Source organism: Phenylobacterium deserti (assembly GCF_003254705.1).
Classification (GTDB): Bacteria; Pseudomonadota; Alphaproteobacteria; order Caulobacterales; family Caulobacteraceae; genus Phenylobacterium; species Phenylobacterium deserti.
This window is the reverse complement of sequence record NZ_QFYR01000005.1, coordinates 220647-277473: the sequence shown is the minus strand read 5'-3', so window position 1 is coordinate 277473 and position 56827 is coordinate 220647. Positions and strand designations below refer to the sequence as shown.

The 56827-nt window shown below is 67.6% G+C and carries 51 protein-coding genes and 1 tRNA gene (2 of these 52 only partly in view); 34 read left to right on the top strand and 18 right to left on the bottom strand.

Going from position 1 to position 56827, the window contains the following annotated elements; all coding sequences use genetic code 11:
* The 10 genes from DJ018_RS18030 to DJ018_RS17985 form a co-directional block, all read left to right on the top strand.
* A protein-coding gene (locus DJ018_RS18030; protein ID WP_111516361.1) for a Do family serine endopeptidase crosses the window boundary here: on the top strand, window positions 1-1014 show its 3' portion. It extends 399 nt beyond the left edge of the window; the window shows 1014 of its 1413 coding nt (coding positions 400-1413); its start codon lies off the left edge, out of view; the stop codon is at window positions 1012-1014.
* A gap of 18 nt (window positions 1015-1032) precedes the next feature.
* Window positions 1033-2343 (top strand): replication-associated recombination protein A, encoded by a 1311-nt coding sequence (locus DJ018_RS18025; RefSeq protein ID WP_111516360.1) that lies wholly within the window; start codon window positions 1033-1035, stop codon window positions 2341-2343.
* A complete protein-coding gene (locus DJ018_RS18020; protein WP_111516359.1) occupies window positions 2343-3122 on the top strand; it encodes an RluA family pseudouridine synthase in 780 nt (259 codons plus the stop codon). Before DJ018_RS18025 ends, DJ018_RS18020 begins: the two co-directional genes overlap by 1 nt.
* A gap of 49 nt (window positions 3123-3171) precedes the next feature.
* Window positions 3172-3663 carry a CC0125/CC1285 family lipoprotein gene (locus DJ018_RS18015; protein WP_111516358.1) on the top strand — a complete coding sequence of 164 codons (492 nt, stop codon included), beginning with the start codon at window positions 3172-3174 and terminating at the stop codon, window positions 3661-3663.
* A 41-nt stretch (window positions 3664-3704) separates the two neighbouring features.
* On the top strand, window positions 3705-4088 hold the full coding sequence (crcB, locus tag DJ018_RS18010; protein WP_111516357.1) for a fluoride efflux transporter CrcB: 384 nt from the start codon (window positions 3705-3707) through the stop codon (window positions 4086-4088).
* Window positions 4085-5074 carry an RluA family pseudouridine synthase gene (locus DJ018_RS18005; protein ID WP_111516356.1) on the top strand — a complete coding sequence of 330 codons (990 nt, stop codon included), beginning with the start codon at window positions 4085-4087 and terminating at the stop codon, window positions 5072-5074. The genes crcB and DJ018_RS18005 overlap by 4 nt, the downstream gene beginning before the upstream one ends.
* An 81-nt stretch (window positions 5075-5155) precedes the next feature.
* The gene (locus DJ018_RS18000) at window positions 5156-5884 is read left to right on the top strand and encodes an ATP12 family chaperone protein (protein WP_240609605.1); all 729 of its coding nucleotides are present in this window, start codon (window positions 5156-5158) and stop codon (window positions 5882-5884) included.
* Window positions 5885-5973: 89 nt separating this feature from the next.
* Window positions 5974-6738, top strand: a complete 765-nt coding sequence (locus DJ018_RS17995) for a hypothetical protein (protein ID WP_111516355.1) — start codon at window positions 5974-5976, stop codon at window positions 6736-6738.
* Window positions 6739-6811: 73 nt separating this feature from the next.
* On the top strand, window positions 6812-8344 hold the full coding sequence (locus tag DJ018_RS17990; protein WP_111516354.1) for an acyl-CoA carboxylase subunit beta: 1533 nt from the start codon (window positions 6812-6814) through the stop codon (window positions 8342-8344).
* 120 nt (window positions 8345-8464) lie between these two features.
* Window positions 8465-9709, top strand: coding sequence for a BON domain-containing protein (locus DJ018_RS17985; RefSeq protein WP_111516353.1), 1245 nt, complete (start codon window positions 8465-8467; stop codon window positions 9707-9709).
* 42 nt (window positions 9710-9751) lie between these two features.
* Here the strand turns inward: DJ018_RS17985 and DJ018_RS17980 are convergent, their stop codons facing one another.
* Window positions 9752-10549, bottom strand: coding sequence for a phytanoyl-CoA dioxygenase family protein (locus DJ018_RS17980; RefSeq protein ID WP_111516352.1), 798 nt, complete (start codon window positions 10547-10549; stop codon window positions 9752-9754).
* 147 nt (window positions 10550-10696) lie between these two features.
* On the opposite strand from DJ018_RS17980, the gene DJ018_RS17975 reads away from it, so the two are divergent.
* The gene (locus DJ018_RS17975) at window positions 10697-11260 is read left to right on the top strand and encodes a hypothetical protein (RefSeq protein ID WP_111516351.1); all 564 of its coding nucleotides are present in this window, start codon (window positions 10697-10699) and stop codon (window positions 11258-11260) included.
* Here DJ018_RS17975 and msrB read toward each other — a convergent pair.
* Complete coding sequence (gene msrB / locus DJ018_RS17970; protein WP_111516414.1) at window positions 11155-11649, bottom strand: peptide-methionine (R)-S-oxide reductase MsrB; 495 nt, start codon at window positions 11647-11649, stop codon at window positions 11155-11157. The genes DJ018_RS17975 and msrB overlap by 106 nt on opposite strands.
* 137 nt (window positions 11650-11786) lie before the next feature.
* On the opposite strand from msrB, the gene DJ018_RS17965 reads away from it, so the two are divergent.
* Window positions 11787-13766: an acetyl-CoA carboxylase biotin carboxylase subunit gene (locus DJ018_RS17965; protein WP_111516350.1), complete on the top strand. Its 1980-nt coding sequence runs from the start codon at window positions 11787-11789 to the stop codon at window positions 13764-13766.
* A 14-nt stretch (window positions 13767-13780) separates the two neighbouring features.
* Here DJ018_RS17965 and lipB read toward each other — a convergent pair whose 3' ends face one another.
* Window positions 13781-14503 carry a lipoyl(octanoyl) transferase LipB gene (gene lipB / locus DJ018_RS17960; RefSeq protein WP_111516349.1) on the bottom strand — a complete coding sequence of 241 codons (723 nt, stop codon included), beginning with the start codon at window positions 14501-14503 and terminating at the stop codon, window positions 13781-13783.
* Between the two features lie 12 nt (window positions 14504-14515).
* Here lipB and DJ018_RS17955 point away from each other — a divergent pair, with 12 nt between their 5' ends.
* The 10 genes from DJ018_RS17955 (at window position 14516) to DJ018_RS17910 (ending at window position 26517) form a co-directional block, all read left to right on the top strand.
* Window positions 14516-14830, top strand: coding sequence for a FliM/FliN family flagellar motor switch protein (locus DJ018_RS17955; RefSeq protein ID WP_111516348.1), 315 nt, complete (start codon window positions 14516-14518; stop codon window positions 14828-14830).
* An 80-nt stretch (window positions 14831-14910) separates the two neighbouring features.
* Window positions 14911-14995, top strand: a tRNA-Leu gene (locus DJ018_RS17950).
* A gap of 61 nt (window positions 14996-15056) precedes the next feature.
* Window positions 15057-16493, top strand: coding sequence for a magnesium transporter (gene mgtE / locus DJ018_RS17945; protein ID WP_111516347.1), 1437 nt, complete (start codon window positions 15057-15059; stop codon window positions 16491-16493).
* Between the two features lie 90 nt (window positions 16494-16583).
* Window positions 16584-18005: a lysozyme gene (locus DJ018_RS17940; RefSeq protein ID WP_111516346.1), complete on the top strand. Its 1422-nt coding sequence runs from the start codon at window positions 16584-16586 to the stop codon at window positions 18003-18005.
* 48 nt (window positions 18006-18053) lie between these two features.
* A complete protein-coding gene (locus tag DJ018_RS17935; protein WP_165842969.1) occupies window positions 18054-19220 on the top strand; it encodes an isovaleryl-CoA dehydrogenase in 1167 nt (388 codons plus the stop codon).
* A gap of 53 nt (window positions 19221-19273) precedes the next feature.
* Window positions 19274-19645, top strand: coding sequence for a DUF3574 domain-containing protein (locus tag DJ018_RS17930; RefSeq protein ID WP_165842968.1), 372 nt, complete (start codon window positions 19274-19276; stop codon window positions 19643-19645).
* 185 nt (window positions 19646-19830) lie between these two features.
* Window positions 19831-21108: an MFS transporter gene (locus DJ018_RS17925; protein ID WP_111516344.1), complete on the top strand. Its 1278-nt coding sequence runs from the start codon at window positions 19831-19833 to the stop codon at window positions 21106-21108.
* Between the two features lie 11 nt (window positions 21109-21119).
* Complete coding sequence (locus DJ018_RS17920; RefSeq protein WP_111516343.1) at window positions 21120-22766, top strand: glycoside hydrolase family 43 protein; 1647 nt, start codon at window positions 21120-21122, stop codon at window positions 22764-22766.
* 197 nt (window positions 22767-22963) lie between these two features.
* A complete protein-coding gene (locus DJ018_RS17915) occupies window positions 22964-25306 on the top strand; it encodes a TonB-dependent receptor (RefSeq protein ID WP_111516342.1) in 2343 nt (780 codons plus the stop codon).
* Between the two features lie 2 nt (window positions 25307-25308).
* Window positions 25309-26517, top strand: a complete 1209-nt coding sequence (locus DJ018_RS17910; RefSeq protein ID WP_111516341.1) for a dipeptidase — start codon at window positions 25309-25311, stop codon at window positions 26515-26517.
* A 3-nt stretch (window positions 26518-26520) separates the two neighbouring features.
* Here DJ018_RS17910 and DJ018_RS17905 read toward each other — a convergent pair whose 3' ends face one another.
* Both DJ018_RS17905 and DJ018_RS17900 read right to left on the bottom strand, forming a co-directional pair.
* Window positions 26521-28692 (bottom strand): penicillin acylase family protein, encoded by a 2172-nt coding sequence (locus DJ018_RS17905; RefSeq protein WP_111516340.1) that lies wholly within the window; start codon window positions 28690-28692, stop codon window positions 26521-26523.
* A gap of 370 nt (window positions 28693-29062) precedes the next feature.
* Window positions 29063-30850, bottom strand: a complete 1788-nt coding sequence (locus tag DJ018_RS17900; protein WP_111516339.1) for a patatin-like phospholipase family protein — start codon at window positions 30848-30850, stop codon at window positions 29063-29065.
* Window positions 30851-30969: 119 nt separating this feature from the next.
* On the opposite strand from DJ018_RS17900, the gene DJ018_RS17895 reads away from it, so the two are divergent.
* The gene (locus DJ018_RS17895) at window positions 30970-31824 is read left to right on the top strand and encodes an enoyl-CoA hydratase-related protein (protein WP_111516338.1); all 855 of its coding nucleotides are present in this window, start codon (window positions 30970-30972) and stop codon (window positions 31822-31824) included.
* 51 nt (window positions 31825-31875) lie between these two features.
* Window positions 31876-32286 carry a DUF1489 family protein gene (locus tag DJ018_RS17890; protein ID WP_111516337.1) on the top strand — a complete coding sequence of 137 codons (411 nt, stop codon included), beginning with the start codon at window positions 31876-31878 and terminating at the stop codon, window positions 32284-32286.
* 88 nt (window positions 32287-32374) lie between these two features.
* Here DJ018_RS17890 and DJ018_RS17885 read toward each other — a convergent pair whose 3' ends face one another.
* The 3 genes from DJ018_RS17885 to panC all read right to left on the bottom strand — a co-directional run bounded on the left by DJ018_RS17885 (window position 32375) and on the right by panC (window position 39018).
* A complete protein-coding gene (locus tag DJ018_RS17885) occupies window positions 32375-35257 on the bottom strand; it encodes a type I secretion C-terminal target domain-containing protein (protein ID WP_111516336.1) in 2883 nt (960 codons plus the stop codon).
* A gap of 370 nt (window positions 35258-35627) precedes the next feature.
* Window positions 35628-37811, bottom strand: coding sequence for a family 16 glycosylhydrolase (locus tag DJ018_RS17880; RefSeq protein WP_111516335.1), 2184 nt, complete (start codon window positions 37809-37811; stop codon window positions 35628-35630).
* 349 nt (window positions 37812-38160) lie between these two features.
* Window positions 38161-39018: a pantoate--beta-alanine ligase gene (gene panC, locus DJ018_RS17875; RefSeq protein WP_111516334.1), complete on the bottom strand. Its 858-nt coding sequence runs from the start codon at window positions 39016-39018 to the stop codon at window positions 38161-38163.
* Between the two features lie 157 nt (window positions 39019-39175).
* On the opposite strand from panC, the gene DJ018_RS17870 reads away from it, so the two are divergent.
* Both DJ018_RS17870 and DJ018_RS17865 read left to right on the top strand, forming a co-directional pair.
* Window positions 39176-40009, top strand: coding sequence for a division plane positioning ATPase MipZ (locus DJ018_RS17870; RefSeq protein WP_111516333.1), 834 nt, complete (start codon window positions 39176-39178; stop codon window positions 40007-40009).
* A gap of 4 nt (window positions 40010-40013) precedes the next feature.
* Window positions 40014-40442, top strand: a complete 429-nt coding sequence (locus DJ018_RS17865; RefSeq protein WP_111516332.1) for a DnaJ domain-containing protein — start codon at window positions 40014-40016, stop codon at window positions 40440-40442.
* A 54-nt stretch (window positions 40443-40496) separates the two neighbouring features.
* Here DJ018_RS17865 and DJ018_RS17860 read toward each other — a convergent pair whose 3' ends face one another.
* Window positions 40497-41807 (bottom strand): D-alanyl-D-alanine carboxypeptidase family protein, encoded by a 1311-nt coding sequence (locus tag DJ018_RS17860; protein WP_111516331.1) that lies wholly within the window; start codon window positions 41805-41807, stop codon window positions 40497-40499.
* Window positions 41808-42109: 302 nt separating this feature from the next.
* On the opposite strand from DJ018_RS17860, the gene DJ018_RS17855 reads away from it, so the two are divergent.
* The 4 genes from DJ018_RS17855 to DJ018_RS17840 all read left to right on the top strand — a co-directional run bounded on the left by DJ018_RS17855 (window position 42110) and on the right by DJ018_RS17840 (window position 45008).
* Window positions 42110-42544 (top strand): phasin family protein, encoded by a 435-nt coding sequence (locus DJ018_RS17855; RefSeq protein ID WP_111516330.1) that lies wholly within the window; start codon window positions 42110-42112, stop codon window positions 42542-42544.
* Between the two features lie 102 nt (window positions 42545-42646).
* Window positions 42647-43111, top strand: a complete 465-nt coding sequence (locus DJ018_RS17850) for a RidA family protein (protein ID WP_111516329.1) — start codon at window positions 42647-42649, stop codon at window positions 43109-43111.
* Window positions 43108-43851: a glycerophosphodiester phosphodiesterase family protein gene (locus DJ018_RS17845; protein WP_111516328.1), complete on the top strand. Its 744-nt coding sequence runs from the start codon at window positions 43108-43110 to the stop codon at window positions 43849-43851. Before DJ018_RS17850 ends, DJ018_RS17845 begins: the two co-directional genes overlap by 4 nt.
* A complete protein-coding gene (locus tag DJ018_RS17840; protein WP_111516327.1) occupies window positions 43848-45008 on the top strand; it encodes a GNAT family N-acetyltransferase in 1161 nt (386 codons plus the stop codon). The genes DJ018_RS17845 and DJ018_RS17840 overlap by 4 nt, the downstream gene beginning before the upstream one ends.
* On the opposite strand, the gene DJ018_RS17835 is transcribed toward DJ018_RS17840, so the two are convergent.
* Window positions 45005-45574, bottom strand: a complete 570-nt coding sequence (locus tag DJ018_RS17835; protein ID WP_111516326.1) for a DUF4287 domain-containing protein — start codon at window positions 45572-45574, stop codon at window positions 45005-45007. The two genes, DJ018_RS17840 and DJ018_RS17835, sit on opposite strands and share 4 nt — an antisense overlap.
* A 57-nt stretch (window positions 45575-45631) precedes the next feature.
* Here DJ018_RS17835 and DJ018_RS17830 point away from each other — a divergent pair, with 57 nt between their 5' ends.
* Window positions 45632-46069, top strand: a complete 438-nt coding sequence (locus tag DJ018_RS17830) for an HIT family protein (protein WP_111516325.1) — start codon at window positions 45632-45634, stop codon at window positions 46067-46069.
* 74 nt (window positions 46070-46143) lie between these two features.
* On the opposite strand, the gene clpA is transcribed toward DJ018_RS17830, so the two are convergent.
* The 5 genes from clpA to DJ018_RS17805 form a co-directional block, all read right to left on the bottom strand.
* The gene (clpA, locus tag DJ018_RS17825) at window positions 46144-48468 is read right to left on the bottom strand and encodes an ATP-dependent Clp protease ATP-binding subunit ClpA (RefSeq protein WP_111516324.1); all 2325 of its coding nucleotides are present in this window, start codon (window positions 48466-48468) and stop codon (window positions 46144-46146) included.
* 6 nt (window positions 48469-48474) lie between these two features.
* Window positions 48475-48804, bottom strand: a complete 330-nt coding sequence (clpS, locus tag DJ018_RS17820; RefSeq protein ID WP_111516323.1) for an ATP-dependent Clp protease adapter ClpS — start codon at window positions 48802-48804, stop codon at window positions 48475-48477.
* A gap of 152 nt (window positions 48805-48956) precedes the next feature.
* Window positions 48957-50231, bottom strand: a complete 1275-nt coding sequence (locus DJ018_RS17815) for a DNA polymerase IV (protein ID WP_111516322.1) — start codon at window positions 50229-50231, stop codon at window positions 48957-48959.
* Between the two features lie 70 nt (window positions 50232-50301).
* Window positions 50302-50778, bottom strand: coding sequence for a hypothetical protein (locus DJ018_RS17810; RefSeq protein ID WP_111516321.1), 477 nt, complete (start codon window positions 50776-50778; stop codon window positions 50302-50304).
* 34 nt (window positions 50779-50812) lie between these two features.
* A complete protein-coding gene (locus tag DJ018_RS17805) occupies window positions 50813-51793 on the bottom strand; it encodes an aldo/keto reductase (protein WP_111516320.1) in 981 nt (326 codons plus the stop codon).
* Between the two features lie 82 nt (window positions 51794-51875).
* On the opposite strand from DJ018_RS17805, the gene DJ018_RS17800 reads away from it, so the two are divergent.
* Window positions 51876-53510 (top strand): GMC oxidoreductase, encoded by a 1635-nt coding sequence (locus DJ018_RS17800; protein ID WP_111516319.1) that lies wholly within the window; start codon window positions 51876-51878, stop codon window positions 53508-53510.
* Here DJ018_RS17800 and DJ018_RS17795 read toward each other — a convergent pair.
* On the bottom strand, window positions 53491-54165 hold the full coding sequence (locus tag DJ018_RS17795) for an HAD family hydrolase (protein ID WP_240609603.1): 675 nt from the start codon (window positions 54163-54165) through the stop codon (window positions 53491-53493). The genes DJ018_RS17800 and DJ018_RS17795 overlap by 20 nt on opposite strands.
* Window positions 54166-54277: 112 nt before the next feature.
* On the opposite strand from DJ018_RS17795, the gene DJ018_RS17790 reads away from it, so the two are divergent.
* Both DJ018_RS17790 and DJ018_RS17785 read left to right on the top strand, forming a co-directional pair.
* Window positions 54278-54643 carry a response regulator gene (locus tag DJ018_RS17790; protein ID WP_111516318.1) on the top strand — a complete coding sequence of 122 codons (366 nt, stop codon included), beginning with the start codon at window positions 54278-54280 and terminating at the stop codon, window positions 54641-54643.
* 4 nt (window positions 54644-54647) lie between these two features.
* Window positions 54648-56012 (top strand): PleD family two-component system response regulator, encoded by a 1365-nt coding sequence (locus tag DJ018_RS17785; RefSeq protein ID WP_111516317.1) that lies wholly within the window; start codon window positions 54648-54650, stop codon window positions 56010-56012.
* Window positions 56013-56076: 64 nt separating this feature from the next.
* Here the strand turns inward: DJ018_RS17785 and rpmG are convergent, their stop codons facing one another.
* Window positions 56077-56244: a 50S ribosomal protein L33 gene (rpmG, locus tag DJ018_RS17780; protein ID WP_111516316.1), complete on the bottom strand. Its 168-nt coding sequence runs from the start codon at window positions 56242-56244 to the stop codon at window positions 56077-56079.
* A gap of 99 nt (window positions 56245-56343) precedes the next feature.
* Window positions 56344-56827, bottom strand: the 3' portion of a protein-coding gene (locus DJ018_RS17775) for an SDR family NAD(P)-dependent oxidoreductase (RefSeq protein WP_111516315.1). It continues 377 nt past the right edge of the window; the window shows 484 of its 861 coding nt (coding positions 378-861); its start codon lies beyond the right edge, outside the window; the stop codon is at window positions 56344-56346.

The following is a 56827-nucleotide window of genomic DNA, read 5'->3' as shown; positions in this document are numbered from 1 at the left end:
GACCCGCGCACGGATCTTGCGGTTCTCAAGATCGACCTGCCTCCGGGCGAGCGCCTGCCCACCCTGGCCATCGACGACACGGGCGACGCCCAGGTCGGCGACCTCGTGCTGGCCATCGGCGACCCCTTCGGCGTGGGGCAGACGGTGACCAACGGCATCGTCTCGGCCCTGAACCGAACGGCGGATCCGTCGGGCGATGCGGCCTCGTCGTACATCCAGACCGACGCCGCGATTAACCCCGGCAACTCGGGCGGGGCGCTGGTCGACATGGACGGCGACCTGATCGGCATCAACAGCTTCATCCTGTCGCGCTCGGGCACCTCGTCCGGCGTGGGCTTCGCGATCCCAGCTCAGCTCGTTCGCCGGGTCGTGGAGACGGCGGTCGGGGGCGGGCGGAGCTTCGTGCAGCCTTGGCCCGGCGCGCGCCTGCAGAGCGTCACGCCCGAGATCGCCTCCAGCCTTGGCCTAGCCACTCCCGCCGGCGCACTGGTCGCCGATGTTTGGCCGGGCGGCCCGTTCGCCCGGGCCGGCATTCGCCAGGGCGACGTCATCACTTCGGTGGACGGCAACCCTGTGGCCGACGCAGGCGGTGTCAACTACGCCTTCGGCGTCCACCGGCCGGGGGACAATGTCCGGGTGGGCGTCCGCCGCGCGAACGGCGAACAGCAGGTCACGGTGCGCGCCGAACTGCCGCCGGCCACGCCGGCCCGCGACGAGCAGGTGATCGGCGGTACGAGCCCCTTCACCGGCGCGCGCGTGGTCAACCTGTCGCCGGCGGTCGCCACCGAACTCGGTGTCGATCCTTTCGCCGGACAGGGCGTGCTGATCGCCGACATCGGCGGCGGGCCGGCTGCCCGTGTGGGCCTGCGTCCGGGCGACATCGTTCGCGCCGTCAATGGCCAGCCGATCCGCACCGTCCGCGACCTGATCAACGCCACCGGCCGGCGTGTCGGCGTCTGGCAGGTGACCATCGAGCGGGGCGGCCAGCAGGTGACCGCGACCTTCCGGGCATAAGGTGCTAGGAGGTCGGCCATGTCCGACCTGTTCGAAGCCGCGGGCCTGACGCCTCAGGCCCCGACCCCGCTCGCCGAGCGCCTGCGCCCGCAGAAGCTGGACGAGGTGGTTGGGCAGGATCACCTGCTGGGACCCGATGGGCCGATCCGCCGGATGGCGGAGGCCCATCGCCTGGCCTCGATGATCCTTTGGGGGCCGCCTGGCACGGGCAAAACCACCATCGCCCGCCTGCTGGCCAAGGAAGCCGGCTACGAATTCCAGCAGTTGTCGGCGGTCTTCTCAGGCGTCGCAGACCTGAAGAAGGCGTTCGAAGCCGCCCGGATGCGCCGCAAGGCGGGGCAGGCGACCCTGCTGTTCGTCGACGAAATCCATCGCTTCAACCGCGCCCAGCAGGATGGCTTCCTGCCGTTCGTGGAGGAGGGGATCGTCACCCTGGTGGGAGCGACGACGGAAAACCCGTCGTTCGAGCTGAACGGCGCCTTGCTGTCGCGAAGCCAGGTGTTCGTGCTGAAGCGGCTGGACGACGTGGCGCTCGAAGGTCTGCTGGCCAAGGCCGAGGCGCATGAAGGCCGCGCCTTGCCCCTGGAGCCGGAGGCTCGTTCAGCCCTGGTGGCGCTCGCCGACGGTGACGGTCGCTATCTGCTGACGCTGGCTGAGACCCTGTTCAACATCGGAACGGCCAAGCCGCTCACGACCAAGGAGCTGGGCCAAATCCTGCAGAAGCGCAGCCCGGCCTACGACAAGGACCGGGAAGAGCACTACAACCTCATCTCCGCCCTTCACAAATCCATCCGGGGGTCGGATCCGGACGCGGCGCTCTATTGGCTCGCGCGCATGTTGCAGGGTGGGGAAGACCCGCTGTTCATCGCCCGTCGACTGATCCGGGCGGCTGCGGAGGATATCGGCGAAGCCGATCCGATGAGCCTGGTTCTGGCGAACGCGGCCAAGGACACCTACGACTTTCTGGGCAGTCCCGAAGGCGAGCTCGCCCTGGCGCAGTTGACGGTGCATCTGGCCGCTGCGCCCAAGTCCAACGCCGTGTACGTCGCCTACAAGGAAGCCATGCGGGCGGCCAAGGAAACCGGGTCGCTGATGCCGCCCAGCCATATCCTCAATGCGCCCACCCGGCTCATGAAGGACCTCGGCTACGGCAAGGGCTACAACTATGACCACGACGCCGAGCAGGGCTTTTCCGGGCAGAACTACTTCCCGGACGGGATGGAGCGTCGTCAGTTTTACCGCCCGCGCGGCGAAGGCACGGAAGCCCGGATCAAGGAGCGCCTGGAGCGCTGGGCGGCGCTGCGGAGCGAGCGGAGCGGCCGCTCCTGATGGCGCGCCCCGCCAAGGGCGCGCGTGCGCCTGAACTTAAGCCCGTGAAGCTGTCGCCGGAGGAGGTCAAGCTCGTCCGGAGCCTCGTCATGTACGAGGACGAGGACATCCTGGCGCTGAACAAGCCGTCTGGCCTGTCCAGCCAAGGCGGTCGGGGCCAGGTGAACACCCTTGATGAACTGCTGTGGGCTTTCGCCAAGCCTGGGAAGGCGCGCCCGCGCCTGATCCACAGGCTGGACCGCGACACTTCGGGGGTGATCCTCACCGCCAAGACCAAGCCGGCGGCGAGCTTCCTGGGGAGGGCGCTGATGGCCCGGAAGTTCGCCAAGACCTATCGGGCGATCGTCACGCCCGGCGCGCCCGACCTGCGCCAAGGCGTCATCGACGTCGCCCTGCGCCGCGAGGAGATAGGGCGCGAGGCCTACATGCGGGTTTGCGCGCCGGACCATCCGGACGCTGAGACGGCCCGCAGCCGCTACGCCACCCTGGCGGCAGGCGAGCAGGCGGCGTTGCTGGAGCTGGAGCCGGAGACCGGCCGCATGCACCAGCTTCGCGTTCACCTGGCGAGCATCGGCCGCCCGATCGCCGGCGATGTGCGGTACGGCGGTGCCCTGGTCGTGGGCGGCCATCCGGCGCCGCGTCTGATGCTGCACGCTTTCGCACTCGTCTTCCCGCATCCACGGGGAGGGCTGAAGCGCCTGGAAGCCCCCGTTCCTGCAGACATGACGCAGCTAGCCGCCAAGCTCGGCCTGCTCCAACCGGAACAGCTAGGTCCGTAGCTCGTTCGAAGTGACGGAACCCAAACGGTTTTCGTTCGGACGTGAGACCATGAAACGCCTGCTCATCCCCGCGTTCGCCGCCGCAATGGCGCTTTCCGCCTGCGCAACGGCGCCGACGCTCTACCAGCCTGCCGCCGGGCCGAACGCCGTGGGCTTCACCGACTATAGGATCGAGCCGGGCCGTTATCGCATCACCTTCCGTGGCGGCGGCGGCGCGCCTCCCGAACAGGTCACCGACTTCGCACTGCGCCGCGCCGCCGATCTGGCTCTGGCGGAAGGTTATGACTGGTTCCGTGTGTCCGACCGGATGGTGCGGCAGGTGTCGGCCGGCAGCGGCCCACGCATCGGTGTCGGCGTCGGCGGCGGGGACTACGGCCGCCGCAGCGCCGTCGGCCTAGGCGTCGGCACAGGCTTCAACCTCGGGCCGGGCCCTTCGTTCGCGGCCACCGTCGAGGTGTTCATGGGCCGGGGCGCCAAGCCGCCAGGCTTGGACGTCTATGACGCGCGGGCCATCCGCGGCTCCCTGGGCGCGCCTGTCTGAGTTCCTTTGCGGCGGGAGCCCGCCCGTCGCATAAGGGGCCAATGTTGAATCTCCTCCTTGTCGGAGCAGGCGGCGCGTTCGGTGCGATCTGCCGCTACCTGCTCGGCGTCCAGGCCAGCCGTGCGCTCGGCTCTGGATGGCCGTACGGCACTTTCCTGGCCAATGTGCTCGGGGCCCTGGCCATGGGCCTGCTGGTCGGCGTTCTGGCCCAGCGCGGCGGGGCGGACCAGGAGCGCTGGCGGCTGCTCCTCGCGGTCGGCGTGCTCGGCGGCTTCACCACCTTCTCCTCCTACTCGCTGGAGCTCGTACGCATGCTCGAGACGCGCGCCTATGGCCAGGCGGCTCTCTACAGCGTGAGCTCGGTGGTTCTTTCTGTGGTCGCGCTGTTCGCGGGACTGATCCTGATGCGAAAGGTGCTGGCATGAGCACGCGCGAAGTCCGCACCCTCTATGTCGACAAGGGCGAAGACGGGGTCCGCCTCGACCGCTGGTTCAAGCGCCGTTGGCCGCAGCTCAACCACATCCAGATCCAGAAGCTGACCCGCTCCGGCCAGATCCGCGTCGACGGCGCTCGGGTGAAGCCGGACACGCGTTTGACGGCCGGGTCGCAGGTCCGCGTGCCGCCCTTGCCGGACGCGCCGGCGCCCGGCGAGCGCAAGCAGGGGCTGGACCCGCGCGACGTCGCCTACGCCAAGTCCCTGGTGATCTACGAGGACGAGGAAGTCCTCGCGCTCAACAAGCCGTCGGGACTGGCGGTCCAAGGCGGCACCAAGACCACCAAGCACGTCGACCGTCTGCTCAGCGCCTGGGGCGAAGGGCTGGAGCGACCGCGCTTGGTGCACCGGCTGGACCGCGACACCTCGGGCGTCCTGGTGCTCGGCAAGACGCCGGGCGCGGCCGCCAAGCTCGCAGGAGCCTTTGCTCGTCGGCGCACGCTGAAGATCTATTGGGCGCTGGTGGCGGGCATGCCAAAGCCGGGCGAGGGGGTGCTTGAACTGCCCCTGGCCAAGCGCGGCGTCGGGGATCGCGAGATGGTGGTCCCGGCGGATCCCAAGGACCCGGACGCCGAAACCGCCGAGACCGAGTTCGTGACGCTCAGCCACGCCGGCCGCAAGGTGGCCTGGATGGCGCTGTGGCCCCACACAGGCCGGACCCACCAGCTGCGAGCCCACATGCTCGCCATGGGGCATCCGATCCTTGGCGATCCCAAGTACCACAACGAGCCCAGCCTGGAGCTTTCGGGCGGGCTGAAGCTGCAGCTGCACGCACGGCGGCTGGAGCTGCCGCACCCGTCGCGCGGGACCTTGATCCTGGAAGCGCCGCTCAGCCCGGAGATGAAGTCCGGGTTCGAGCGCTTCGGCTTCGCGGAAGACGAGGCCGAGCCGGAGCCCTTCGAGAAGCGCCGGCGCTAAGCCGCAGCACCGCTTGCACCAGAGCAGGCGGCTCCCCATTCCGTGATCATGCGCCACACGGGCGCGGATGCGAGGACGACGTTGCAAAAGGGATTCCACGAACCGGTCGAGAAGCCGAAGCGGTTCTACAAGACGGTCGAGACGACGCCGGTCGACGGCGGCTTTGGCGTGCTGCTGGACGGCCGCAACCTGCGCACCCCGGGCGGCGTGCGCCTTGTGCTCCCCACCGCCGCTCTCGCCGAAGAGATCGCGGGCGAGTGGCGAGCGCAGGGCGAGACAATCGAGATGGCCGACATGCATGCCACGCGCCTGGCCAACACGGCCACGGGCGCCGTGCCGAACTCGCGTGAAGCCACCGCGGGGCAGGTGATGGACTATGCCGCCTCCGACCTGCTGCTCTACTTCGCCGAGGAGCCTCAGGCCTTGGTGGAGCGGCAGACGGAGCAGTGGGGCGCGGTCCTGCTGCGGGCCGAAGAGGAAGCGCGCCTGAGCTTCGTGCGCGCCGCCGGCATCATCCACCAGCGCCAACCGGAGGAGAGCCTGGAGCGAGTGCGCCAGATCGCGCTCGGCCTGGACGACTTCGGCCTGGCTGGCCTGGCGTTCGGCGCGGCGCTGTTCGGCTCTTCGATCCTGGCCATCGCGGTCCAACGCAGCTGGATCACCGCGGAACAGGCCTTCGAGCTGTCCCGTCTCGATGAGGCGTTCCAGCAGGAGCAGTGGGGCGTTGACGCCGAAGCTGCCGAACGCACCGATCGGCTCCGCAGCGAGGCGGCCGCCCTCGAGCGCTGGTTCAAGGCCCTGCGCACTTAACCAATCACCCCGCCGGCTGGTCCGGCGATTGCGTCCTGTCTCTCCGTCGAACGGCGCGTGTGCCGAAACGGAGCGGGAGGACTGCAGGGGTGACCAAGGTGGCGGTCAACGTCGGGGTGGCTGGGCTGATGCGGGACCTTGCGGTCGCGCGCGCTGCGGCTGCATCGAAGACGAGCCAGGTTGCCCAGCGTGGCCCTCACCCGCCCGCGACACCGGCCCAGTCCGCACAACCGGCACGCGCTACCCCGGCTCTGTCGCAGGACACCCTGTCCGCCCTGCTGAAGCTGCAGGACGTGGCCGAGCATGTTCTGGATCGCGTGCCCGGGCCAGTGGGTGATCGGCTGGAGGATCTGTTCGAGGATCTGCTGGACCGCTGGAAAGATAAGCTCCACCCGCCGAAGGGCGGCCCGCAGCATCCGCCCGTTACGAACCCTCCGCCGGTGGTGAGCAACCCGCCGCCCGTGGTGACGCAGCCTCCGCCGGTGGTGACCCAACCGCCGCCCGTCGTGACCCAGCCTCCACCCGTGGTGGTTCAACCCCCGCCGGTGGTGACGGTCCCGAAGCCGAAGCCGACGACGAGCGGCGCAAGCCCCTCCATCCGCTTCCTGGAGCGCGTTCGTGACCAGCTGCACGAAAGCCCGATCCGGCGCACGCAGCCTCTCCCGTTCTCGAAGCGAGGCGAGGCGCCGCGACGGGCCTATACGCCGCCTGTGGAACTGCAGGTGGTGAAGACGGTGGCCCAAGGGCAGGCGGCGCTGGCGCTGCTGCAGGCGACCCAGATGAGCCTGTTCCAGTTCCAGATGGCCGGGCTCTACGGTCCGCCCAATCCGTTCGCCGTCAACCGCATGGCTTAAGGCTCGCCGGCGCGAGCTTGCCACCTTCCGCCGCTGCCCTTACGCCTTGCGCCACAAGGGAAGGACGCTTGCGTTGAAGGACATCCTCGAAGAGCTCGAACGTCGCCGCGACAACGCCCGCCTGGGCGGCGGCGAGCGGCGGATCGCCGCCCAGCACGCCAAGGGCAAGCTCACCGCCCGTGAGCGGATCGACCTGCTGCTGGACGAGGGCTCGTTCGAGGAGTTCGACATGTTCGTCGAGCATCGCGCGACCGACTTCGGCATGGCCGACCAGAAGATCCCCGGCGACGGCGTGGTCACCGGCTGGGGTACGATCAACGGCCGCACCGTTTTCGTCTTCTCCAAGGACTTCACCGTCTTCGGCGGATCGCTCTCCAGCGCTCACGCCAGCAAAATCCTGAAGGTCCAGCGCCAGGCCTTGAAGATGGGCGCGCCCATCATCGGCCTGTTCGACGCCGGCGGCGCCCGCATCCAGGAAGGTGTCGAGGCGCTGGCGGGCTACGCCGACATCTTCCTCGAGAACACTTTGGCCAGCGGCGTCATCCCGCAGATCAGCGTGATCATGGGCCCGTGCGCCGGCGGCGACGTCTATTCGCCGGCCATCACCGACTTCATCTTCATGGTGAAGGACACGAGCTACATGTACGTCACCGGCCCGGACGTGGTGAAGACGGTGACCCACGAGGAGGTCACCCACGAGGAGCTGGGCGGCTACCGCGTTCACGCCATGAAGTCGGGCGTGGTGGACGGCGCGTTCGACAACGACCTGGAAGCGCTGACCCAGGTCCGTCGACTGATCGAGTTCCTGCCGTCGTCCAATCGCGAGAAGCCGCCGGTCCGCGACAGCTTCGACGATCCTGGCCGCGAGGAGCCCTCGCTCGACACCCTGGTGCCGGCTAATCCGAACAAGCCCTATGACATCAAGGAGCTGATCCTGAAGGTCGTGGACGAGGCCGACTTTTTCGAGATCAGCCCGGACTTCGCCAAGAACATCGTCTGCGGCTTCGCTCGCATGGACGGCCAGCCGGTGGGCATCGTCGCCAACCAGCCGCAGGTGCTCGCCGGCGTTCTGGACATCGACGCCTCGCGCAAGGCGGCGCGGTTCGTGCGTTTCTGCGACGCTTTCGAGATCCCGATCATCACCTTCGTGGATGTACCCGGCTTCATGCCCGGCACGCGCCAGGAGCAGGGCGGCCTGATCCGCCATGGCGCCAAGCTGTTGTTCGCCTACGCCGAGGCCACCGTGCCGAAGATCACCCTGATCACGCGCAAGGCCTATGGCGGCGCCTATGACGTGATGAGCTCCAAGCACCTGCGCGGCGACATCAACTACGCCTGGCCGACGGCGGAGATCGCGGTCATGGGATCCAAGGGCGCGGTGGAGATCATCTTCCGGGCCGAGGCCAACGATCCGGAGGCGATCGCCGCCCGCGAGGCCGAGTACAAGGCGCGCTTCGCCAATCCTTTCGTGGCCGCCCAGCGGGGCTACATCGACGACGTGATCATGCCGCACGGAACGCGCCGGCGGATCGTCGCCGCCCTCAAGAACCTCCGGGGCAAGCACCTGGAGAATCCCTGGAAGAAGCACGACAACATCCCGCTGTAAGAGTTTCGGGCAGGCGGCGCGGCGCGCCGCCGGCGCAAGCTCGGAACCGCCCTGGCGTCACCGTGTTCTGCGGTCGAGGCGCAATGCGCCCCCAACCCAGCTCACAACGGAGGGCCGATCATGGCCGACAGGTGGATGGACGAGCGCGACCGCCAATGGCGTGATCGCGACTGGCGGCGTTCGGAGAACTACGGACGCGGCGGCGAAGACTACAGCGACCGCGAAGACCGCAGCTTCCAGTCCTACGAGGATGGTGGCGAGCAGGGCGGCTACGGCGGCGACCAGCGCGACTATCAGGGCGGCTATGACCGCGAACGCCACGACGACTTCAGCAGCCGTTCGCGGGTGGCCTCCGGCGGCGGCGCATACGGCGCGGGCGGCGGCTATGGCGGTGGTGAAAGCTATGGACGCGGCGCCGGCGGCGGTCGCCCGAGCGGATATCGCGCCCAGCCGAAGCGCTCCCCGAGTTTCAACCAGCAGGACTACACGCAGGGCGGTCGCTTCTACGGCGACGACCAGCGGCAGTCGGTCTATCGGGAAGAGTACGGCCAGGGCAGCCGCGAGTATGGTGACGTGCCGCGCGGCTACGACGCCGGCCGTTTCGACCAGCAGCGCCGGCCGCCCACCTTCGGCGGCGGTGTTGGCGGCTACGACTACGAGCGGGGCTACGGCGACGCTGGCCGTCGCGACTCGCACGGAGGCCAGGAGCGCTGGTCGCAGTCACGCGACGAACGTGGCGGCAGCGATCAGTTCGAGGAGCGCGCCCGCGAGGCGGGGCAGTCCCTGCGAAACGTCGGCCAGAAGATCAGCTCGTGGTTCCGCGGCGACCGCTACATGGACGATGGTCCCAGCAACGAGCGCCGCGACTTCCAGGAGGATTTCGGACGCGAACGCCGCTTCGAGCCGGAGACCCAAAGCCATCGTGGCAGAGGCCCGAAGAACTATCGCCGGTCAGACGAGCGGATCAACGAAGAGGCCCATGATCGGCTGACGGACGACCATTGGCTCGACGCCTCGCACATCGAGATCAAGGTCGAGAACGGCGAGGTGACGTTGTCCGGCAGCGTGGAAAACCGCGCCGACAAACACCGCGCCGAGCAGCTGGTGGAAAACATTTCGGGTGTGAGCCACGTGCAGAACAATCTGCGCGTGACGCAGGCCTCGGGGCTCACCGGCTCTGGCCGAGGCTTCGGCTCCAGCGCCCTGGAAGCCGAGATGCAGCGGAACGAAGCGGCCACCGACCCAGGCAACAACGGCGCAAGCGGCCTTTCCGGCCGCACTTCGACCGGCGCCCTGGCGGAGCGTTCCTATGGCAACGCCACGGACAACTCGATCGACCCGAAGAGCGGCGAAAAGCCGAAGTAAGAATGGACCAGGCGCCCTCCAGCGACGGAGGGCGCCTGCTTCCTAGTAGGCGAAGGCGCGGTAGCTTTCTTCCTGCTGCCCAGCTTCCGCCTTGCTCTCGAACACTGGGTTGAAGCGCAGCCAGCGGCGGGCCCGCTCCGGCAGGCCGACCAGCACCTCAGCGGGAATGCGGATGTTGACCTCCGGACGGAACAGCCACCGGCGCGAGTAGCCGATCACCACCATCGGACGCGGCACGCCGGTCTTGTTGGGGGTCCCGCGATGGATGTGGCGCACGTCCCGGATGATCACGTCGCCGCGGTTCATGTAGCCCCGGATCAGCGGGATTTCTCCGCTCTCGACCTTGGCCATGCCTTCTGCCTTGGACATCATGTGGGTGCCCGGCGCGTACTCCAGGGGTCCATTCTCGTCCGTCACGTCCACCAGCGGGAAGTTGACCGCGAGCTGGTAAGGCGGGGTCTCGACGCCGCTCTCGGGGAACAACAGCTGGGTGTCGCGATGCAGATCCTGGTAGTCGGAGCCGAGGCAGGGCGTGTCGCTCGCCAGCTGGCACATGACGCCATCGGCGCCCACCAGCTCCTCCACCACAGCCATGATCGCGTCGTTGTCGAAGATGCGCGGGTCGGCCCAAAGATCCTGAAAGGGCAGGGTGACGTAGTACCGCTCGGGCCCGCGGTTCGGATTGTCGCGTTCGCGCTGGATGGCGGCCGACAGGAGCGGCTGGAAGGCGGCGTTCCAGCGGTCGATCGTCTCGACCGGGATCAGGCCGCGCAGGACCGTCAGACTGGTTTCACGCACCTCGTCCGCATGGGCGCGGGCCTGTTCAGGCGTAAGCTTCATGAAGGCTCCTCCCTTGAGCGGAGGAAAGGTAACGCCGCACCTCCAGCCACGCTTGGACGGCGGATCGTCGCACGACGTCAGGCCGTTCCATCGCCGGAACTCTCAGCGGTTCAGCACGCTGTGCGGTTGCAAATCCAAGGGAATGTTGTGCCAGGCCTCTGGGGCGAACTGCTCATCTCGTTCGGCATGGTCGCCCTGACTGTCACCACGCACTTGGTTGGCCTGATGGGGATCCTGCGGGCCACCGCCTACCACATCGAGCATTGGCGAACGCCTTGGCTGCCCCTGGATCGGCTGCTGGTGCCGCTCGCCGTGGCGACGGCGCTGTTTCTGCTGCACGGGCTTGAGGTCTGGGCCTACGCCCTGCTGTTCCTGGCCGGAGAGGCGACCGACGGCCTGGAGCAGGCCTTGTTCGTGTCCGCCGGCGCCTATTCCACCGCCGGCTGGATGAACGCGGAGGTCTCCGACGGTTGGCGGATCGTCGCGGTGCTGGAGTCCCTGAACGGCATGCTGCTCCTGGGCTGGTCCACCGCTTTCCTGTTCCAGACTCTTCATCGGGTGCTGACCACGGAAGATCAGCACCCGATTCCGGAAGGCGCAATCGCTCAGGAAGAGACGGGCGTCGCCGGCAAGGACTCACCGCGCCCCAAACGATCCGGCAAGGGCGCGCCGGACGGCACGAACTCCAGCGAGACCGAATTGATGCAGTAACGCAGGCGGCTGGGCGGCGGACCGTCGGGGAAAACGTGACCCTGGTGACTGTCGCAGCGCGCGCAGCGGGTCTCGATGCGGACCATGCCGTAAGAGGTGTCACGCACCCCCTTCACATGCGCTTCATCGATCGGAGCCCAGAACGAGGGCCAGCCGGTGCCGCTCTCGAACTTGGTCTTGTGCTGGAACAGCGGCAGCCCGCAGAGGCGGCAGCAGTAGACGCCGTCATCCTTCTGATCGAGCAGGCCGCCGCAGAATGGCGCTTCCGTGCCGTGATGCAGCAGGACGTCGGACTCTTCGCGGGTGAGGCCGGCTTCGAGCCGCTTGCGCTGATCGGGCGTGGGCGGGGTCAGGTCGAAACCCGAAGGGGAGATTTCTGGCATGGTCATGGCCTCCAATCTAAGGTCTCGGCCGCACGTTCGGTAGACGGGCTCCGGGCCAGAACGCGGCCCAAGTCCGAAGGTCGCCGGATGTAACAATCTCGGCCGCTAGTGACGTGGCCCCTGGACCGGGTAATGCTCACCTGATGTTCTCGAAGATCCTGATCGCCAACCGCGGCGAGATCGCCGTCCGCATCATCAAGACCTGCCGCCGCCTGGGCATCGCCACGGTGGTCGTCTACTCGGAAGCCGACGCCGACTCGATGGCGGTGGAGATGGCGGACGAGGCGGTGTTCATCGGCCCCGCGCCGGCGGCCCAGAGCTATCTCGTCGCCGACAAGATCGTGGACGCCTGCCGCCAGACGGGGGCCGAGGCTGTCCACCCTGGCTTCGGCTTCCTGTCCGAGAACGCCGGCTTCGCCAAGCGTCTCGCGGACGAGGGGATCGTCTTCATCGGGCCCAACCCCGCCGCTATCGAGGCGATGGGCGACAAGATCGAGAGCAAGAAGTTCGCCGCCAAGGCGGGCGTCTCCACCGTGCCGGGGCACGTGGGCGAGATCGACGACACCACCCACGCGATCCGCATCGCCGAGGAGATCGGCTATCCGGTGATGATCAAGGCCTCGGCCGGCGGCGGTGGAAAGGGCATCCGGGTCGCCTGGAACCGCCAGGACGTCGAGGAAGGCTTCCCTGCCGTGCGCGCGGAGGCGAAGGCCAGCTTCGGCGACGACCGCATCTTCATCGAGAAGTTCATCGAGAGTCCGCGCCACATCGAGATCCAGGTGTTGGGCGACAAGCACGGCCATGTCGTCCACCTGTTCGAGCGCGAGTGCTCCATCCAGCGGCGCAACCAGAAAGTCATCGAAGAGGCCCCGAGCCCTCTGCTCGACGAGGCGACCCGCGCGGCCATGGGGGCCCAGGCGGTCGCTCTCGCAAAGGCCGTCGGCTACGACAGCGCCGGCACGGTCGAGTTCGTGGCGGGCCAGGACAAGAGCTTCTTCTTCCTGGAGATGAACACCCGGCTGCAGGTCGAGCACCCGGTCACCGAACTGATCACCGGCGTGGATCTGGTCGAGCAGATGATCCGCGTGGCCGCCGGCCAGCCCCTGCCGTTCGCTCAGCAGGATTTGAAGATCGACGGCTGGGCGATCGAGAGCCGGATCTACGCCGAAGACCCCTATCGTGGCTTCCTGCCGTCCATCGGGCGCCTGGTCCGCTACAGCCCGCCGTCCGAAGGCGAGGCGGGTGAAGCGCGGGTCCGCAACGACGCGGGCGTCCGCGAAGGCGACGAGATCTCGATGTTCTACGACCCGATGATCTCGAAGCTGTCCACTTGGGCCGCCACGCGCGAGGCGGCGATCGACGCCATGGGCCGGGCGCTGGAGGACTTCCACATCGAGGGACTGGGCCAGAACGTGCCGTTCCTTGCCGCGGTGATGGATCAGGAGCGGTTCCGCTCGGGCCAACTGTCCACCAACTACATCAAGGACGAGTTTCCCGATGGCTTCCACGGGACTGCGCCGACGGAGTTCCAGCGCGACCTGATGGCGGCCACGGCCTGCGCCATGCACCGCATCCAGATGCAGCGCGCCGCCTCCGACCAGCAACGCACCGACTGGGTGGTGATCGAGAACGGTGAGCAGCGGACCGTGCGCATCGCCAACGGCGGTGAGGCCTACAGCGTCGAATTCCTTGGCGAAGGCCGCTCGCTGCAGCTGACGCAGATCGCCTGGCGGCCGGGGCTGCCCACGTTCCGCGCGCTGCTGAACGGCCAGCCGTTCACGGCCGAGGTGAAGCCGGCTGCCGAGGGCTTCTCGATCCGTCACCGCGCCGCCAGGGCGCACGTGCTGGTGCTGACGCCCCGCTCGGCGGAGCTGCATTCCAAGCTGCCGCCCAGGCAGGCCGCCGACACCTCGAAGATGGTGCTCTCGCCGATGCCCGGGCTGGTAGTCAGCCTCGACGTGGCGCCCGGCCAGGAGGTGAAGACCGGGGAGGTGGTCGCCGTGCTCGAAGCGATGAAGATGCAGAACATCATTCGCGCTGAACGGGACGGGGTGGTGAAGAGCGTCGGCGCCAACGCAGGCGACAGCGTGGCGGCCGACGAGGTGCTGGTGGAGTTCGCCTGACGCGAGCGCAGCCTCTAGAGCGGCGGCTCGACAGGTTCAACGGCTCCGAAGATCTGACGGAAGCTCGCGCGCAGGGCTTCGTCGGCTTCGTCCATGGTCACCGGCAGACCAAGGTCCACCAGGCTGGTGACGCCATGCTCCGTCACTCCGCAGGGCACGATGCCGCCGAAGTGGGACAGATCAGGCTCCACGTTCAGCGCAATGCCGTGGAACGACACCCACTTGCGCAGCTTCACGCCGATGGCTGCGATCTTGTCTTCGCGGGACCAGCCGGGACCCTTGCGCTCCACCCACACGCCGACGCGACCGTCGCGGATCTCGCCGGAAACGTTGAAGCGATCCAGGGCGCCGATCACCCAGGCTTCCAGCGCCGCAACGAAGGCGCGCACGTCGCGGCGGCGCTTGGTCAGGTCGAGCATCACATAGGCCACGCGCTGCCCTGGCCCGTGGTAGGTGAACTGCCCCCCGCGTCCTGTCTCGAACACTGGGAATCGGTTCGGCTCCAGCAGGTCCTGCGGTTTCGCCGAAACGCCCGCCGTGTAGAGGGGAGGGTGCTCCACCAGCCAAACGAGCTCGCCGGCTGCGCCTTCGGCGATGGCTGCGGCGCGCGCTTCCATGGCGGCCACGGCGGCGGGGTAGTCGACCAACTTGCTGGAGACCGCCCACCCTGCAGGCACGCCGTCTTCCCGCCCAAAGAGCGGTGGGATCGCCTCAGAGTTTAACGCACGGTCAAGCATGTCACGGCCAATGTGGGCCCGTACTCGCCGTCGGCAAAGGGACGCGCGGGAGATTCGGGTCGGGGGCGTTCTTTCGTGAGCCAGGTCAATGCCGTCAACGTCGAGATCCAGGTGGTGCTCGGGCGCTCGACCCTGCCTATGGCCCAGCTGCTTCGCATGGGCCGGGGGGCGGTGATTCCCCTGGACGCCAGCGTGAACGAGGAAGTCTGGATCCTGGCGAACAACCACCCGATCGCGCGCGGCGAGATCCAGATCAACGACGATCGTATCTCCATCGCGGTGACGCGCGAGGCGAACGTCTACGATTTCATGGCCGGCAACGCCTGATCCCCAGGCTTTTTCGTCCTTTACGAAGCACGCCCTTCACAAACCGATCTTCCTTTGCTACCTGCCGCGCCTCACCACGAGCGGTCGTGGCGGAATTGGTAGACGCGCAGCGTTGAGGTCGCTGTGGGGCAACCCGTGGAAGTTCGAGTCTTCTCGACCGCACCAGTGAATCAGGGTCTTCAACGAGGCTGAGGAAAACCGTCCGTCCAGAACCAGGGAGGTCCGCATGAAAAGCGACTCGGACGAACCCCTGGACCTACGGACCCTCAACCAGCCGGCGCCCGAAACGCCGGAAGACCTGGAAGATCTCGCCCTCGGCGAGGACTACGCCCTCAATCCCGAATTCGTGCCGATGGTGGTGGACGCCCTGGACCGGGGCGACGCCGAACGGCTGCGTGACCTGCTGGGCGCCCTGCACCCGGCCGACATCGCCGACCTGATGGGCTTCCTTTCGGCTGACGGCCGGGAAGAGCTGCTGCCGCACCTCGACCCCGAAGCCCTGGCCGAGATCCTTTCCGAGCTGGACACCGAAATCCGCGAGGAGGTCCTCGAGCACGTCCCGTCCGCCATCCTTGCCAAGGCGCTGGGCGAGATGGAGTCGGACGACGCCGCCGACGTGGTCGACGACCTCGAGGAGGACAAGAAGGCCCAGGTCCTGGCCGCCATGCCCGAAATGGAGCGGGCGGCCATCGAAACCTCCTTGGCTTATGGGGATGAGACCGCCGGCCGCCTGATGCAGCGCGAGGTGGTGGCCGCGCCGCAGTTCTGGACGGTGGGACAGACCATCGATCACCTGCGCCGCGAAAGTGACGAGCTGCCCGAGCTGTTCTTCGACGTCTATGTGGTCGACCCCAGCTACAAGCCGGTGGGCGCCGCGCCGGTGAGCCACCTGCTGCGGAGCAATCGCAGCACCCCGCTGGCGCAGATCATGGAGCAGGTCACCGAAATCCCGGTCGACATGGACCAGGAAGAGGTCGCCTACATCTTCGACAAGTACCACCTGATCTCCGCCCCCGTGGTGGAGCCGGGCGGCCGGCTGGTGGGCCAGATCACCGTCGACGACATCGTCGGCGTCATCCAGGAAGAACGCGAAGAAGACATCCTGGCGCTCGCCGGGGTCACCGACGTGGGCCGCGACGCCGGCGTCTGGGGGATTGTGCGCTCGCGCCTGCCGTGGCTGCTGATCAACACGCTGACCGCCGCTCTGTCCGTCAGCGTGATCCGCGCCTTCGAAGGCGAGATCGTCAAATTGGCCCTGCTGGCCGTGCTGATGCCGATCGTGGCCTCGCTGGGCGGCAACGCCGGCACGCAGACGCTGGCTGTCGCGGTGCGTGCGCTCGCCAGCCGCGAACTGTCTGCGGTCAACGCCGTGCGCACGGTCAGCCGCGAGATGATGGTCGGCTTGCTCAACGGGCTTTGCCTGGCGCTTGCGACCGGGACAGCGCTCTTCGTGCTGTTCCACGACATCCGTCTGTCCATAGCATTCGGCCTGGCCCTGGTGCTGAACCTGTTCGTCGCGTCGCTGGCGGGCGCCCTGGTTCCGCTGGCGCTCGAGAAGGCAGGGCGCGATCCCGCCGTGTCCTCTTCGATCTTCGTGACCTTCGTCACCGATTTCACCGGCTTTTTCGGCTTCCTCGGCCTGGCGGCCCTCATCCTGTTGTAAACACTTGCGCCGCTATCCTTCGGCCTGGGACTTGCGTCGCGAGCCCTGACGCTCGCGCGTCCGTGTCAATTTGGGTCACCGAACAGCGCCATGAAGCCGCGCCATCAGGTCTCCCGCGCCGCGATCGACTTGATCAAGCGGTTCGAGGGCTATCGCCGAAAGGCCGCCCAGTTGCCCGACGGGCGCTGGACGATCGGCTATGGCCACACGCTGACGGCGCGCGAAGGTGCGGTGGTCTCGGACGAGGACGCCGAGGCCCTGCTGCTCTACGATCTGATCACCGTCGCCCATGTGGTCAACGAGACCACCTTCGCGACCCTCACCCAGAACCAGTTCGACGCGCTCTGCGCGTTCGCCTTCAACATCGGCCTGGACAACTTCCGACGCTCGTCCGTGCTGAAACGGGTCAATGAAGGGGCGCTGATCCAGGCCGCCTTCGCCATGGAGCTATGGCGCAAGGCCGAGTTCGAGGGCGAACGCATCGTGGTCGATGCGCTGATCCGCCGGCGCGCCGCCGAGAAGCTCCTGTTCCTCACGCCGCCCGGCGGAGACTGGACGCCGGCCCCGTCGCCGCTGCTCAAGCCGCTGCTTGATCTCGACAGCTTCGACCTGGCGCCACGCCAGCCGGCCACCACGCTCGCCGCTCCGCTTGAGGGTGAGAAGGCGGTGGCGGAGCGGGTGGGCGAGCCGGTCTCGGCGCCGCGTCCCGTGGAGCCGGAAGAGACAAGCCCCATCCGGGCCGCAGCGGAAGAGATCACCGCGCGCCTGCAGACCATCTTCCCTGAGCCGGGGTTCGCCGAGATCGGCCTCGGTGAGCCGGACGCCACTGAGGACGGTGAGGGCGACGCCTCTGTCCAGCCGCTTGAGCTCCTACCGGAGGAGCCCCGGCCGCAAGTCGACTTCGCACCGCCCATCAAACTCGAGCCGGACGTCTCCGTAGAGGGGCCGTCCCCGCAGGCATCCACCTCCGACGGCGAGACGGAACCGGCAGAATCCGCGCCGGCGACCGACGAAGCGCCCGAGGAACTCGCCGCTGAGCCCGTGATCGAGCCGGAGCTTGCGCCAGAAGACGCGCCCGCGCCGGTGGTGGTGGCCGAAGAGCCGCCTTCGGAGCTGTTCGCGCCGCCGCCGCCTGCCAACGATCAGCTTGAGGGGGACGAAGCACTCGCCCCTGAGCCCGAAGCGGCCGCCGAGGCGCCGCGCGTCGTCATCGACGACACCGAGCGATACGAGTTCGCGCCGCGCCGCGACACGGCGCCTGAACCCGCGCCCACCGGCTTTGCGGCCTTGTTCCTACTGGCGGTGATCGGGCTGGCCTTCTTCGGCGGCGGCATCTTCTGGGCGCTGAACGCGCGCCCTGGCCCCGCGACAGGCTTGCTGACCCCGCTGACCGTCGGTTGGCTGGCGGGCGTGGCGGGCGTCGCCTTCTTCGTGGTGGCGGTGTTTCTTCTGCTCCAGCGGCTGGGACAGGCGGCCGAGCGCCGGCGCCGCAAGGATCTCCCGCGCTTCTGACGTCGGGGCAACCTCGCGGGCGCGGGCGGCGCATGCTAACGCTCGGGCATGATCCCGAACACCGGACCCACGCTGGAATTCGGCCTCGGCGAGACCGCCGACGCCATCCGTGAGACCACTGCGCGCTTCGCCGCCGACAAGATCGCGCCGCTGGCCGCCAAGATCGACGAAACCAACAACTTCCCGCGCGAGCTGTGGCCGCAGATGGGCGAGTTGGGGCTGCACGGCATCACCGTGGAGGAGGCCTACGGCGGCCTAGGCCTGGGCTACCTCGACCATGTGGTGGCCATGGAGGAGGTCTCCCGCGCCTCCGCGTCCATCGGGCTGTCGTATGGCGCGCACTCCAACCTCTGCATCAACCAGATCCGGCGCTGGGGCTCGGAGGAGCAGAAGCGCCGCTACCTGCCCAAGCTCATCAGCGGCGAGCATGTCGGCTCCCTGGCGATGAGCGAGGCGGGCGCCGGCTCGGACGTGGTTTCCATGACGCTCACGGCGCGCAAGGTCGGCGATCGGTACGTGCTGAATGGCGCCAAGTTCTGGATCACGAACGCGCCGCATGCCGACACCCTTGTGGTCTACGCCAAGAGCGACTCCGAAGGCGGCAGCCGCGGGATCACTGCCTTCCTCATCGAGAAGGACTTCAAGGGCTTCTCGGTCAGCCAGAAGCTCGACAAGATGGGCATGCGCGGATCGGACACCGGCGAGCTGGTGTTCGAGGACTGCGAGGTGCCGGAAGAGAACGTCATGGGTTCGGTGGGCGGCGGCGTCGGCGTCCTGATGAGCGGGCTCGACTACGAGCGGACGGTGCTTGCCGCCGGGCCGCTGGGCATCATGCAGGCCTGCCTGGACGTGGTCCTGCCGTACGTCCGCGAGCGCAAGCAGTTCGGCAAGCCGATCGGCAGCTTCCAGCTGATGCAGGGTAAGATTGCGGACATGTACGTGGCTCTGAATTCCGCCCGCGCGTACGTCTATTCCGTGGCCAAGGCTTGCGACGCGGGCCTGACAACACGATACGATGCCGCCGGCGCGATCCTGATGGCGAGTGAGAACGCGGTGAAGGTGGCTCTCGAAGCGATTCAGGCCCTCGGCGGGGCAGGCTACACGCGGGAGTACCCCGTGGAACGCTTGCTGCGCGACGCCAAGCTCTACGACATTGGCGCTGGCACCAATGAGATCCGGCGCTTCCTGATCGGACGGGAGTTGATCGGGACATGAGGCTGGCGGGGGCCGCGCTTCTGGTGGGACTTGCGCTGGCGGGATGCGTTAGCGTGGAACACGTCGAACATGCCGAGGCGGAGGACATGTGCCCCGCAGGTCAGGAGCGGCTCAGCACGGCTCAGCTGTTCTTCGGCCGCAACATCGGCGACGCGCCCCGCGTCAGCGAGGCCGAGTTCGTGCGGTTCGTGGACGAGGAGCTGACGCCCCGCTTCCCTGACGGCCTCACCGTCTTCAACGGCGGCGGACAGTGGCGCGGGCCCGAGAACCAGCTGGTGCGCGAGGCTTCCAAAATCGTGCTGATCGTCCTGCCGAAGCAGGGCGAGAACACTCAGCGGCTGCAGGCTGTGCGTGCGGCCTACAAGACCCGCTTCCAGCAGGAGTCGGTGCTGCTGATCACCCAGCCGGCCTGCGTTTCCTTCTGAGGTGATGGTCTGATCTCCCGACGCGGTCGAGGGCGCCCGACGCTCAAGGTCTGGACGCCTCGACATACGCATGTGAGATAGCGATGACGGCGTGACGATCGGGGCCAACCCGACGCTGGCGCCTCGGAGGCCCAGGACATGTTCACGTTCCCATCCACCGCCTTCGGGCGGAAGGTCTGACCACAATGCGGACGATGAAGGCGCTTCGCTGGTGGATCATCGGCCTGGTCACCCTGGGTGCGGTGATCAACTACCTGACGCGCGCGGTGATGGGCGTCGCCGCGCCTACCATGCTCCAGGAACTCGGCATCCACGAGAAGGAGTATGGTTTCATCACCAGCGCCTTCCAGTTCGGCATCATGCTGCAGCCAGTGGTGGGCTACGTGCTCGACTCGATCGGGCTGAAGATCGGGTTCGCCCTGTTCGCCACGGGCTGGTCGCTGATCTCGATCGCGCACGCCTTCGCCAACACCTGGCCGACCTTCGCCGTTCTGCGGGGCTTCCTGGGCTTCGCTGAGGGCTCGGGGCACCCCGCAGGCATGAAGACGGTGGCTACCTGGTTTCCGGCGCGGGAGCGCGGCTTCGCCGGCGGCACCTACAACATCGGCGCGTCTTTCGGCTCCATGCTGGCGCCGCCGCTGGTGGCCTGGTCGATCCTGGCGTTCAACTGGCGCGCTGCGTTTGTGATCACCGGCGTCATCGGCTTGGTGTGGGTGGTGCTCTGGCTCTGGTTCTTCCAGACGCCGGACAAGCACAAGCGACTGTCTGCGGACGAGCGCGACCTGATCGCGACAGGCCAGGAAGAGCACCTGGCCGAGACGGGCGCCAAGCCGTCCGTTTGGCAGCTCATGAAGCGCCGCGACTTCTGGGGCATCGCCATTCCGCGTCTGCTCGCCGATCCCACCTGGGGAACGCTGGCTTTCTGGGTGCCGCTGTACCTGTCCACGACCCGCGGCTTCGACCTCAAGCAGATCGCCTTGTTCGCCTGGCTGCCCTTCGTGGCCGCCGACCTTGGCTGCCTCTTCGGCCCCGCGGTGGTGCTGTTCCTCCAGAAGCGCGGCGTGAGCCTGATCAACGCGCGGCGAGGGGCCTTCACCCTGGGCGCCTTGATGATGACCGGCATGATCTTCGTGCCGACGGTCCAGAGCCCCTATGCGGCGATCGCGCTGCTGTGCTTGGGCGGCTTCGCCCACCAGACGCTGTCGGTGACGGTGATCACCATGGCCTCCGACCTGTTCAAGCGCAGCGAGGTTGCGACGGTCGCCGGCATGGCCGGGACCTGCGGCAACCTGGGTGTGCTGATCTTCTCGCTGATGATCGGCGGCCTCGTGGCGACCGTGGGATACGATCCGTTCTTCGTGGCCCTCGGCGTGCTCGACCTTGCGGGCGCCGTGGTGCTCTGGACTTTTGTCCGCAACCGCCCCGTGGCTGGCAGGCCAGTTGAAGAAATCCCCAATCCTTGAGTGCGCGTGACATGACCGAACGGACGATCCGCAACCCGATCCTGCGCGGCTTCAATCCAGACCCGTCGATCCTGCGGGTGGGGGAGGACTATTACATCGCCACCTCCACCTTCGAGTGGTTCCCCGGCGTGCAGATCCACCATTCCCGCGACCTGGTGAACTGGCGGCTTCTGACCCGCCCGCTGACGCGCGCCAGCCAGCTGGACATGCTGGGCGATCCGGACAGCTGCGGCGTCTGGGCCCCAGCGCTGTCCTATTCGGACGGTCTGTTCTACCTCATCTACACCGACGTGAAGCGCTATGGCCGCACGACGGTGGGCGGCGCTTCCGGCGCCAGCCTGCGCGACTTCCACAACTACATGGTCACGGCCGAGAAGATCGACGGCGAGTGGTCCGATCCGGTCTACCTGAACTCCAGCGGCTTCGATCCGTCGCTGTTCCACGATGACGACGGCCGCAAGTGGCTGGTCAACATGCTCTGGGATCACCGGCCTGGCCGCAACCGCTTCGCCGGCATCGTCCTGCAGGAGTACTCGCCCTCCGAGCGCAAGCTGGTCGGCGAGCGGGAGGTGATCTTCCCCGGCACCGCCCTCGGCCTGACCGAGGCGCCGCACCTCTACAAGCGGGACGGCTGGTACTACCTGATCACCGCCGAGGGCGGCACCGCCTGGAACCACGCCGTGACCCTGGCTCGGGCGCCCAGCCTCCATGGTCCCTACGAGCTTCACCCGCGCGCCCAGATCCTGACCGCGCGCGATCGGCCCGACGCCCCGCTCCAGCGGGCCGGTCACGCCTCGCTCGTGGAGACGCCCCAGGGCGAGACCTACATGGCCTATCTTTGCGGGCGGCCGCTGCCGAACCGCGGCCGCTGCACCCTTGGCCGGGAGACGGCGCTCCAGAAGATGGTCTGGAACGAGGACGGCTGGCTGAACACCGAGGCGGGAGACGGCGCGCCCGTTCTGGAGAGCGCGGGGCCGGACGTGCCGGAACAGCCGTTCCAGTCGGCGCCGCCGCGCACCCACTTCCAGGGACCGCAGCTGCCGATCGACTTCCAGTGGTTGCGCTCGCCCTATCCGGAGGAGCTGTTCAGCCTGACGGCGCGGCCCGGCCATCTGCGTCTGTTCGGACGCGAGACTATCGGCAGCCTTTTCCGGCAGGCGCTCGTCGCCCGTCGACAGCAGGCGCACTGCTACTCCGCCGCCACCCGGATGGAGTTCGAGCCCGAACACTTCCAGCAGGCCGCCGGCCTGGTCTGCTACTACAACAGCTCCAAGTTCCACTATCTGCACGTCACCCACGAGGCGGGTGTCGGCAAGTGCATCCAGGTCATGAGCGCCCTGCCGGACAGCCCGCAGGCCGACGCTTTCACCAAGCCCATCGCCATCCCGCCGGGTCATGCCATCGAGCTGCGGGTGGAGGTCGATCTCGAGCGGCTGCGCTTCGCCTTCCGGCTCGAAGGCGAGGATGACTGGACCTGGCTGCCGGAACAGTTCGACGCCTCGATCCTGTCGGACGAGGCCACGGCGCCCGGCCTTCCGAACTTCACCGGCGCCTTTGTCGGCATGGCTTGCCAGGACACCTCAGGAACCCAGCGGCCGGCGGATTTCGGCTGGTTCGACTACCAGGAACGCGAATACCGCATCGATCCCACCGCCTAGACAACGTCAGGCGCCGCTTTGCCGGAGCCGCACGGATAAGGCGAAGCCCGCGAGGGCGCCTGAACCAGAAGCAGGCGCCCTGCGCGTTTGACGGTCAGTTGCGAACCGAACAGCGTTGATCCGGACCCGGATGCTTCCGGCGGCGCGCCACGCTGGTGAAGCTTCTTCGACAAGTGATGTGTCGAGGGGTTCACAACATGGCGTCTTCCACCACCGGCCGCGCGCGGATGCGGCTGCGCACCTTCCTTCTGGGCGCTTCGGCGCTGGTCATCGCGGCTCCGGCCCTGGCGCAGAGCGCCGATCCGCCGTCCAATCTGGAGGAACTGGTCGTCACCGGCGCGCGGGTGTCCGACGCCACCGTGGCCATCGGCACGGATGAACCCACCGCCACGGTGTCGATCACCCGCGAGGCGCTTCTTTCGGCGCCTGCGGGCGTCACCGGCCTGAAGATGTTGGAGAGCCTGCCCGGCTTCAACGTCCAGGCCAACGACGCGCTCGGCATGTACGAGTTCGGCAACTCGGTCAGCGTGCGCGCCTTCAACTTCCAGCAGATCGGCTTCCTGCTGGATGACATCCCGATGGGCCGCTCCGACCAGTTCGGCGGCAGCCCGATCTACCGCTACGTGGACAACGAGAACCTGGCGCGGGTGACCGCCTCCTCGGGCGCCGGCGGGCTTGGCCTGCCGAGCTATTCGTCGCTGGGTCCGATCGTCGACTACTACACCCGCCCGCCGGAGGAAGAGGCCGGCGGCATGACGGTCTTCACCCTGGGCAGCGACAATCTTCGCCGCGGTTTCCTGCGCCTCGACACCGGCGAGCATGCAGGCTTCTCCGCCTTCGCCAGCGCATCGCTGATCAAGGGGGACCTGTGGCGCGGTCCCGGCTCCATTGACCGCAAGCACTACGAGGGCAAGATCCAGTACCGCCGCGGGGATTTCGTTGCGACCTTCCAGACGGTGCACAACGACTACTTCGACTACGACAGCCCCTCGATCACCAAGGCGCAGTACCAGGGGACGGCAGGCGACATCTTCGGCCGTTCAGGCCGCTACTTCGCCTACCTCGGATACGTGCCCCAGTCAGGCGCCGTCGGCTCGCCCGCCACCGCCGTGTCCCTGCCCACGGCGGCAGCCGGCGTCCCGTATTCCAACGCCAACTACAACCAGTACTATAAGTTCGCGGTGAACAGCCGGCAGGACCATCTCTACGGTCTGACCCTGGCCGGCCGGGCAGGGCCCATCGATCTTTCCGCGACGGCCTACTACGAAGAGAAAGACGGCTATGGCGTCTCGCCGGAAGCCTATGCGACCTCGCTGACCAGCCACAACGCCGAACGCCTGGTGGTGCCCGGCCTCTTCGCGCCACGTGGGATCCAGTACGGCCTGTCCGGTATCGACGGCACTCGAAAGGGTGTCACCGGCCGCGCCACCTGGGAGCTGGGCATGCACAGCCTGCAGGCCGGCGTCTGGGTTGAGAAGGACGACTACCACCGCACGCAGCAGCGCTATAACGTCGAGAACGGCCACCCCGACGGCGCCCCGTTGTTCAACGAGCCGGTGCACCTTCAGCGCAACTACGTCTCCACGCGCGAGACCGTGCAGTTCTTTGTCAAGGACACCCTCAGTCTCCTCGATGACCGCCTGAAGATCGAGGCCGGGTTCAAGACGCTGAACATCGACTATGAGATCTCCGGCGCGCGTAACCCAGGCGACTTCATCGCCCAGCGGCGTCCGACCCTGACAGCCGACTGGAGCGACAGCTTCCTGCCGCAGATCGGGGCAGTGTTCTCCGTCACCAGCCGCGAGCAGATCTTCGCGTCCTATACGGAGAACATGGCCTTGCCGCGCGGGGCGGACGACATCTTCTCGGCCGCAAGTCCCATCGTTCCCGCGCCCGATGCGGAAACCGCCAAGAACTACGAGCTGGGGATCCGCACCAACCGGCGCACCTTCAACGCCTCGTTCGTGGTCTACCAGACCGCCTTCGAAAACCGGCTGCAGTCGTTCTCCTCGCCGGTGCCGGGCAGCACCCAGCTGGAGACCTTCTTCCAGAACGTCGGTGCGGTGGAGGCGCATGGCGCCGAATTCAGCGGCGTGTGGAAGCCCGCCTTCCTGGGCGGCAGGATCTATTTCAACACCAACGCCAGCTACAACGTCTCGGAATTCCAGGACAATTACGCGACCTTCCTGATCGCGGACAAACGCGTGCCGGACTTCCCCGAATGGGTGGTGCAGGGCGGCGTCACCTTCGAGCCGGCGCCCGGCGCCGTGGTGAACCTGTCGATGCGCCACATCTCGGACCGGTTCACCAACTTCGTGAACACCGAGAGCACCGATGGGTACACCATCTGGAACGCCTATGTGGACCTGGGCGAAGGCTTCTTCGTCGGCCCGCTGAAGCAGGTGAAGGCCCGGGTGAACATCGACAACATCTTCGACGAAGACTACCTGGGAACGATCAGCACCACGGTGAACACGCCCGCCACCTTCCGGCCGGGTCCGCCGCGCACGGTGCAGTTCTCGATCTCGGCGGAGTTCTAAGGATGATGCGACGTCTCGCTTTGCTGGCTGGCGTCGCGGCGCTGCTTGGGCCGGGGATCGCCTCGGCCCAGACGGCCCGCCAGATCCATGAGAAGCTGATCGCCCTCGACACTCACCTGGACACGCCGGCCAACTTCGCCGTCTCCGGCTGGGACATCATGGATCGCCACGCCTACGCCGACGACGGCAGCCAGGTGGATTATCCGCGCATGGTGGAGGGCGGGCTCGATGGCGGCTTCTTCGCTGTCTACACGCCCTCGGGCGAGCGCACCGCGGCGGGCGACATCAAGGCCCGCGACTACGCCATCGTCCGCGCCACCGAGATCCGCGAGATGGTGGCGAAGCACGGCGACAAGTTCCAACTGGCGCTCAAGGCCGACGACGCCGCCGCGATCAACAAGGCGGGCAAGAAGATCGTCTTCATGAGCATGGAGAACAGCCAGCCCGTCGAGGGCGACCTGTCGCTGATGAAGACCTTCTACGACCTGGGCGTCCGAATGATGAGTCCCGCCCACTTCCGCAACAACGACCTGGGCGACTCCGCCACCGACAAGCCCGAGTGGAACGGCCTCAGCCCCAAGGGCCGGCAGTTCGTCGCCGAAGCCAACCGGCTGGGGATCATCCTGGATGCGTCCCACGCGTCCGACCAGGTTCTGGAGCAGATGATCGCCCAGTCGACCACGCCCATCGTGCTGTCGCACTCCGGCGTGAAGGCGGTGTTCGATCACCCGCGCAACGTGGACGACGCCCACCTGAAGCTGCTCGCGGCCAAGGGTGGGGTGATCCAGATGAACGCCTACTCCGGCTACATGGTCCCGCAGGTGAACATCCCGGAACGGACGGCGGCGCTGGCCGCGCTGCGGAAGGAGTTCGGCGACGGTGACGATCTCACCGCCGACAAGCGCAAGGCCATGATGGCGCGTCGCCGGGAGATCGAAGCCAGGTGGCCCGTCCCGCGAGCGACCTTCGAGGACTTCATGGCGCACCTGCTGCACGCCATCCGCCTGGTGGGCGTCGACCACGTGGGCATCGGCCTCGACATGGACGGCGGCGGCGGCGTGGTCGGGCTGGAGGACGTGGCTTCCAACTGGAAGATCAGCGAGCGCCTGCTGAAGGAAGGCTACACCCCGGCCGACCTCCAGAAGATCTGGAGCGGCAACGTCCTGCGCGTGATGAAGCAGGTCGAGGCGGCCAAGGCTCCGGCCGCCTGACGACTACTCTCCTGGCCGGTAGCGTCGCTCGACGTGGCCGGCCAGGTCTTCCGGATGGAAGTAGACGTCGCGCAGGTCTCCGGCGGCGTACCGCGGCGCCTGGTCGATGAAGTGCGGCGAGGTCGAACCGCCGCTTTCCCCGCCCGCCGAGATAGCCCTGGCGCGCACCTTGGTTCCGAACTCCACCACGGCCACGAAGCTGTTGCCGCTCGTGCCGTAGTAGCGCTTCGTGCCCTCGTACCGGCGCGCCCCAAAGGAGGCGAGGGAGCCCCACTGCGCGCTGGTGAACGGCACGGGGATGCTGGGCTTGGCGTCGTCGAAGGTCTGCACGATGGCGCCGTCGTTTCGCTGGAAGCGATTGATCTGGCTCCAGGGGGTACGCCAGTCCCCGAAGTCCGCCTGCAGGCGGTCGACCGCCGTGGCCAGCGCGGCAAGTTTGCGCGCCGGCGTCGAGCGGTCGGCCATGTAGTCGTAGGTGTTGATCCGCAGGCGTCGCGCTTCCGGCTGCGCGGTGCTCCATAGGGCCTCGCCCCAGAACACCGCCACCGACGTCGGCACGGACTCGCCCGACCAACGGAAATCCCAGGCGCGCAGGGCAGCAATCGGCTCGGCCAGCTTGCCCTTCAGCGGGTCGGTGGCGGGCAGGGCGTCGTAGGCCTCGAAGAGGCCCGGCAGCAGGCGCGCGAAGGCGGGAAGGTAGGGATCGTAGGCAGCATCGATCAGGCGCTGGAGGGTGAAATCCTTGCGCGCCTTCAGCACCAGATCCGCGTGCACTCCGCGCGGGTTCTCGCCGAAAACGTCCATGTAGCCGGGGAAGCTGGCGCGCTTGGGGCTGAACTGGGCCGCCGCGGTGTAGGGCCAGTTGTTGGTGTTCATCACCCAACCGTTCGGCGGGTTGATCACCCTCGGCGCCTCGTCCAGCGCATGCAGGCCCTTCCACTCAGTGGCGGGGTCAGAGCCGTCCACTGGCCGGGTGTAGTCGAACCGGTCGTCCCGCCGCGGGATGAACTGAGGGTGCAGATAGGCGATGGCGCCCTTGGAGTCCGCAAACAGGGTGTTGTTCGACGAGTTCGCCTTCAGCTCCGCAACCTTCATGAAGCTCTTCAGGTCTGTCGCCTTGGTGCGCAGGAACGACTGCTGCAGGGCTTCCACGGGCTTGCTCATCAGCGCCACGGCGATCCACTTGCCGTGCTGGCTGCGCACGACCGGCCCGTGGTGCGTGCGATAGACGGTGAAGCTCCTCCGGGCCATGACGCCGTCCGCGGCGCGGTAAGGGACCTCGATTGTTTCGGTGCGCACCGGACGCAGCGCCCCGCCGTAGCGGTAGAAGAGTTTGCCGTTCTGCTCGACGATCTCCTCGGCGAACTCGTCCACCGCGTCCACGCCGCTGGAGGTGTGCATCCAGCCCGCCGTGGCGTTGAAGCCCTGGTAGATGAAGAACTGGCCCCAGGTCGACGCGCCATAGGCGTTCAGTCCCTCGTCGCTGGTCATCTGCAGCTCGGAGCGGAAGAAGAACGAAGTGTGCGGGTTGATCAGCAGCAGGGCGTGCCCGCCCTCCGTGTTCGACGGCGCGATGGCGAACCCGTTGGAGCCGGTCGGCTCGACAAACCGGCCCAGCTGCTCGTCGGTAAGCGCCGCCGTCCGCGTCTTGCCGTAGAAGGCCTCGAGCTCGGCCAGGTTGATGCGTTCGATATCGCCGCCGATGCTGCCTTCGGTGAAGCTCAGCGCCATCCACGGCTCGAACCGGGTGATGACCCGCGGCCTCACGTCCGGATGAGTGGCCAGGTAGAAGTTCAGCCCGTCGGCCCAGGCGTCCATCAGCTTGCGCAACCAGGCGGGGCTCGCGCGGTACTTGGCCTGCAGGTCCGTCGGATCCACGAATAGCTTCATCCGCAGGTCCTGCCAGATCGCCTTCTCGCCCTCGGCCTCGGCAAGGCGGCCCATGGCGTTGATGTAGTTGGTCTCGACGCGGTTGAAGTCGTCTTCCGCCTGGGCGTAGACGGCGCCGAACACCGCGTCGGCGTCGGACTTGCCGCGCACGTGGGCGATGCCCCAGTCGTCACGAACGATGGACACCTGCGCCGCCTGCGCTTTCCAGCGTGCGAGGTCGTCCGCCACCGCCGGGCTGGTCAGAACCGCCGCCATGGCCATGCCGGCCGCCCAGGTCATCCGCATCGTCAAAGCCCCCGCCTGAAGCTCACTTACAGACCAATCCGCGCTGCTGGTGAAGGCTGGAACGCAGGCTGCGGGCTTCATTGCTCCGGGCGCCTAGGAAACAGTCCTGAAATGCGAAAGGCCGCCCCGTTGTCGGGGGCGGCCTTTCCATAGTCGGACCGCAAGCGCGGAACCGAACCTTTGCCAAACCAGTGGCTTAGGCGCGGACCTCGTAAGCGGAGGTCCAGGTCACGGTTTCCGAGCTACGGATGAAACTATGAGACACTGGATCACCTCCTTTCAACTGTTGAACAGGGATGACGAATATGGGTCCCGCAGGGGGCGTTCGCAATGCGCTGCGCGGGGTGAGGCGACCTGTCTCACCCCCCAGCTATTCGGCGAGCACTGTGCGCCGCTTGTGGGCCGCCTGTTCCGCCAGGCTGCGCCGGCGGCGCAGGGCCTGCACCGGCTGGTCGAGCTTGTCCAACGCCTCGCAGGTGGCGCGGTAGCCCTCCGCCACGGCCGGGGCATAGGCGCTCCAGTCGCGGATCTCGACACGCGCCGTGTCCGGCATCACCAGCACGTCCGTCGCCTCCCGCGCTGCCGCGAGATCGCGCCCGGTTGAAACGGTGGCCGCCCGCATCAGCAGAGACACGATGGGCGGACCCTTGCGCCACTGGCCGGAACGCAGCCAGCGCCAGGCGCTTTCCGGCCGTGCGACATCGTCGGCCGTGATGTTGCGCCCGCCCGTGACGTCGACCCCGACGATCGGCCCGATCTGGGCGGCCCGCATCACGTCCGCGGGGAAGTTCTTCAGCACCGCGCCGTCCACCAGCACCTGTTCGCCTTCGGTGGCCGGCGGCATCACGCCGGGCAGGGCGATCGTCGCCCGCAGCGCCTTGCGCAGCAGGCCTCGCCGGTGGAGGTGATAGGTTCCGGTTGTGAGGTTCGAGGACAGGCAGAAGAACGGCAGCCATAGATCGCCGATGTGGGTGTCGTCGAAGTGCTCGCTCAGCCGCTCCACAACCTTCTCGCCGCGGGTCATGGCCAGGATCGGCAGGGCGATGTCGTCCAGCGGGCTGCTCTCGACGAAGGCCTTCCGAATGCGCCGCTCCATCTCAGCGTCGTCCCAGCCCATCGCGACGCCGGCCCCGATGATCGCGCCCATCGACACGCCGCAGACGAAGTCGATGGGAACGCCGCGCTCGCGCAGGGCGCGCACCGCGCCGATGTGGGCGTAGGCCCGGGCGCCGCCGCCCGACAGCACCAGCCCCACCGACTGACCGGTCAGCACCCGCGCGATACGCGCCAGGTCGCCGGCCTCGCTCTTGCGCAGGTGGAAGATCCGCGCCGGCTGGGCGGCCTCCATCCAGGCCTCGGAACCCGCCGGTCTGCGCAGGCCGTCGGGCTGCAGCAGGATCAAATCCACCAGCTGGTGCGCCTGCAAGGACCCGGCTGTCGAGGGCGGCGGTGGCATCTTCGGCGGCGGCTGGTCGCCGCGGCCGATGCGGAACAGGCGGTCCACCTGGCGCGGGACCACCTGGCGCCATCCACCATCACGTTCTTCCGCGACATAGAGGACGAAATCGTGGGAGCGCTCCACGTCGGAGAACCACTCGGTCGGCGCGCCGGACGCCTCCGCTCCGACGACGGTGACGGAGTAGTCGAGCCGCCCGATTTCCCGCGCCAACTGCTCGACCAACGGCCGGAGCGGCCCGGGCTGGCCAAGCGGGGTGAAGCCGAAGACCGACGGCTCGCCCACCGCGCCGGGCCGCGTCTCCTGCCGCGTGCGCAGGATCATGAGCCGCGCCAGCTCCGTCATCACCGTCGGATCGGAATCACAGGCGTCCAGGAACGCCTCGCGCGGCAGGGCGAACACCTCCGAGTCCCGGAGAGCGACGACGTCGGCGGAGTGGGGCGCATCGGCCACCAGGGCCATCTCGCCCGCCGGCTCGCCGGGGCGGATCACGCCAAGGAACTGCGGCTCGTGTCCTGCCTCACGTCGGAAGGCGCCCAGCCGCCCGGTCCGCAGCACGAAGAGCTGATCGGCAGCTTCGCCAGCGCGGAAGAGCAGCTGTCCTCCCGGCAGGGAGAACCAGCACGCCTGCTCCTGTACGCGCGCACGCCGAAACAGGCGCGCGAGCGCCGAATCGTCGGGTATTTCCGGCAGCTTGCCCACGGGGTTCAGCCTAGCGCCGCCAAATCTGCAGAGCTATGGCTTGCGCAGGTGCACATGCGGCCGACGCCGCGACTTTCCGCCCCGTATGGCGTTTTCAGCCCAACCGTCGAGGAGCGCTCATGACCAACCCGATCGTCGATCCCTTTGTGGAAGCCGTGGACGTCAGCGCCACCACCGATCTGGTCCGCATCGAGGCGACGGCCGAAGGCGCCGTGACGGTCGTGCTGAACCGGCCCGAGCGGAAGAACGCCTTCGACGCCGACCTGATCTCCGCCATGGAGGAAGCGTTCCGGACGTTGGCCGGCGCTGAGGGCGTGCGCGTCATGTTCATCCGCGGCGCTGGCGGTATGTTCAGCGCCGGAGCCGACCTCGAGTGGATGCGCTCGGCCATCGACCGGACCGAAGCCGACAACCGGGACGACGCCCACGCCATGGCGGTCATGCTCAAGCAGCTGGCGGACCTGCCGTTCCTGACGGTCGCCCTGATCGAAGGCGGCGCGTTCGGCGGCGGCGCCGGCGTGGCCTGCGCCTGCGACATGGCGATCGCGACCCCCGACGCCCGCTTCAGCTTCTCCGAAGTGCGGTTGGGCCTGATCGCCGCCACGATCAGCCCGTACGTCGTCCAGGCCATCGGCCCGCGGCAGGCTCGCGCCCTGTTCGCCACCGGGCGGATGTTCGACGCCGCCTATGCGGAGAAGATCGGCTTGCTCTCCGAGGTGGCGCCGAGCGCCGAGGCCCTGGATCTCGCCCACGACCGCATCGCCGCCGACATCCTGGCCTGCGCGCCAGGCGCCGTCGCAGAGTCCAAGCGGCTGGTGGCTGAAGTCTACGGCCATGCCATCGACAACCGGCTGATGGACCACACCGCGCGCCGGATCGCCGCCGCTCGGGTGAGCGACGAGGGGCAGGAGGGCGTGCGTGCATTCCTGGAGCGTCGCAAGCCGCGCTGGGCGAGCCCCAACGACGAGGAGTGAGGCGGCCCGTCGCACTGGCCAAGGGCCTGCCGGAGGCCTAATCGCTGGGCCATGCCCCTTCACATGATCAAGCTGTGCGTCGGCTGCGACACCGTCGAGGAGCTGCTCGACTGGCGCTCCGCCAGCGCCGCCCCGGGAGAGCCCTGGGTCCTGCGCACCCGCCAGACGCCGAAGCGCGCCGAGGAGATGCTGGACGGCGGCTCCCTCTACCGGGTGTTCAAGGGCGTGATCCTCTGCCGACAGAAGATCCTGGCCATCGACACGGTGGGCGAGGGCGTCAACGCCCGGTGCGAGGTGACGCTGGACAGCGAAATCGTCCGCGTCTCGCCGTCGCCCCGGCGCGCGTTCCAGGGCTGGCGCTACCTCGAGGTCAAGGATGCGCCCGACGACATCGACATGGGTGCGTTCAACGAAGCGCCGCCGGAGCTGGCGCAGAAGCTGCGTGAACTCGGCGCCTGGTAGCGCTCCCCGCTTCGCAGATCCCTGAAAGCAGAAAACCCCGCCGCGGCGACAGCGGCGGGGTTCTCCTTTTTGCCGGAAGGCGGTCGATCTACTCGACCACCCAGCCGGACAGCTTCGACCAGGTCACGTCCTGGATGGCGACGTTTTCCAGCACCACGATGTGGTTCGGCCATTGCTGGCCGGGCGCGGCTGCGTCGCGATCGAACAGGACGCGGGTGTTGCCCTGGCCGTCATCCCAGAAGGACACGAACTTGTCGGCCACTGGGTTCGAGCCGGTGTAGCCGGACTTGGCGAACAGCGCCGACATGTCGAGGGTGTCCTCGCCCAGGTGGAAGTCCTTGATGGTGATGGGCGCCCAAGGCTCCTTGCCCAGCACGATCGTGTCCGCCCCGGCGCCGCCGGTGATGGTGTCGTAGCCTTCGCTGGCGCGGATGGTGTCATCGCCCGCCGTTCCGGTCAGCACGCTGTTCGGCTTGGTCGCGGTGAGGACCACCCCGGCCTGGGCTCCCGTCTCCGGTGCTTGCTGACCCGGCGCGGCCGGCGCGCTCACCGGGGTCGAGCCCTTGGAGGCGTCGACCGTGGCTCCGCTGATCTTCTCCCAGGTGACGTCCTTTATGGCGGTTTTCTCGAGCACCACGATGTGGTTCGGCCACTTCTGGGCCGTGCCGGTGGCGTCACGATCGAACAGCACGCGGGTGTTGCCCTGGCCGTCGTCCCAGAAGGACACGAACTTGTCGGCCACCGGGTTCGAGCCGGTGTAGCCGGACTTGGCGAACAGGGCCGACATGTCGAGCTTGTCCACGCCCAGCTGGAAGTCCTTGATGGTGATCGGGGCCCACGGCTCCTTGCCGAACACGATGGTGTCCGACCCGCCGCCGGTGGTGATGGTGTCGTAGCCTTCGCTGGCGTGGATCGTGTCGGCGCCAGCGCCGCCCGTCAGGACGCTTTTCGGGCCCGTAGCGGTCAGAACCATTCCGCCCGTACCGGTGGACGGAGCCGGAGCCGGAGCCGGAGCCGGCGCAGGGCTGGACGGTGCAGGCGTCGGCGCGCTGGTCTCGGCGGCGCCGGTCAGCTTCGCCCACGTGACGTCCTTGATGGCGGTGTTTTCGAGCACCACGACGTGGTTGGGCCACTTCTGCGCCGTACCAGCTGCGTCACGATCGAACAGCACGCGGGTGTTGCCCTGGCCGTCGTCCCAGAAGGACACGAACTTGTCGGCCACCGGGTTCGAGCCGGCGTAGCCGGACTTGGCGAACAGGGCCGACATGTCGAGCTTGTCCACGCCCAGCTGGAAGTCCTTGATGGTGATCGGGGCCCACGGCTCCTTGCCGAACACGATGGTGTCCGACCCGCCGCCGGTGGTGATGGTGTCGTAGCCTTCGCTGGCGCGGATCGTGTCGGCGCCAGCGCCGCCCGTCAGGACGCTCTTGGGGCCATTGGCCGTCAGAACCTGGCCCGCGTTCGGATCGATCGGCTGAGGCGCCGGAGCGGGCGCCGGAGCCGGCGCCGGCGCCGGGGCAGGGGCCGGAGCGCCGGTGGTCGGCGGCGGGGTGTAGCCGGAGCTGCCGCCGTCGCCCAGCGCGTAGGCGCGGATGTAGTCGATCTTCATTTCAGCCGGGAACTTGCTGGGATCGATCGAGCCGCCCCAACCACCCATGGCCATGTTGGCCAGCATGTACATCGGCTTGTTCATGTCGGCCGGAGTGGCCGCCTTGAACACCTCGACGCCGTCCACGTACCAGGTGATGTCCTTGGCCGTCCAAAGCGCGCCGTAGGTGTGATAGCCGTCGGCCGTGTCCGGCACGATGGAGCTCACCGACTGCGAGGTGTGGCCGCCCGGGCCCAAGCTGGAATGTTCGCTGGTCCAGGTCGCCCGCGAGTCGTAGCTCAGGGTTTCCATCACATCGAGTTCCGGCGGCCAGGAGCCGTCCTTCGGCAGCAGCCAGAAAGCCGGCCAGGCGCCCGCCGCTTGCGGCAGGTCGGCCCGCATCTCGAAGTAGCCGTAGAGCTGGCTGAAGCTCTCCTTGGTGGTGATGAGGCCGGACGTGTAGCCGTAGCCGAAGATCTCCGGGTTGCTGGACGGCTTGGTCCAGATCGACAGGGTGCCGTCGCCGTTCGAAACGAACGGGCTCTCCTTGAAGTCACCCGGATGGTCGCGGAAGTAGGGCGAGGTGTAGATCTGCTTCTCGCCGTTGCCGGTCAGGCTGTAGGCGTCGATGCCGCCATAGCCGAAATCCGGACGCCAGGTGCCGGTCGGGTTGCTTTCCTTGTCCCACAGCGACAACTGGCCGGAGAACTCGTCCCGGAAGGTCATGGCGCCCAGCTTGGAGCCGTCGAGCGGCAGCTGGAAGTTGCTGGCCGTGAACTTGTCGACCGTGATGTTGCGGAACATCAGGCCGTCGCCTCCGCCGAGGTCCAGCTTCACATCGGCGCCCACCTGGGTCATGGCCGACTTCACCTGGGAGAAGGTGATGAAGTTGGACTTCAGGCGCACGACGTCGCCTTCGCCCACGTTGAAGTCCTGGATGACGTCGTTGCCTTCGCCCTTGTAGACGACGAACACGTCTGCGCCGGCGCCGCCGACGAGCACGTCCTGCCCGCCGCCGCCGTAGAGCTGCTGGGCGCCCGCAGCGCCTTGCACGATGTTGTCGAGACCGTTGCCGGCCGCGAAGCCCTTGTCGGACTCGACGCGGACGTTCTCCACGTTGGCGAAGTCGGTCAGGTAGGTCCCGCTCCACGCGATGATCGTGTCCACGCCGCCCCCGGCGGCCTCCACGATCACGTCGCTGGACGACTTCATGTAGTAGAAGTCGTCGCCGCCGCCGCCCACGAGGCGGTCGCCTTGCCCGCCCCAAAGGGCTTCGTTGGCGTTCGAGCCGGTGATGGTGTCACGACCGTCCGTGCCATAGAGGCCGGCGGTGCTGGCCGCCGTCTCGGCCGCGGCGGTGCCGTCATACTTGGTGTAAGGCATCTTACTAAATCCCCCGTCTCGCCCCCGCGAGGCCCGGTTGCACACGTCACGGTCTTGCGTGACGGCCGAGACCCTAAAATGGCGAAATGAGGCGACCGTCCTCCGCAGGATGTCGCAGCGCAGGTCTGCCGCGCGGCGCTGCGGCGCAGGCTGAAAAGGGCCCGTTTTGGTGAGGACCGGTTCCGCTTCTCAGGAAGGCGTTGGATTTACGGGATAAAAAACCTGAGGTGGCGAGCTATTTGGCTGCAACCGATGCGATGGAGTACGCAGCCGATCGGTGTGCGGATCCGCACCGTGGCGCCGTGTCGCAGCAAAAACGCCGCCGCAGTTGCCCGCGACGGCGTTGGAAAAGCGACGAAGTGGAGGCGGATCAGGTGGTGATGAGCCAGCCAGAGCCGCTGAGAATCGAAGCCTGCACATTGGCCAGGATCAGCTGATCGCCGCCGCCGAGGTCGATGACCGTGTCCGCGCCGGATTGTACGACGCTGTAGGACTGGCCGGCGAAGAGATGCACCCGGTCGCCCTGTGCGAGGCTGAAGTCGGTGACACGGTCGATGCCGGATCCGGAGAAGGCGTGGAACGAGTCCGCACCGGCCCCGCCGGCGATGACGTCATCGCCCCGGTCGCCCGACAGCCAGTCGTTGCCGTCTCCACCCAGCAAGGTGTCGTTGCCCTGGCCGCCGCGGACGGTGTCGGCGCCGGTTCCGCCATCGCACCAGTCGTCGCCCATGTTGCCGAGCACAAGGTCTGCGCCCTCGTCGCCGTCGCAGAAGTCGTTCTCCTTGCCGCCGGAGACCCAGTCATCGCCGGCCCCGCCTGAGAGGCTGTCAGCCCCTTCGTTGCCGTTGATGTTGTCGAACTCGCCGGCGCCCATGATCCGGTCGGCGCCCTTGCCCCCCAAGAGCAGGTCACGACCTGCGCCGCCGTTCAGGGTATCGGCGCCGGCGCCGCCTTGCAGGGTGTCGCCGTTGGCCGAAGCCACCAGGTTCTGACCCGCATCCACGGCCGCCGAGCCGCCTCCGGTAGCGCCGCCTCCCGTGGACCCGCCGCCCACAGAGCCGCTGCCCGTAGAGCCGCCGGTCGAACCGCCTGTGGAGCCGCCCACCGAGCCGCCGATCGGTCCGCCAATGCCGCCGCCCGAGCCGCCGCTCGTGCCGTCGCCCAGGGCGTAGGCGCGAATGTAGTCGATCTTCATCTCGGCCGGGAACTTGCTGGGATCGATCGAGCCGCCCCAACCGCCCATGGCCATGTTGGCCAGAAGGTACATGGGCTTGTTCATGTCGGCGGGCGTCGCCGCCTTGAACACCTCGACGCCGTCCACGTACCAGGTGATGTCCTTGGCGGTCCAAAGCGCGCCATAGGTGTGGAAGCCGTCGGCGGTGTCCGGCGTCAGGTTGTTGACGCTGTTGGAGCCGTGGTTGGACGGCGTGCCCCAGTGGGCGGTCGTCCAGGTGGCGTTGTCGTCCCGGCTCAGCACTTCCATGATGTCGAGTTCGGGCGGCCAGGACCCGTCCTTGGGCAGCATCCAGAACGCCGGCCAGGCGCCTTCGGCCTGGGGCAGGTCGGCGCGCATCTCGAAGTAGCCGTAGAGCTGGTTGAAGCTCTCTTTGGTGGTGATCAGGCCCGAGGTGTAGCCGTAGCCGAAGATCTCGGGGTTAGACGAGGGCTTGGCCCAGATCGACACCGTGCCGTCGCCGTTTGAGACGAACGGGCTCTCGTTGAAGTCGCCCGGATGGTTCTTGAAGTAGGGCGAGGTGTAGATCTGCTTCTCGCCGTTGCCGGTCAGGCTGTAGGCGTCAACGCCGCCGTAACCGTAGTCGGGCCGCCAGATGCCCGTCGGATTGCTTTCCTTGTCCCAGAGCGACAGCGGGCCCGAAAACTCGTCGTGGAAGGTCATCGCGCCGAGCTTCGACGCATCGATCGGCAGCTGGAAGTTGCTGGCGGTGAACTGGTTGACCGCCATGTTGCGGAACATCAGGGCGTCGCCGCCGCCCATGTCGAGCTTCACGTCGGACCCGACCTGGGTCATGGCGGCCTTCACCTGTTCGAAGCTGGTGAACCCGGCTTTCAGGCGGACCACGTCACCCTGGGCGGCGCTGAAGTCCTGAATGACGTCGTTGCCTTCGCCCTTGTAGACGATGAAGACGTCGGCCCCGGCGCCGCCGATCAGGACGTCCTGGCCGCCGCCGCCGTAAAGCTGCTGGGAGCCGGCGGCGCCCTGCACGATGTTGTCGAGACCGTTGCCGGCCGCAAAGCCCTTGTCGGACTCGACCCGGACGTTCTCGATCGCCGAATAGTCGGACAGGTAGATGTTGCTCCAGGCCACGATGGTGTCGACGCCGCCCCCGGCGACCTCGACCACCACGTCGTTCATCGACTTGATGAAGTAGGTGTCGTCGCCGCCACCGCCGACCATCCGGTCGCCGCCGCCGCCCCACAAGCTCTCCGGCGCGGCCGTGCCCGCGTAGGTGTCGGCTCCGCTGGTGCCATAGAAGCTGTTCGCCGGCGCGACGGTCTCAGCGGCGATCGTGCCGTCGTACTTCGTGTAAGGCATCAGACTGTCCGTGTTAGGTGCGGCGCCCCGTCGCCGCTCGCCGCGCTTCTCCTCAGCGCAGGCGCAAAACCTAACCTCTCGGCCCTTAATAACCGGTGAGGGCAAGGTGTCGCAGAGCTTCACCTTGCGAGTACATTTGAAGTAACGCCTTATGGTCTAGCTAGTTGGGCGCCTTCAGGTGATTTGCGCTCAACAAGCTTCACTGTAGGCCTATTAAGTCACTAGAAAACAGAGACTTGAACCTTCGCCACATTTACGCCTCACGCGTGTGGCGGCCAGCGTTCGCACCGTGGTTGTAACGGCTTGGCCGTGCGGCAACGCGTCACGGGCTAAGCTGTAGGCGAAGGCCTCAGACGGGCATGTTGTCGATCAGACGGGTCTTGCCCAGGAAGGCTGCGGCAAGGATTCGGGCCGGCGTCGTGGCTGAGTCCGGGCCCAGGCGCGCCAGGTCTTCGGCGCCGCGCACCTCCACATAATCGACCTTGCCGAACCCTGCGGCCTGCAGCGAGGCGATCGCTTCGGCTTCCACATCGGCCACGCGCGCGCCGGCCCGAAGCCGCTCGGCGGCGGCGCGCAGCGCCTGGGGCAGGGCAGGGGCCGCAGCCCGCTCAGCGTCGGTCAGGTAGGCGTTGCGCGAGGACAGGGCCAGGCCATCCTCCGCCCGCCCCGTAGGACCGCCGACGATCCGAACCGGGATGTCCAGGTCGCGAACCAGCCGCCGGATCACCTGCAACTGCTGGTAGTCCTTCTCGCCGAAGACGGCCACGTCCGCTCCGCACTGGAGGAGCAGCTTGGAGACCACCGTCGCCACGCCCGCGAAGTGGCCTGGACGGGCGGCCCCATCGAGCGGCTCCGACACGCCCGTGACGGTCACCGTCGTGGAGAAGCCTTGCGGGTACATCTCGCTCACGGTGGGCGCATACAGCAGGTCGCACCCTGCGGAGGCCAGGAGGGCGGCGTCGCCGGCCTCGTTCCGGGGATAGCGATCGAAGTCCTCGTTCGGGCCGAACTGCGTTGGGTTGACGAAGACGCTGGCGACCACCCGGTCCGCGTGCTGCCGCGCCAGGCGCACCAGGGACAAATGGCCGTCGTGCAGCGCGCCCATGGTTGGGACCATGGCCGCCGTTTCCCCGGCCGCTTTCCAGGCGGCCACCTGCGCGCGCAGGTCGGCGACAGAGCGAGCAACGGGCAGGGGGGCGTCGGGCATGATGGCGGCTCCTTCGGCGGCGGTGCTTATCGGGGCGCTCCTGCGGCGTCCATCCGCAGCCGCGGGCGAAAGTCCACGTTGACGCGACTCCCTGCGTCAGGCTCCTGTTAACCCTCTGAGTCGGGTGATCAATCCCGTCCTGGTGGGAGATAAGCGAATGCCGCAAGCCAGCGTCATCGTGATCGGCAACGAAAAGGGCGGGGCGGGCAAGTCCACCATCGCCATCCACACCGCCGTCGCCCTGCTGCATGCGGGCGCGAAGGTTGCGGTGCTCGACCTGGATCTGCGTCAGCAGACCATGGGCCATTTCTTCGCCAACCGGGCCGCCTGGCTCGCTGCGAACAAGGCCGAAGCCCCCATGCCGCTGGTCCACCCGATCAGCGCGGACGGGCTGGCGCTGGCCAAGGCCTCTGACGAGGAAGCGCTGGCGCGGTTCCAGGAGGCGTTCGACGAGGTCAGCCAGCAGGCCGAGTTCGTGATCATCGACACCCCCGGCGCCGACACCGCCATCAGCCGCGCGGCGCACATGCTGGCCGACGTCATCGTCACCCCGATGAACGACAGCTTCGTCGACTTCGACATGCTCGGCGTCGTGGATCCGGTGACGCTCGAGCTCACCCGCCACAGCCTCTACTCCGAAACGGTCTGGGCCAGCCGCAAGGCGCGCGCCGCCAAGGACCGCAAGATGATCGACTGGGTGGTGCTGCGGAACCGTCTGGCGCCCACCGAGGCGCGCAACCGCAAGCGCCTCGACGAGCGGATCACCGCCTTGTCGCGCAAGGTGGGCTTCCGCATCGGCCCTGGCCTGCGCGACCGCGTCATCTACCGCGAGCTCTTCCCGTTCGGCCTGACGATCGCCGACCTTTCGCCGTCTATCCGTCCGGTGACCATGTCCCTGCAGCACGTGGCCGCGCGCCAGGAGCTGCGCGCCCTGATGACCGCCCTTGGCATCACCGGGCTGGACGGCGACGAGGTTCTGGCGGCCGAGTAGAGCCATGCTCTACCTCGCGCTTGGCGCGGCGGCCTTGTGGCTGGTCCTGTGGGCCAGCGGCAAACCGATCCTGAAGCGCCGCGAATGGCGGCTGATGAGCGCCAGCTTCGCACTGGCGGCGTTCGCCGGCGCTGCCGCCTGCGCGTTGCGCAGCCTGTGGGCGCCCGCCCTGGTTCTGCTGATCCTTGGCCTGTGGCTGGCGGTTTCGGCCCGGCGGACGAGCGCGCCGGCGGCGGCTCGTCCAGCTCCCCGCACCGGCCGGATGAGCGCTGACGAAGCGCGGTCTATCCTGGGCGTCGGAGCTGACGCGAGCCGGGAGGAGATCCAGGCCGCCTACACTCGCCTGATGCGGCTCGCCCACCCGGACAAGGGCGGCACCTCCGGGCTCGCCGCTCAGCTCAACGCGGCGCGGGACCGGCTGCTGGGCCGCTAAAGAAAAAAGCCCCGGCGCGAACCGGGGCCTTCTCTCTCCACAAACCAGATCGGATCAGCCGGGCAGAACCCGGCAGTCCAGGCCCTTGGCCTTCATGGCCTTGCAGGTGCCCTTGGCCTCGGACTCGCTGAGGCCAGCGAACTTGGTCTGATAGCGCTTGCCCGCCTTCTCGGCCGCGCCGGACGCGCCGCCCAGGTGCTTGCCGAAGCGATCCTTCACGAAGCCGATCTGCTTCTTGGCGTCGGATTGGCTCTTGAACTCGCCGACCTGCACGGCCCAGCGGTCCTTCTTCGAGCTCGCCTTGGCCTCAGGCTTCTTGGCTTCGGCCTTGCGCTTGGGCTGGACGACTTGGATGCGGGAGGTCCGCGATGCGGGCGTGGCGGACGCCAGCTCGATCGTCAGGCCTTCCTGGTCCGCATCGCCTTGCTCGACGCCGCCGCGCTGCACCGGGCCGGAAAGCTCGGGTTCGAACAGGTTCTGGGCGACGGTGATGCGCTCGCCGCGGTCGCGGCGCTTGACCACGTCGAAGCCGGTGAGCAGCAGGTCCTCGGCGTTCTGGTCGCGCGACACGCGGGTCGGGCCGCCCATCACCACCACGATCAGGCGGCGGTTGTCGCGCACGCCCGAGATGGCGATGTTGAAGCCGGACGCGTTGGTGAAGCCGGTCTTGATGCCGTCCACGCCCGCAACGTTGCGCAGCAGGTGGTTGTGGTTGCGGATCTCGCGCCCACGGAAGTTGAAGGTCTGCTGGCTGAAGTAGCGATAGTACTGCGGATAATCGCGCATCACCGCCCGCGACAGGATCGCGATATCCCGCGCCGTCGACAGCTGGCGGCTGTTGGGCAGGCCGTTGGCGTTGGCGAAGTTGGTGTTGCGCATGCCCAGCTCCTGGGCCCGCAGCGTCATCAGGGCCGTGAACTTGCGCTCCGTGCCGCCGATCTTCTCGGCGATGGCGACGGACGCGTCGTTGGCCGACAGGGTGGCCATCGCCTGAATGGCTTCCGACACCGAGATCGAATCGCCAGCCCGGACGCCCAGCTTGGTCGGCGACTGCGCCGCCGCATGGGGCGAGAACACCACCCGATCGTCCAGACGCAGCTTGCCCGAGGCCAGCGCTTCGAACGTCAGGTACATGGTCATCACCTTGGTGATCGACGCAGGGTACCGCGGACTGTCGGCGTGCTTGGCGTAGAGCACTTCGCCGGACTTCGCATCCACCACGATGGCGGCGTACTTGGTCTGGGAAGCGGCGAGCAGGTTCTTGAAATAGGGAACTTCAGCCTGGGCCGGCGGCGGGACGCTCGCGACAGCAGTCGCAGCGGCGATACCGAGGGTAACAAACAGGCGGCGGGCGTGCTGGAACATGCTTATCCCGTCGATACAAAGGGTTGTGGCGGCCCCTGCCGCCGGTGAATCTCACCTATAATGAGACGGTCACTGTTGCCTGAGGGTAAACAGGTCCTGAATGGTCTCAATTGTCGCGCCTGATCGTTTGCCGATCACGTCAACGTGATCGCAATGCAGCATTTCCCGTTGTGCACTGCACAAAAGGCGTTGACTGCTGCAGTGCAACATGAGAGAACCGTGGGCGAGGAACAGGGTTCACCCACTCTGTCTTGCGATGCGGCGCCGATCTGCGCTGCGCAACTGACCATCAGGAGTTTCCCATGGCCGCCGCCGAAGCCGTGAAGACCACCGTCGACCAGTTCACCGCCGCCAGCAACGTCGCCTTCAAGGATGGCGTCGAAAAGACCCTGGCCGCGCTGAACGAAGCCAATTCCACCTCGAAGAAGAACCTCGAAGCCGTGGTCGCCTCCGTGACCGCCGCCACCAAGGGCGCTGAAGCCCTGGGCGCTCAGGCGATGAGCTTCTCCAAGACTTCCTTCGAGAACCAGATCGCCGCCGCCCGCGCCCTCGCGGCCGCCAAGAGCGTGCAGGAAGTTCTCGAACTGCAGACCGCCTTCGCCAAGTCGGCGCTCGAAACCTACATGGCTCAGGTCGGTCAGGTTTCAGAGACCGTGTCGGCCTCGGTGAAGGACTCGATGGCGCCGATCAACGAGCGCGTCACCGCGGTCGTCGAGCGCCTGCAGGCCGCTCGCTAAACAGATCGTCTCGAGGCGCCAAGTACGGGCGCCGCGTTCGAGAGGCCCGGACCGCAAGGTCCGGGCCTTTTCTGTTTTCGGGGGCAGGGCTACAGGAAGGCCATGAGCCAGATCGAACAGCGCCTCGCCGAACTCGGCGTCACCCTTCCGCAGCCGAACGCCCCCGTCGCCAACTACGTGCCCTTCGTGCGCATCGGCGATCTGCTGCACATCTCGGGGCAGGTGTCGGTGGACGCCTCTGGCGGGATCAAGGGAGTGGTCGGTGAAGAGGTCGACGCCGAAACCGCCAAGCGTGCGGCCCGGATCTGCGGGATCAACCTGATCGCCCAGATCAAGGCGGCCTGCGACGGCGATCTTGACCGCGTCGTTCGCGTCGTGAAGCTCGGCGGCTTCGTGCAGGCGGGCCCGAACTTCTTCGAGATCCCCCAGGTCGTGAACGGCTGCTCGGACCTGATGGTCGAGGTCTTCGGCGACGCCGGCCGGCACGCCCGTTCGGCCGTGGGCGTCTACCGCCTGCCGATGAACTTCGCCGTGGAAGTCGACGCCGTGGTGGCGCTCCGCTCGTGAGGGACCGCTTCGGCGAGGCCTGGGATCTTCTCTTCGCCCCGCCGATCGCCCATCGCGGGCTCTGGAGCCCCGACGGTCCGCCGGAGAACTCGCTCGCCGCCTTCGAGGCCGCTTGCGAGGCCGGCTACGGCATCGAACTCGACGTGCAGCTCGCGGCCGACGGCGAGGCGGTGGTGTTCCACGACTACGACCTGGCGCGCCTGACCGGCGAGGCCGGCCTCCTCGCCGCGCGAACCTCGACCGAACTTGCGCAGCTGCGCCTTGGGCCTACCGCGGAACCCATCCCCACCTTGCGGCAAGTGCTGGAGCAGGTGGGCCGCCGGGCCATGATCCACATCGAGCTGAAGACCCTGCCAGGCGCCGAGGGACCGCTGGAGCAGCGCGTCTTCGATCTCATCAGCGACCATGCCGGCCCAGTGGCGGTGATCGGCTTCAACCCCGCCTCCCACGCCTGGTTCGCGGAGCGCCATCCGCACGTCCTGCGGGGCCTCGACAGCTACTCCTACGCCGGCTCCCCGCTGCCGGAGGAAACCCGCCGCGCCTATGCCGCGCTGGAGCATGTGGCCATCGCACGGCCCCATTTCCTGGCTCTGGGTCTGGACATGCTGCCCTCCGAGATCGCCACCCGCCACCGCCAGCAGGGCCTGCCCTTGATCGCCTGGACCATCCGCGACGCCGCGCAGTGGTCGGCGATCAAGAACGATTGCGACAATCTCATTTTCGAGGGTTTCCGAGCGTGAAGCTGAACCCGGCGGTCAAGGTCGTCCGCCGCATCGCCGAGGTGGATCGGGACGCCTGGGACGCCTGCGCCGCAAACCCGGCCTACGGCGACAACCCCTTTCTGCGGCACGACTTCCTGACCAGCCTGGAAGAGGCGGGCTGCGCGGTCGAGCGGGCCGGCTGGGGACCGCAGCACCTGATCGTCGAGGACGACGCGGGCCAGGTGGCGGCCGTCATGCCGCTCTATCTGAAATCCCACAGCCAGGGCGAATACATCTTCGACCACGCCTGGGCCGACGCCTACGAGCGCGCCGGCGGCCGCTACTATCCCAAGCTTCTGTCCGCCGTGCCGTTCACCCCCGCGACCGGGCCGCGGATGTTGCTCCGACCTGACGTGGCGGCCGGCGAGGCGAGGGCGCTGCTGCTGGGCGGCGGCCTGGCCTTGTGCGAGCGGTATGACGCCTCGTCCCTCCACGTGAACTTCCCTCTCGAAGACGAGTGGGCCTGGATGGGGCAGCAGGGGCTCGCTCTGCGCGCAGGGCAGCAATACCACTGGGAGAATCGCGGCTACGGCTCGTTCGAGGACTTCCTCGCCGCGCTGTCGTCGGGGCGCCGCAAGACCATCCGTCGCGAGCGCAGGGATGCTCAGGCCGAGGTCGAGATCCAGCGCCTGACCGGTTCGGACCTGACGGAAGAGCACTGGGACGCCTTCTTCCAGTTCTACATGGACACTGGCTCGCGCAAATGGGGCCGGCCCTACCTCAACCGCCGCTTCTTCAGCCTGCTGCAGGAACGCATGGCGGACCGGGTGCTGCTGGTCATGGCCCGGCGCGAGGGGCGATGGATCGCCGGCGCGCTCAACCTGATCGGCGGCGACTGCCTGTTCGGCCGCAACTGGGGCTGCGTGGAGGACGTGCCGTTCCTCCACTTCGAGCTCTGCTACTACCAGGCCATCGAATGGGCGATCGAACGGGGCCTGCCACGCGTGGAAGCCGGCGCTCAGGGCCAGCACAAGATCGCCCGCGGCTATCTGCCGAAGCCGGTCTACTCGGCCCACTACATCGCAGATCCCGGCCTGCGCGCGCCCGTGGAGCGCTTTCTGGAGCAGGAGCGCGCCGGCAACGAAGCCGACATGGAATGGCTGGCGGAGGAGTACTCGCCCTTCAAGGCTGGCTAGGACCGCTCCCACGCCTTCTCGATCAGAGCCTTCAATTCGGCGTCCGCATCGGCCGGGCTGTTCAGTGGCCGTCGGGCATGCAGCCGCTCCGACCAGGGCTCGTTCTTCGGCGCTTCCAGAAGCGGGTGCTCGTGCGGCTCCAGCGCAAGGCCGAGCATCGCCTTGCCGTCTTTCAGGGGGCGGATGGCTGCGAACTGCACCTTGCGGGAGAAGGCCGTGTAGCCCTTGCGTTGACCTGTCACGACCTCGGGCAACGGGGTCGCCAGCGCTTCCACGACGGCGAGGATTTTGCCTGACGTAACATCCGACCACAGCGCCTGGCGCAGGACGTCGGGCGTCTCCCAGCCGGCCTCCGAGGGGAAGGCCTCGGTCAGCACATAGCTTGCCCGGTTCTGGCCCAGGCCGTGGTGCGCCTTCATCCAGGCGAGCCTCGCGCGCGGCTTGGTCTCCGGACAGGTGCGGGCGATCGCCACCCATTCCTCGAGGCTCTTGCCGGTGTCACTTTCCAGGCGGGCGCGCACCGAGGCGAACCACCTCTGCTGCCGCTCCGTCAGACCTTCGGCCATCGTTCCACCTCGTCTGCCGTTTTGCTACGACGCACCCTTAGCGAAGGAGAGCGCGCCATGAGCCTGGACGGCACCTACGATCACGACAACATCTTCGCCAAGGTGCTCCGGGGAGAGATCCCGGCGGCCCGCGTGTTCGAAGACGAGCACGTGTTCGCCTTCATGGACGTGTTCCCTCAGGCCAAGGGCCACACCCTAGTCATTCCCAAGCGCTCTCAGGCCCGCAACCTCCTGGAGGAGGAGCCGCAGGTGCTTTCGGAGTTGATCCTGGGCGTACAGCGGGTGGCGCGCGCCGTCCGGTCGGCCCTGCAGCCCGACGGCATCGTGATCACCCAGTTCAACGGCGCCCCGGCTGGCCAGACGATCTTCCACCTCCACTTCCACATCATCCCGCGCTGGGACGGTGTGGAGGTCGGGCGGCATGCCTCCGGCGGCATGGCCGACATGGAAGAGCTGAAGGCGCTGGCCGCGCAGATCGCGGCCAAGATCAGCTGACGCGATAAGGACCAAAGAAAACGGCCCCGGAGATCGCTCTCCGGGGCAGCATTCCTATCCAGCTTTCGCCAGGCCTATTCGGCCAGCTCCGGCGTGGGATCCTCGGTCGGCGTCTCGATGATCGGGGCGCCGGGCTCGCGGTTCTCGCCTTCGATCTCGAAGGCCAGCTTGCCGTCCTTGAGCACCACGCGGACGTGGCCGCCCTTGACCAGCCGGCCGAACAGGATCTCGTCCGCCAGCGGCTTCTTGATGTTCTCCTGGATGACCCGGGCCAGCGGCCGGGCGCCATAGAGTTCGTCGAAGCCGTTCTTCGCCAGCCAATCGGCCGCGTCGTCCGAAGTCTCGATGGTGACGTGACGGTCCGCCAGCTGGGCTTCCAGCTGCATGACGAACTTCTGCACCACCTGGCGGATGATCTCCGCCGTGAGGCCGCGGAACTGAACGATGGCGTCCAGGCGGTTGCGGAACTCCGGCGTGAAGACCCGCTTCAGCGCTTCTTCCACCTCGTCCTCGGCCTTGCCGCGGCCGAAACCGATGGAGTTGCGCTGGGCGTCGGAGGCCCCCGCGTTGGTGGTCATGATCAGGACCACGTTGCGGAAGTCGATCTTCTTGCCGTTCGAGTCGGTCAGCTGCCCGTTGTCCATCACCTGCAGGAGGATGTTGTAGACGTCCGGGTGGGCCTTCTCGATCTCGTCCAGCAGGACCACGGCGTGCGGATGCTGGTCGACCGCGTCGGTCAGCAGACCGCCTTGGTCGAAGCCGACATAGCCCGGAGGCGCGCCGATCAGACGGCTCACCGTGTGGCGCTCCATGTACTCGGACATGTCGAACCGCAGCAGCTCGATCCCGAGGGTCGCCGCCAGCTGGCGGGCGGTCTCGGTCTTGCCGGTGCCGGTCGGACCCGAGAACAGGTACGAGCCGATGGGCTTGTTGGCGTCCCGCAGGCCGGCCCGCGCCATCTTCATGGCGGCGGAGAGCTGCTCGATCGCATCGTCCTGGCCGTAGACCGCGCGCTTCAGGTCGCTTTCCAGCTGCTTCAGCGCTTCCGTGTCCGTCTTGGAGACCGACTTCGGCGGGATGCGGGCGATCTTGGCGACAACGCCTTCGACCTCCTTCAGCCCGATGGTCTTCTTCCGCTTGCCTTCCGGCAGCAGCATCTGGCTCGCGCCCGCCTCGTCGATGATGTCGATCGCCTTGTCGGGCAGCTTGCGGTCCGTGATGTACTTGGCCGACAGCTCCACGGCGGCGCGGATGGCGTCGTTCGTGTAGCGGAGCTTGTGGAAGTCCTCGTAGTAGGTCTTCAGGCCCTTCAGGATCTTGATCGTGTCTTCGACGGTCGGCTCGTTGACGTCGATCTTCTGGAAGCGACGGACGAGGGCGCGATCCTTTTCGAAGTGCTGACGGAACTCCTTGTAGGTCGTCGAGCCCATGCAGCGCAGGGCGCCCGAGGCCAGAGCCGGCTTCAGCAGGTTCGAGGCGTCCATGGCCCCGCCGCTGGTCGCGCCGGCGCCGATGACCGTGTGGATCTCGTCGATGAACAGGATCGCGTCGGGGTGGTTTTCCAGCTCCTTGACGACCTGCTTGATCCGCTCCTCGAAGTCGCCGCGATAACGGGTGCCAGCCAGCAGCGCGCCCATGTCGAGCGAGAAGATGGTGGCGCCCGCCAGGACGTCCGGGACCTGCTTGTTGACAATCTTGCGCGCCAGGCCTTCCGCGATCGCGGTCTTGCCGACGCCGGGGTCGCCCACCAGCAGGGGGTTGTTCTTGGTCCGGCGGCAGAGGATCTGGATGCAGCGCTCGACCTCGCCGGCCCGCCCGATCAGGGGGTCGACCTTGCCCTGGCGCGACTTCTCATTGAGGTTCACGCAGTAGGCTTCGAGCGCTTCGCCGCCAGTCTTCACCGAAGGCTTGTCCTCGTCGTCCGTCGCGCCCTTGACGGGCTTGGCTTCGGAAGCGCCGGCCTTCTTGGCGATGCCGTGCGCGATGTAGTTCACCGCGTCGTACCGCGTCATGTCCTGCTCCTGCAGGAAGTAGGCGGCATGGCTTTCGCGTTCGGAGAAGATCGCCACCAGCACGTTCGCGCCGGTGACTTCCTCGCGGCCGGAGGATTGCACGTGAATGACGGCGCGCTGGATGACGCGCTGGAAGCCGGCAGTCGGCTTGGCGTCCTCGCCGTCGTCGACCACGAGCGAGCGAAGCTCGTTGTCCACGTAATTGGTTAGGGTTGTGCGGAGTGCGCCGAGGTCGACGTCGCAAGCGCGCATGACGCTAGCGGCGTCTTCGTCGTCTACCAGCGAAAGCAGAAGATGCTCGAGTGTAGCGTACTCGTGCTTGCGCTGATTGGCGTAGGCGACGGCGCGATGAAGGGACTCTTCGAGCTGGCGCGAAAATGAAGGCAAGAGGCCTTAATCCTTTTCCATGGTGCACTGGAGCGGGTGTTGATGCCGCCGTGCCGTATCAACGACCTGGGCCACTTTTGTTTCCGCCACTTCGTACGTGAACACCCCGCAAACACCCACCCCGTGCTGGTGGACATGCAGCATGATCCGAGTCGCATCTTCGCGCGACTTATTGAAGAACTGCTCAAGTACATAAACGACGAATTCCATAGGCGTATAATCGTCGTTCAACAGAAGCACTCGATACATCGAAGGCTTCTGCGTCTTGGGCTTGGTCTGAGTGATCACAGACGAGCGAACGCCGGTGTTGTTGTCACCTGGGCTGCGCTCGGCCATGGCACGGATCTCCTGACGGCGAGAGCCTGCCGTCCTTGCTGAATTAGATATGTCAAACATTCGGGTTTGGAAGGGGTCGGATCCAAAGGAACAGCGGGTGTGCTCGCGATGAGCACAGAACGCCTCCAGAAGAGGCGCTATGTTGAAGGATATCAATCCTCCTTGAGCGCGGCCTTTGCACGCAAAATCCGGCCTGAGGTGACCGCCTCGGCGCCGAATCTCGCACGCAGGGCGTCGAGGGTGGATTCGCCAGCCCTGGCGCGCCGCTCTTCTCCCGCGAAGAAGTCGGAAGCCGACCCCTCGGCGTCAACCAGGTCGGCGATGCCGATCCCGATCAGCCGCCAGGGTTTGTGCCCTGCCTCGCGCGCCAGCAGTTCGCGCCCGACCGCGAACAGGGTCTTGGCCGTCTGGGTGGCCACCGGCAGGGTCCGCCGCCGCGTGACGATCTTGAAGTCGGTGGCGCGCAGCTTCAGGGTCACGACGCGGCCGGCCACCCCGGCTTGCCGGGCCTGACGGGCGACTTTCTCGCACAGCGGCGCAAGGCGATCTTCCAAGGCCCCGACATCGGTCAGGTCCGCGTTGAAGGTGGTCTCGGCGCTGATCCCCTTGCGATCTTCGTCCGGGTTGACGTGCCGGCTGTCGCGGCCGTGCGCCAGCTCATGGAGCCGCAGGCCGTGTGCGCCCCATCGGCCCGCCAGATCCTTCACGTCGGCGCGCGCCAGGTCGCCGACAGTGCGGAAGCCGGCCTTCTGCAGCGACGCCGCCATCGCCGGTCCGACGCCCGGCAGGATGGCGACCGGCCTCGGCGCCAGGAAGCTCTGCGCCTCCTTTGCGCCGATCACCGAGAAACCGCGTGGCTTGTCGAGATCGGACGCGATCTTGGCCAGGAACTTGTTGGCGGAAAGTCCGATGGAGACGGTGAGGCCCGTTTCGGCTTCGATCCGCGCCTGCAGCCTGGCCAGGGTCAGGGCCGGCGAGGCGCCGTGCAGCCGCTCGGTCCCCGACAGGTCCATCCAGGCCTCGTCCAGCGACAGGTTCTGGATTAGGGGCGTCAGCTCGCCCGCCATGCCCAGGATCCGCCGGCTCTCGAACTTGTACTTGCTGAAGTCCGGCTTGATCACCACCGCCTGCGGGCAGGCCTTCAGCGCCTTGAACATCGGCATGGCCGAACGCACGCCGCTGATGCGAGCGATGTAGCAGCAGGTCGTGACGACGCCACGCTTGCCGCCTCCCACGATCACCGGCACGTCGCGCAGTTCCGGCCGGTCGCGTTTCTCGACCGAGGCGTAGAAGGCGTCACAGTCCATGTGGGCGATGGACAGCTGCTCCAGCTCCTCGTGCGCCACGATGCGCGGCGACGCGCAGGAGGGGCAGCGGCGCACGGCCTGAGCGCCCTGCCAGAAGCAGTCGCGGCAGAAAGCCGTCATCGGCGCGCCCGCTGAACCATGGGGCGCAGATATACCTGATTTGTTCCTGGCGCGCTGCGGCCGATCAGCGTCAGGGCAGGCCCTGGATCTTGGCGACGTTGGTCTTTGGGATCGCCAGCTGGAAAGGCCCGCCTTTCGCCCGGTCGCGTGACAGCTCGGCCCATGCGCTCGCGAAGGCGGCCGGCGTGCCGGCGGCGGAACCCGTCCGCTGGATCTTCACCGGTCGGGCGGCGAGGGCGGTGCTGAGCGCCGCCCACAGATCCAGATCTTCTTCGGTCGCCTCGCCGCCGCTGGAGGCTTCTGCGATCGTCTTGGGAACGGTCGCTAGGAATCCGTTGGTGGTCGTCAGGACGATCTCGTCCTTGCCGGCCGGCGCGGCTTTCAGCGCGGCCTGCAGCGCCAGGAGCAGGGCGCGCTGTTCGCTGACCCGGCGCTCGCCGCCGGCCCAGGCGCGGGTCTCGCCTCCGCCGTGCAGCACGAACGTCCAGCCGACGGCGCGGAAGGCGGGCAGATATGCGGCTTCAAGCCAGATGCGGAAGGCGGACATGGCGGCGCCTCTAGCACCCGTGCCGGCGCCTGCGCTAGGCGGCCTCTGCCGCCAGGGCGGCCGCGGCCGCGACCTGCGCAGGCGTGAACAGTGCCTTGTGGAGCAGGCTGGCGCAGTCCTCCACATTCGCGGGGCGTGAGCTCGAGAACAGCACGGTGCCCTGCGGGTTCTGGGTCAGGGCGTGGGCCAGGAGGATCTGGGCGGTGGCGCTGGCGTCTTCGGGGTCGAGGCCGGTGGCTTGGGCCCACCTCGCCCGGAAGGGATCGTCGTCTTCCAGTCGGGCGAGCAGCGGGCGCAGGCCCCTAGCGAGCACCGAGTGGGTGATCAGGTAGGCGTCGGAATAAGCCAGACGCTCCACGCCAGGACTCCAGACGCTGTCGGCCAGCTGCAAGATGGGCGGCGGGGAAGCGGCGGCGGAGATGCGGATCGCCTGGTCGAGGGAGGGCGCCGCGCCCCAGGCCAGGATCTTGCCGGATCGCAGCAGCGAGAGGATGACCTCCTGGACGGCCGGACGCTCCAGGTCCTCCAGGCTGCACTCGTGCAGCAGCAGCGCGTCGAGGTAGTCAGTCCGCAGCTCGCGCAGGCTGGTCTCCACGCTGGCGCGCAACTGCGCGGGCTCGAAGCAGCCGAACACCGGCTCGGGCGGGGGCGGCACCGGCAGCTTGAGGGGCGAGAAGCGGTTTGCTCGCAGCCCGATGCGCCGCGCCCATTTGTTGGCGGCCGAGGCCTTGGCCGGCAGGATGCCCGCCTTGCTGGTGATGATCACCTTGTGGCGTTTCGCACCCAGCGTCTCACCCAGCAGCCCCTCGGCTTGACCCTCGCCATACAGCCGGGCGGTGTCGAAGTAAGTGACGCCCGCCTCGAGAGCTACGGCCAGCACATGCAGGCTGTTCTCCCGCTGCCGGTCCCCCAACAGTCCGCCGCATCCGAAGCCCAGCCGGGGCGCCTCTGGAATGGGCCGCACTGCCGGCCGTGCGGCGGCGTCCGACGCCACCACAAATTGTGCTTGCCCCACGGAACTGCCCCTTGTGCTGAAGGTTGAACCTTGGCCGGTAACGTTCGATTAACCATAACGCTCCGGCGCAGGGAGGCTCTCGATGCAACTCACCTCCGCGCTGCGGAGCGCGGCGAGGCGTGCAAGCGGTGACGCGCTGAGCCGACCTCACACGTTTGACGCGATTGTGATCGGCGCGGGAGCCGCGGGGGGGCTGGCCGCGGAGCTGTTGACCCGGCGTGGCTTGGAGGTCCTCGTGCTGGACGCCGGCCATTGGCCAGGCGCCCTGCGCTGGGCGGCGGGGAAGGCGGTCTCCACGGTCGCGAACCCGGACGCTTTGCCGTTTTTGCCGCCAGGCCTGCTCTACAAAGGGCGCCGCGCGCTGCGCCTGCTCGGCGGCCTGCGGCAGCCGGTGCAGACCGACTGCTACGCCTGGGAGCGGGCGCCGACCGCCTTTGTCGACGACATCGACTGTCCCTACAGCACGCCGCCGGGCCGACCCTTCGTGTGGATCCGGGCCCGCACGCTTGGCGGCCGCGTCGTTGTTCCGGGACATGGCCGGCAGTACTTCCGCTTCGGGCCGGCGGATTTCGCGTCCGCAGATGGGGAGAGCCCGCCTTGGCCCCTGCAGCCCGGCGAGCTGGATCGCTGGTACGCCGTGGCGGAGCGCCGCCTGCACCTTTCCGGCCGGCGCGAGGGCGCGCCTTGGCTGCCCGACAGCGAGATCAGTCGCGAGCTGGAGCCGCTGCCGGCCGAGCAGGACCTCATGGATCGCATCAGCGCCCGATGGCCCGACGCCTGGCCGGTGCTGGGCCGGTTCGCGCCGCCGCCCGACACCTTGGCCACAGCCGCCGAAACTGGCCGGCTCGCCTTGCGCCAGGGGGCGGTGGTGCACGGCATCAAGACCGACCCGGCCGGCCGCGTTCGCGCCGTCCAATGGATCGACGCCCTGACGGGCGAGCGCCTCGAGGCTTCAGCCCCGGTGGTTTTCCTCTGCGCCTCGTGCCTGGAGAGCACGCGCATCCTGATGATGTCAGGCCTGGGCGGCCCCTCCGGCGCCCTCGGCCGCTACCTCATGGATCACGTCACCATCAAGGTGGACGGCGTCGGGGGACGGCTGCCAGGCCCCGAAGCGGTACGGATGGAGGACGGACGCAACGTCTACCTGCCTCGCTTCGATGCGCGCATGGGCGAGCGCGACAGCTCGCGTGGCTTCGGGGTGCAGGTCTATCGCACCTCGATCGGCGGCGGCCGCTCGTTCTTCACCGCCGTGGCCTTCTCGGAAATGCTGCCGCGCGCGCGCAATCACGTGCGCCTCGACCCGATCCGCAAGGACCGGTGGGGCCTGCCGGTGCTGCACATCGACTGCGCCCACAGCCGTTTCGAACGGCGCATGGCCCTCAGCCAGGCGCAAGCCCTGCGTGAGCTCGCGGACGTGGCGGGCATCCAGGTCCACCATCTCAGCGAGACGCCTTCCGTGCCGGGCTCGGCCGTGCACGAAACCGGCACGGCGCGCATGGGGCGCGATCCTGAGACGTCGGTGCTCGATCCGGACAACCAGTGCTGGGCCGCCCGAGGTCTGTATGTCACCGACAGCTCATCGTTCCCGTCGCAAGGCAGCCAGAACCCGACCCTGACGGTGATGGCCCTGACCGCGCGGGCTTGCGAGCACGCCCTGCAGCGAGGCGGCGAGAGCCTCTCTGTTCCTGAGCGGGCGCTTACCCCCGAGATGGCCTGACGGCAGCGATCGCGCCCTCGATGGCCTCGGCCAGTTCGGCCCAGTCGTCGATCCGCACGTGACGCGGCGAAGTGGGCGCAAGGCCGCGCAGCCGCTCGTCGGCGACGTGCTGGAAGGTGGCGGTGTCAGGCGCGTGTTCCGCCACCGAGTCGAGGTTCGAGAGCAGGTCGTCCACAAAGGCGGAGGCGCCCCGCGTCTGGCGGACCAGCGCCGCGGTGATCGGCCCCTTCGGCCCGGTGTTGAGGATCAACGGGTGCGGCAAGCCGTGGCGTTTCAGCCAGTCTGCCCGCAGCTGTTCGGCGTCCGCCGGCGCGTTCGACAGGATCAGGATCTCCGCGCGACGGCTCAGGCGCTGCAGCGCCTCGACCGCGCCGGGCGTCGGCTCGATCTCGCCGCAGCCGGTGCGGAAGAACTCGTCGAACAAGCGCTGGCCGTCCTCCACCGGCAGATGCTGGGTCTCGCCGGGGCGGTAGATGTTCTGGAACAGGGCGAAACGGTCGACGCGGAACTCCAGCCCTCGCGATTCGAGGAACGCGCCAAAGCCTTGCATGAACAGGCCGAGCACCTCGTCCACATCGACCACAACAAGCGGTCTCTCGCTCGAAAGGCCGAGTTCGTGCAAGGCGGGGACAGGACGGGCAGGCGGCGGCCCCAAGCGGCGCTCCCTTCGCGGCTAACGAAGTTTAAGGATATCCGTGTGATCAACGCACGACGAGTAGGGACGGCGGGCCTCGGCGGTCATCCCTAGGAATTGCGCCGGGAAGCGAATGGCCAAGAAGGTCCTCATCGTCGAGGATAACGAGCTGAACATGAAGCTCTTTCATGATCTGCTCGAAGCCCAAGGGTACGAGACCCTGGAGACCCGCGAGGGGCTTCAGGCGCTTTCCATCGCCCGCGAGCATCGTCCCGATCTGATTCTGATGGACATCCAGCTTCCGGAAATCTCCGGCCTGGAAGTCACCAAGTGGCTGAAGGAAGACGAGGAACTTGCCTCGATCCCGGTGGTCGCTGTGACCGCATTCGCGATGAAGGGTGACGAGGAACGCATTCGCGAAGGCGGCTGCGAGGCCTACATCTCCAAGCCGATCTCGGTGGTCCACTTCCTGGACACCATTCGCCGCCTGCTGGACTGAGGACGTGTCCGCACGGATCCTGGTTGTCGACGACGTCGAGGCGAACGTCCGGCTGCTCGAAGCCAAGCTCACCGCCGAATACTATGAGGTGCTGACGGCGCCGGACGGACCGACCGCCCTGGCGGTTGCGGCCGCCGAGAAGCCGGACATCGTGCTGCTGGACGTCATGATGCCGGGGATGGACGGCTTCTCCGTCTGCCGACGGCTGAAGGACGACCCCGCGACGCGGCACGTGCCGGTGGTGCTGGTCACCGCCCTGGACGGGCGCGCAGATCGCGTTGCAGGCCTCGAGGCCGGCGCCGACGACTTCCTGACCAAGCCCATCGACGACGTCATGCTCTTCGCCCGGGTGCGCAGCCTGACCCGACTGAAGGCTGTGATCGATGAGCTGCGGCAGCGCGAGGCGTCCGGCCGGCGCATGGGCGTCATCGCCGGCGCTGCCTCGCGCCTCGGCGGCGCGGGCGGCCGTATCCTGATCGTGGACGACTACGAGAGGCAGGGGCAGCGTCTCTGCGCCGAGCTATCGATCGAGCACCGGCCCGTGCTGGAAAGCGATCCGCACAAGGCGCTGCTCAGCGCCCGCGGCCCGGTGGACCTGGTGATCGTGAACGCCGCGGCGAAGGCCTTCGACGGTTTGCGATTCGCCGCGCAGCTGCGCTCGGACCAGGTCACCCGCAACCTGCCCATTCTGGCGCTGGTGGACTTCGACGAGCGCCCGCGTCTGATCAAGGCGCTGGAGATCGGGGTGAACGACCTGCTGTCGCGACCGGTCGATCCGGGCGAGCTGTCGGCGCGCGCCAAGACGCAGATCCGGCGCAAGCGTTACACGGACTATCTGCGCAACAACCTCGACCATTCTCTGGAGCTGGCGGTCACCGACCAACTCACCGGCCTTCACAATCGCCGCTACATGGCGGGCCAACTCGAGGCGCTGCTTCAGCGGGCGGCGATGGGCGGGGAGCCTGTGGCCGTGCTCGCGATCGACATCGACCACTTCAAGAAGATCAACGACAGCTTCGGCCACGATGTCGGCGACGAGGTGCTGCGCGAGTTCGCCGTGCGTCTGGCCTCCAACGTGCGCGCTGTCGACCTGCCGGTTCGTTACGGTGGCGAGGAGTTCGTCGTGGTGATGCCCGACACCCACCTGGAAGACGCCGAGCGCATCGCCGAACGAATCCGCCTGCACGTGGCCGGCTCGCCGTTCCGGATCATGGACGGTCAGGAACTGCTCAGCGTCACCATCTCGATCGGAGTGGCAGCCAGCCTGGGCGGCGAGTCCCGTCCCGAGCCGCTGCTGAAGCGCGCTGATGCGGCCATGTACGAGGCCAAAGCCTCGGGCCGCAACCGCGTCATCGCCGGCGCAGCCTGAACTCCACAAAGCAAAACGCCCGGCGGTGGGCCGGGCGTTTCGAGAAATCTGCCTGAAGGCGATCTTACTTGATCTTGCCTTCGCGGAATTCGACGTGCTTGCGCGCGATGGGATCGTACTTCTTCATCACGAGCTTGTCGGTCTTCGTGCGGGCGTTCTTCTTGGTGACGTAGAAGAAGCCGGTGTCCGCCGTCGAGTTCAGGCGGATCTTGATGGAAGCGGGTTTCGCCATGATGGGTCCTCGGGCGGGGCCAAGCGGATGCGCCCCGCCGGCGGGTGTTCGAAAGAGCGGCGGAAAATACGAATCCGCGCGCGGAAGTCAACCGCTGAGCTAGCGGTCGCTCTGCATATGCGCCGCGAAGGCGTCCGTGAAGTCTGGATGCCACCGCGACAGCGCCGGGCGGTTCTCGATAACGTCCCCCATCGCCCAGGCCATGCGCTTCTCGTCCATCTCGCGGGTGACGTTGTTGTCTGGGCAAAGAATGTAGAAGTCGCCGCGCGCCAGGCTGGCCAGCATGAAGTCGACCACCTGCTCGCCGGTCCAGGCGCCCGCAGGCTTCTCAGCGACGCCCGTGATGCCGGTGAAGGTGAAACCGGGGATCAGCAGGTGGGCGCTGATCGCGGTCCCAGGCGTGTTGCGCAGCTCATGCGCCAGGGCCTCCGTATAGGCCTTCAAGGCGGCCTTCGAGACATTGTAGGCCGCGTTGCCTGGCGGGGTGGTGATGCCCTGCTTGGAGCCTGTGTTGATCACCACACGCGGCTCCGTGTCGGCGACCATTTGCGGCAGAAAGGCCTGCACCCCGTGGATCACGCCC

Coding starts and splice junctions, on each gene's coding strand:
- DJ018_RS18025 (WP_111516360.1), top strand. CDS start 1,033: ATGTCCGACCTGTTCGAAGCCGCGGGCCTGACGCCTCAGGCCCCGACC.
- DJ018_RS18020 (WP_111516359.1), top strand. CDS start 2,343: ATGGCGCGCCCCGCCAAGGGCGCGCGTGCGCCTGAACTTAAGCCCGTG.
- DJ018_RS18015 (WP_111516358.1), top strand. CDS start 3,172: ATGAAACGCCTGCTCATCCCCGCGTTCGCCGCCGCAATGGCGCTTTCC.
- crcB (WP_111516357.1), top strand. CDS start 3,705: ATGTTGAATCTCCTCCTTGTCGGAGCAGGCGGCGCGTTCGGTGCGATC.
- DJ018_RS18005 (WP_111516356.1), top strand. CDS start 4,085: ATGAGCACGCGCGAAGTCCGCACCCTCTATGTCGACAAGGGCGAAGAC.
- DJ018_RS17985 (WP_111516353.1), top strand. CDS start 8,465: ATGGCCGACAGGTGGATGGACGAGCGCGACCGCCAATGGCGTGATCGC.
- DJ018_RS17980 (WP_111516352.1), bottom strand. CDS start 10,549: ATGAAGCTTACGCCTGAACAGGCCCGCGCCCATGCGGACGAGGTGCGT.
- msrB (WP_111516414.1), bottom strand. CDS start 11,649: ATGACCATGCCAGAAATCTCCCCTTCGGGTTTCGACCTGACCCCGCCC.
- DJ018_RS17965 (WP_111516350.1), top strand. CDS start 11,787: ATGTTCTCGAAGATCCTGATCGCCAACCGCGGCGAGATCGCCGTCCGC.
- lipB (WP_111516349.1), bottom strand. CDS start 14,503: ATGCTTGACCGTGCGTTAAACTCTGAGGCGATCCCACCGCTCTTTGGG.
- mgtE (WP_111516347.1), top strand. CDS start 15,057: ATGAAAAGCGACTCGGACGAACCCCTGGACCTACGGACCCTCAACCAG.
- DJ018_RS17940 (WP_111516346.1), top strand. CDS start 16,584: ATGAAGCCGCGCCATCAGGTCTCCCGCGCCGCGATCGACTTGATCAAG.
- DJ018_RS17935 (WP_165842969.1), top strand. CDS start 18,054: ATGATCCCGAACACCGGACCCACGCTGGAATTCGGCCTCGGCGAGACC.
- DJ018_RS17925 (WP_111516344.1), top strand. CDS start 19,831: ATGCGGACGATGAAGGCGCTTCGCTGGTGGATCATCGGCCTGGTCACC.
- DJ018_RS17920 (WP_111516343.1), top strand. CDS start 21,120: ATGACCGAACGGACGATCCGCAACCCGATCCTGCGCGGCTTCAATCCA.
- DJ018_RS17915 (WP_111516342.1), top strand. CDS start 22,964: ATGGCGTCTTCCACCACCGGCCGCGCGCGGATGCGGCTGCGCACCTTC.
- DJ018_RS17910 (WP_111516341.1), top strand. CDS start 25,309: ATGATGCGACGTCTCGCTTTGCTGGCTGGCGTCGCGGCGCTGCTTGGG.
- DJ018_RS17905 (WP_111516340.1), bottom strand. CDS start 28,692: ATGCGGATGACCTGGGCGGCCGGCATGGCCATGGCGGCGGTTCTGACC.
- DJ018_RS17895 (WP_111516338.1), top strand. CDS start 30,970: ATGACCAACCCGATCGTCGATCCCTTTGTGGAAGCCGTGGACGTCAGC.
- DJ018_RS17890 (WP_111516337.1), top strand. CDS start 31,876: ATGCCCCTTCACATGATCAAGCTGTGCGTCGGCTGCGACACCGTCGAG.
- DJ018_RS17885 (WP_111516336.1), bottom strand. CDS start 35,257: ATGCCTTACACCAAGTATGACGGCACCGCCGCGGCCGAGACGGCGGCC.
- DJ018_RS17880 (WP_111516335.1), bottom strand. CDS start 37,811: ATGCCTTACACGAAGTACGACGGCACGATCGCCGCTGAGACCGTCGCG.
- panC (WP_111516334.1), bottom strand. CDS start 39,018: ATGCCCGACGCCCCCCTGCCCGTTGCTCGCTCTGTCGCCGACCTGCGC.
- DJ018_RS17870 (WP_111516333.1), top strand. CDS start 39,176: ATGCCGCAAGCCAGCGTCATCGTGATCGGCAACGAAAAGGGCGGGGCG.
- DJ018_RS17865 (WP_111516332.1), top strand. CDS start 40,014: ATGCTCTACCTCGCGCTTGGCGCGGCGGCCTTGTGGCTGGTCCTGTGG.
- DJ018_RS17860 (WP_111516331.1), bottom strand. CDS start 41,807: ATGTTCCAGCACGCCCGCCGCCTGTTTGTTACCCTCGGTATCGCCGCT.
- DJ018_RS17855 (WP_111516330.1), top strand. CDS start 42,110: ATGGCCGCCGCCGAAGCCGTGAAGACCACCGTCGACCAGTTCACCGCC.
- DJ018_RS17850 (WP_111516329.1), top strand. CDS start 42,647: ATGAGCCAGATCGAACAGCGCCTCGCCGAACTCGGCGTCACCCTTCCG.
- DJ018_RS17835 (WP_111516326.1), bottom strand. CDS start 45,574: ATGGCCGAAGGTCTGACGGAGCGGCAGCAGAGGTGGTTCGCCTCGGTG.
- DJ018_RS17830 (WP_111516325.1), top strand. CDS start 45,632: ATGAGCCTGGACGGCACCTACGATCACGACAACATCTTCGCCAAGGTG.
- clpS (WP_111516323.1), bottom strand. CDS start 48,804: ATGGCCGAGCGCAGCCCAGGTGACAACAACACCGGCGTTCGCTCGTCT.
- DJ018_RS17815 (WP_111516322.1), bottom strand. CDS start 50,231: ATGACGGCTTTCTGCCGCGACTGCTTCTGGCAGGGCGCTCAGGCCGTG.
- DJ018_RS17810 (WP_111516321.1), bottom strand. CDS start 50,778: ATGTCCGCCTTCCGCATCTGGCTTGAAGCCGCATATCTGCCCGCCTTC.
- DJ018_RS17800 (WP_111516319.1), top strand. CDS start 51,876: ATGCAACTCACCTCCGCGCTGCGGAGCGCGGCGAGGCGTGCAAGCGGT.
- DJ018_RS17790 (WP_111516318.1), top strand. CDS start 54,278: ATGGCCAAGAAGGTCCTCATCGTCGAGGATAACGAGCTGAACATGAAG.
- rpmG (WP_111516316.1), bottom strand. CDS start 56,244: ATGGCGAAACCCGCTTCCATCAAGATCCGCCTGAACTCGACGGCGGAC.